Here is a 57,187-nt window from a genome sequence, read left to right as displayed (position 1 = left end):
CGGCACCTTGCGCGAACGGTTGATCATCGCCAGCGTATTGACCATGCGCTCCAGGCCCTTCACCGCAAGGAATTCAGTCTGCACCGGGATCGCCAGTTGCTGGCTCGCCGCCAGGGCGTTGACCATCAACACGCCAAGCAACGGCGGGCTGTCGATGATCGCGTAATCGAAGTCCTGCCACAGCTGCGCCAGACTCTTGGCAATCACCAGCCCCAGGCCGCTCTGCCCTGGCGACTGGCGCTCAAGGGTGGCCAGTGCGGTGCTCGACGGCAGCAGGGAAATGCGTTTATCGCTGGTCGGCAGCAGCAGTTGGCCCGGCAAGCCTTCGGGCACCACGCCCTTGTTGAGGAACAGGTCGAAGCTGCTGTGTTCCAGCGTATCGGGGTCTTGCCCGAAATAGCTGGTCATCGAGCCATGGGGATCGAGATCCACCACGACCACACGCTTGCCCGCCTCTGCCAGCAAGCCGGCTAAAGCGATAGAGGTGGTGGTCTTGCCGACCCCGCCTTTCTGATTGGCTACTGCCCAGACTCTCATGTACTCGTTTTCCCCCCGACCAAAGCGACGACCGGGTTTAAGGGGCAGATGACGAAGATTTGACGCCTTGCGGCGGCTTGGACGGGACCGGTGCAGTTTGTGTGCCAGCACGGCGCAGCGCAGCATCCGGTTTTGCGTTGGCCGTGGCGCCCGAGCCCGTGAGGCTGCGGCGCACGTCCAGGTTGCGCGAGATCACCAGCACCACGCGACGGTTGCGCGCGCGGCCATCGGCGGTGGCGTTGGAGGTCAGCGGCTGGAATTCGCCGTAACCCACCGAAGCCAGCCGCGCCGGGTTGATCCCGTCCATGGCCAGCATGCGCACGATGCTCGATGAACGCGCCGACGACAGCTCCCAGTTGGTCGGGAACTGCCCGGTGTTGATCGGCTGGTTATCAGTGAAGCCTTCGACGTGTACCGGGTTGTCGAACGGCTTGATGATCTTCGCGACCTTGTCGATCAGGTCGAACGCCTGATTGCTTGGCATCGCGTCACCGCTGCCGAACAGCAGGCTGGAATTGAGCTCGATCTCGATCCACAGCTCATTGCCGCGCACGGTCATCTGCTTGGAAGCGATGAGGTCGCCGAACGCAGCGTTGACGTCATCGGCAATCGATTTCAGCGGGTCGTCGGCGGCCTGCCCCAGCGCGGCGTCGGTCTGCTCGCTGTCCTGAACCAGCGGGTCGGCAGGTCGAACGGTCTGCGGTTTCTGCTCGCCAATGGGGATCGGCTTGACGCTGCGCTCAGGCTCGTTGAAGACCCCGACCAGCGCCTCGGAGAGCACCTTGTATTTGCCTTCGTTCAGCGACGAGATGGAATACATGACCACGAAAAAAGCGAACAGCAAGGTGATGAAGTCCGCGTAGGACACCAGCCAGCGTTCGTGATTTTCGTGCTCTTCCTGGCGACGTCGGCGGGCCATCAGTCCATCACTCCATGAAGCCTTGCAGCTTCAGCTCGATCGACCGCGGGTTCTCGCCTTCGGCAATCGACAGCAAGCCTTCGAGGAGCATTTCCCGGTAGCGCGACTGGCGGATCGCCACGGCCTTGAGCTTGTTCGCCACCGGCAGAAGAATCATGTTGGCAGAGGCCACGCCATAAATGGTCGCTACGAACGCCACGGCAATGCCGCTGCCCAGCTGATTGGGGTCGGCGAGGTTACCCATCACGTGGATCAGGCCCATGACCGCGCCGATGATGCCGACCGTCGGCGCATAGCCGCCCATGCTTTCGTAGACTTTTGCCGCCTGAATGTCGCGGCTCTCCTGGGTGATGAAATCCACCTCCAGAATGCCGCGAATGGCCGCAGGCTCGGCGCCGTCGACCAGCAGTTGCAGGCCTTTGCGCGAATAGGCATCGGGCTCGGAGTCAGCCACGGCTTCGAGGCCAAGCAGGCCCTCTTTGCGCGCGGTGAGGCTCCAGGACACGACGCGATCAATACCGCCCGCCAGATCAATGCGTGGCGGAAACAGAATCCAGATGAAGATCTGCATCGCCCGCTTGAACGCGCTCATCGGCGTCTGCAGCAGGCAGGCCGCCAATGTACCGCCCAGCACGATCAGCGCCGCCGGGCCGTTGAGCAATGCGCCCAGATGGCCGCCTTCAAGGAAGTTGCCACCGATGATCGCGACGAACGCCAGAATGATCCCTATAAGCGTCAAGACATCCATCAGCTGCAGGCCTCAACCAGGTGGCGCCCGATGTCGTCGAGGCTGTAGACGGCGTCGGCCAGTTCGGCTTTAACGATCGCCATGGGCATGCCGTAGATCACGCAGCTGGCTTCGTCCTGCGCCCAGATCTGGCTGCCGCTCTGTTTGAGCAGACGCGCGCCTTCACGGCCGTCAGCGCCCATCCCGGTGAGGACGACGGCGAGGACTTTGTCGCTGTAGGACTTTGCCGCCGAGCCGAACGTGATGTCGACGCATGGCTTGTAGTTCAAACGCTCGTCGCCCGGCAGGATTTTCACCGCGCCGCGACCGTCGACCATCATCTGCTTGCCGCCAGGCGCCAGCAGCGCCAGACCGGGACGCAGCATGTCGCCGTCTTCGGCTTCCTTGACGGTAATTCGGCAAAGCTTGTCGAGGCGCTCGGCGAAGGCTTTGGTGAACGCGGCCGGCATGTGCTGGATCAGCACGATGGGCGCCGGGAAGTTGGCCGGGAGTTGGGTCAGCACCCGCTGCAAGGCCACCGGGCCACCGGTAGACGTGCCGATCGCGACCAGTTTGTAGGCCTTGCGCTTGGGCACACCCGATGACGTTGGCGCGTGCTGATGGGACGCCGACGCGGTGGCGCGGGCAGGCGCAGGGGCTGGCGCCGAACGTGACACGCTCGGAGCGGCAGACGTGCTGCGCGGTGCAGTCGGTGCGGCAGACGGTGCCGGTGCCGACGTTGCAGCAGACGTGCTGGCGTAACCGCCGAAACGACGGTTGCTGCGGGAGATGCTGTGTACTTTCTCGCACAGCATCTGTTTGACCTTCTCGGGGTTACGCGAGATGTCTTCGAAATTTTTCGGCAGGAAATCCACCGCACCGGCGTCCAGCGCATCGAGGGTGACTCGGGCGCCTTCGTGGGTCAGGGAGGAGAACATCAATACCGGAGTCGGGCAGCGCTGCATGATGTGACGGACTGCGGTAATGCCATCCATCATCGGCATTTCGTAGTCCATGGTGATCACGTCAGGCTTGAGGGCCAGGGCTTGTTCAATGGCTTCCTTGCCATTGGTGGCGGTACCGACCACCTGGATCGTCGGATCTGAAGAGAGAATTTCCGAGACACGACGTCGGAAAAAACCCGAATCGTCCACGACGAGAACCTTGACTGCCATAAACACTCCAAAGAGCGCGCGCCACCCTGCGGGTCGGCGCGCCCTGAATCACGTAGCTTGGGTCACATTGGCGATAAGGGGCAGGCCAGTGGGACCGGTTTTCGCGCTTAAAACAGGACCCGCGGGACCTGTAGGACTTATACCTATAGGACCGGCTTTAGCCGGGAACCCGTCGGATGTCACACCGAGAAAATCCACGGTGTCTAGACCGGCCCTTTCCCGGCTAAAGCCGGTCCTACTCAGGAAAGCGTCGGATGCCACACCGCGAAATCTATGGTGTCCATACCGGCCTCTTCCCGGCTGAAGCCGGTCCCACTGAAACAACATCGCAAGGCGCCCTCCGCATGCTGTTAGTGGGACCGGCTTTAGCCGGGAAGGCGTCGGGTGTCACACCGAAAAATTCACAGTGTTTTCGCCGGCCTCTTCCCGGCTAAAGCCGGTCCCACAGAAAAACATCGACAGCCGCCTACCGAAGCTGATCCTGCTTAGCCGATCCGTCGTGCCGCGTAGCGCTTGAGCATGCTCGGAACATCGAGGATCAGTGCGATGCGACCGTCACCGGTGATGGTGGCGCCCGACATGCCCGGCGTGCCTTGCAGCATTTTGCCCAGCGGTTTGATGACCACTTCTTCCTGGCCGACCAACTGATCGACCACAAAGCCGATGCGTTGCGTGCCAACCGACAGGATCACCACGTGACCTTCGTGCTGCTCCTCGTGAGCCGCCGAGCTGACCAGCCAGCGCTTGAGGTAGAACAGTGGCAGCGCCTTGTCGCGGACGATGACCACTTCCTGACCGTCGACGACGTTGGTGGTCGACAGGTCCAGGTGGAAGATCTCGTTGACGTTGACCAGCGGGAACGCGAAGGCCTGGTTGCCGAGCATGACCATCAGCGTCGGCATGATCGCCAGGGTCAGCGGCACCTTGATGATGATCTTCGAACCCAGGCCTTTGGTGGAATCGATGCTGATCGAACCGTTGAGCTGGGCGATCTTGGTTTTCACCACGTCCATGCCCACGCCACGCCCGGACACATCGGAAATCTCGGTCTTGGTCGAGAAGCCCGGCGCGAAGATCAGGTTGTAGCAGTCGGTGTCGCTGAGGCGATCCGCTGCATCCTTGTCCATCACACCACGCTTGACCGCGATCGCACGCAGAACCGCAGGGTCCATGCCTTTGCCGTCATCGGAAATCGACAGCAGGATGTGATCGCCTTCCTGTTCGGCCGCCAGAATCACACGACCGTTGCGGGGCTTGCCCGACGCTTCCCGCTCTTCCGGCGACTCGATACCGTGATCGACCGCGTTGCGCACCAAGTGGACCAGCGGGTCGGCCAGGGCCTCGACGAGGTTCTTGTCCAGGTCGGTTTCTTCACCCACCAGTTCAAGGCTGATTTCTTTCTTCAGCTGACGTGCCAGATCGCGAACCAGTCGCGGGAAGCGACCGAACACTTTCTTGATCGGCTGCATGCGGGTCTTCATGACCGCGGTCTGCAGGTCAGCGGTGACCACGTCCAGGTTGGACACGGCCTTGGACATGGCTTCGTCGGCGCTGTTGGCGCCCAGACGCACGAGGCGGTTACGCACCAGCACCAGTTCGCCGACCATGTTCATGATCTCGTCCAGCCGCGCGGTGTCAACGCGCACGGTGGTTTCCGCTTCAGACTGCGGTTTTTCGCCAGGCGCGGGAGCAGCAGCACGCGCCGGTGCAGCGGCAGCGGCAGGAGCGGCTTTGGCCGGAACCGCCGCAGCAGGCGTCGTTTTGGCCGGTTCGGCTTTGGCGGCGGGTTCTGGCACCTTGGCCGGTGCAGCAGCAGAAGCAGCAGCAGCGACGGCAGGTTCAAACTTGCCTTTGCCGTGCAACTGATCCAGCAGGTCTTCGAATTCGTTATCGGTGATTTCATCCGCGGCAGCGGCTTTCGACGGGGCAGCGGGCGTAACCGGCGCGGCAGGAGCAGCAGCGGCAGGCGCAGCGGGCGCAGCAACGCCAACGGCATCTGCCGAGAACGAGCCTTTACCGTGCAACTGATCCAGCAGCGACTCGAATTCGTCGTCAGTGATTTCATCACTGGTCGGCGCGGCGGACGGCGTCACAGCCGCCGGCGGTTGCACGGCATCGACGGCGAACTGGCCTTTGCCATGCAGCTGATCGAGGAGTGATTCGAATTCGGCATCGGTGATTTCATCACTGGCCGCAGTGCCGCCCGCTGCAGCGGAAGCCGCCGCCGGTGCTGCTGCGACCGGTGCCGTTGCGACAGGTGCAGACGCAGCCGGCGCAGGAGCGCCTGCCGCTTGCGCCTTGACAGCGTTCAGCGAATCCAGAAGCTGTTCGAATTCGTGATCAGTAATGTCTTCGGACGGCGCTTCAGCAACCGGCTCTTCGACCACCGGTGCCGGAGCGACTTCATCTGCCGAGGCAGGCTCAGCGAGGCGAGCCAGCGCGGCCAGCAGTTCAGGTGTTGCAGGGGTAACGCTGGAGCGCTCACGCACTTGACCGAACATGCTGTTGACGGTGTCGAGTGCTTCGAGCACCACGTCCATGAGCTCCGAGTCAACGCGGCGTTCACCCTTGCGCAGGATGTCGAACACGTTCTCGGCGATGTGACAGCATTCAACCAGCTCGTTGAGCTGGAGGAAGCCGGCGCCCCCTTTTACAGTGTGAAAACCGCGAAAAATTGCATTGAGCAGGTCCGCATCGTCCGGCCGGCTTTCCAGCTCGACCAACTGCTCTGACAACAGCTCGAGAATCTCGCCGGCCTCTACCAGAAAATCCTGAAGGATTTCTTCATCGGCGCCGAAGCTCATTGGGGGGTGCTCCTAAAATTAACCGTCAAACCGATCCAGAGGCTGCACTGACGGCCTGCGCGCATTGCCTTCGCCGAAGCATTGGCGCGCGGGTCCAGCAGCCACTTTCACAGAAAACCTGAAGTCTGAAATCAGAATGACCGAATCAGAATCCGAGGCTGGATAGCAGATCGTCAACATCATCCTGTCCGGATACAACGTCTTCACGTTTATCGGCATGAATCTGCGGACCTTCACCCTTGGAGTGAAGTTTTTCTTCTTCTTTTTGCTGACGGAACACTTCCTGGTCGTGCTCGATGCCCGCGAAGCGGTCCACCTGGCTCGCCATGAGCACCAGCTTGAGCAGATTGCGCTCGACTTCGGTGACCAGCGTGGTCACGCGCTTGATCACCTGACCGGTGAGGTCCTGGTAATCCTGCGCCAGCAGAATGTCGTTCAGGTGCGCGGAGACTTCGGTCGTCTCCTTCTCGCTGCGGGTCAGGAACACATCGACGCGGCGGGCCAGATCACGAAACTCTTCGGCGCTGATTTCGCGGCGCATGAAGCGTCCCCAATCGGCGCTCAACGCCTTGGCGTCATCACTGAGCCCGTGCATCAACGGCGTGCTTTGCTCCACCAGGTCCATGGTCCGGTTGGCCGCGTTTTCGGTCAGCCTGACCACGTACGACAGCCGCTCGGTGGCGTCGGTGATCTGGGAGACCTCCTCGGCCTGCGGCATGTTCGGGTCGATCTGGAAGTTGACGATCGCGCTGTGCAACTCGCGCGTCAGTTTGCCGACTTCCTGATACAGGCCTCGGTCGCGGGTCTGGTTAAGCTCATGGATCAGTTGCACAGCGTCGCCGAACTTGCCTTTTTCAAGGCTCGCGACCAGCTCTTGTGCGTGTTTCTTCAGGGTTGACTCAAAGTCACCCATTGTCGAATCTTTGGAATCCATAGCGCCCTCGCAGCGGACATCAGCTATTGACGCGCTCAAATATCTTTTCGATTTTTTCTTTGAGCACTTGCGCGGTGAACGGCTTCACCACGTAGCCGTTCACACCGGCCTGAGCGGCTTCGATGATCTGCTCACGCTTGGCTTCGGCAGTAACCATCAGCACCGGCAGGCTGCGCAGACGCTCGTCGGCACGCACCTGACGCAACAGGTCGATGCCGGACATGCCGGGCATGTTCCAGTCAGTGACGAGGAAGTCAAAGGCGCCGCTTTGCAGCATCGGCAATGCGGTGAGACCGTCATCTGCTTCGGCCGTGTTGGTGAACCCAAGGTCACGCAACAGGTTTTTAATGATCCGCCGCATCGTTGAGAAGTCATCAACGATGAGGATTTTCATGTTCTTGTCCAATTCGACCTCCAAGCAGTCTTTAACGCGTGCAGCACCTGAACGCGCGTCCAATCAATACCGGCTGTGCCGAACATGAAGAGGGGGTTTGATCGACCGGGACGAGCGCAGCGAAACCGGATCATCTACGACCCGGTTCGACCGACTCCTGCCATGTCTCTTCTGCTTCCCGCTCACGTCTTGCACAGCCGGTCTTACAAGCAAAACACGCAGGCCTCACGGCCTGCGCCTGATTCACGAACGTGCGCGCCACTCGCCAAGACGACCGCGCAACCGCGCTGCGCATTGGCTGTGCAACTGACTGACCCGCGATTCGCTGACCCCCAGGACCTCACCGATTTCCTTGAGGTTCAGCTCTTCGTCGTAGTACAGCGACAACACCAGACGTTCACGTTCGGGCAAATTGGCGATGGCCTCGGCCAGCGCAGCCTGGAAGCGCTCGTCTTCCAGATCCCGCGACGGTTCGAGGGACTGGCTCGCGCCGTCCTCGTGCAGCCCTTCATGTTCGCCGTCCTGCAACAGGTCGTCGAAACTGAACAGGCGGCTGCCCAGGGTATCGTTCAAAATCCCGTAATAATCGTCGAGACTCATTTCAAGTTCGGCAGCAACCTCGTGATCTTTAGCGTCACGACCGGTTTTTGCTTCAATTGCACGAATTGCGTCGCTGACCATGCGCGTGTTGCGGTGGACCGAGCGCGGTGCCCAGTCCCCCTTGCGCACTTCGTCAAGCATCGCGCCACGGATACGAATACCCGCGTACGTCTCGAAGCTGGCCCCTTTGGTGGAGTCGTATTTGGTCGACACTTCGAGCAAACCAATCATGCCCGCCTGGATCAAGTCCTCGACCTGAACACTTGCTGGCAGACGCGCCAGCAAGTGGTAGGCGATTCGTTTGACCAGCGGGGCATAACGCTCGATCAGCTCATACTGGGAGTCTTTGGACGATTTGCTGTACATGCGATAGCCACTTGCTGTCATGAGACGGGCCCTGCGCTGGTGTGATGCACGAGGCGCTCTACGAAAAATTCCAGGTGACCGCGCGGGTTCGCCGGCAGCGGCCAAGTGTCGACTTTCTGCGCAATGGCCTTGAACGCCAGGGCACATTTGGAACGCGGAAACGCTTCGTACACGGCGCGCTGCTTCTGCACGGCCTTGCGTACGCACTCGTCGTACGGCACCGCGCCTACATACTGCAGGGCCACGTCGAGAAAACGGTCGGTGACTTTCGTCAGCTTGGCGAAGAGGTTGCGCCCTTCCTGCGGGCTCTGGGCCATGTTGGCCAGGACGCGGAAGCGGTTCATGCCGTAATCGCGGTTGAGCAGTTTGATCAGGGCGTAGGCGTCGGTGATCGACGTGGGCTCGTCGCACACCACCAGCAGCACTTCCTGGGCGGCGCGGACGAAGCTCACCACCGATTCGCCAATACCGGCGGCAGTATCGATGACCAGCACATCGAGGTTGTCGCCGATGTCACTGAAGGCCTGAATCAATCCGGCATGCTGCGCCGGGGTCAGGTGGACCATGCTCTGGGTGCCCGATGCCGCCGGCACAATGCGTACGCCGCCCGGCCCCTGCAGCAGGACATCGCGGAGCTCGCACCGCCCCTCCATGACGTCAGCCAGGGTGCGCTTGGGGGTCAGGCCCAACAATACGTCGACGTTGGCCAGACCCAGATCGGCGTCCAGCAGCATGACGCGACGTCCCAGCTCGGCCAGCGCCAGTGAAAGATTCACTGAAACGTTGGTCTTGCCTACGCCACCTTTGCCACCGGTTACCGCGATAACCTGTACGGGATGCATGCTGCCCATGTTAGTTGTTTACCTTGTCTTGCTTAGACCTAAGCCACATGTCGGGCTGCACGTTCAGTGCCTGAACAATGCCTGGCAGACCATCGATGCAGGAAAATTCCACTGTCATTTTCTCTACCTAGCCCGCGCGCTTGCCGGTGCTGTGATAAAGATCCGCAAACATATCCGCCATCGCTTCCTCGCTAGGCTCCTCCTGCATCTGCACGCTGACAGCCCGGCTCACCAATTGGTGCCGACGCGGCAAATGCAGATCGTCCGGTATCCGTGGGCCATCCGTCAGATAGGCCACAGGCAGTTCGTGTGTCACGGCCAGGCTGAGCACTTCGCCCAGGCTGGCCGTTTCGTCGAGCTTGGTCAGGATGCACCCGGCCAGGCCGCAACGTTTGTAACTGTGATAAGCCGCTGACAGCACCTGCTTCTGGCTGGTTGTTGCCAACACCAGGTAGTTGCGCGCCTTGATGCCACGGCCGGCGAGGGTTTCCAGTTGCAGACGCAGTGCCGGATCGCTGGCTTGCAGGCCGGCGGTGTCGATCAACACCACGCGCTTGCGCAACAGCGGCTCCAGTGCCTGTGCCAGGGACTGGCCCGGGTCGACGTGGGTGACCGGTACATTGAGGATCCGGCCCAGGGTTTTAAGCTGTTCCTGAGCGCCAATGCGGAAACTGTCCATGCTCACCAGCGCGATATTTTGCGCGCCGTATTTCAACACATATCGGGCCGCCAGTTTAGCCAGCGTGGTGGTTTTACCCATGCCGGCAGGGCCGACCATGGCAATCACACCACCCTCTTCCAGCGGCTCGACGTCCGGAGTGGCAATCATGCGGGCCAGATGGGCCAACAACATGCGCCAGGTATGGGCCTGATCACCGGATTCCGGGACCATCGCCAGCAGATCGCGGGACAGCGGGCCGGAGAGGCCGACGCGTTGCAGACGGCGCCACAGATTGGCCTGCTGCGGACGGCTGCCTTGCAGCTGGTTCCAGGCCAGCGAGCCCAGCTGGACTTCCAGCAGTTCGCGCAGGCCGTTCAATTCGGAGCGCATCGCTTCGTAAGCACGGTCGCCTACGGCAGGCTCGGCGTTGCGCTCGGCACGCTCGGCGGCCACAGCGGCGTGGATCGACGGGCGGAACGGTTCTTCCAGGGTCGGTTCGATCTGCTTGCTGTCATCCATCGCCAGACCGACGAACAACTGGCGATTGGCAACAGTGTCCAGCTCGCTGCGGTGGGTCAGTTCAGCCTGAGCGGTGACGATGCGCGATTGAGTCTTGCGCAGCTCTTCTTCGAGTTCGATGTTCGGCACACGTGGGGCCAGCGCAGACAACTTGTAATCCAGGGCCGCGGTCAGTTCCACGCCGCCGGCGATCCGCCGGTTCCCGATGATGGCGGCTTCAGCGCCCAGCTCATCGCGAACCAGTTTCATGGCTTGTCGCATATCGGCGGCGAAAAAACGCTTAACTTGCATGACTCACTACCTCAGCCGTTAGGCCCGACAGTCGCTACGATGGTGACTTGCTTATTGTCAGGAATTTCCTGGTAAGCCAAAACATGCATATTCGGTACAGCCAACCGTCCAAAGCGGGACAACATGGCGCGAACCGGACCTGCGACCAACAAAATAACCGGCTGCCCCTGCATCTCCTGACGCTGCGCCGCTTCGATCAACGAGCGCTGAAGTTTCTCAGCCATGCTCGGTTCGAGTAGAACGCCTTCTTCCTGACCCTGACCTGCCTTCTGCAGACTATTTAGCAAGATCTGTTCCAACCTTGGCTCAAGGGTGATCACAGGCAGCTCCGGCTCAATGCCGACAATGCTTTGGACGATTGCGCGGGACAATCCGACCCGTACGGCAGCCACCAGCGCGGCGGTATCTTGACTACGTGCAGCGTTGTTGGCTATGGCTTCGGCGATGGAGCGGATGTCACGAACCGGGACCTGCTCGGCGAGCAGCGCCTGCAGCACCTTCAGCAGGGCCGACAGCGACAGCACGCCAGGGACCAGTTCTTCCGCCAGTTTCGGCGATCCCTTGGCCAGAAGAGCCATCAATTGCTGGACTTCCTCGTGGCCGATCAATTCGTGAGAGTGCTTGTAGAGGATCTGGTTCAAGTGGGTTGCCACCACGGTACTGGCGTCCACCACGGTGTAACCGAGGGACTGCGCCTGGGCGCGCTGGCTGATTTCGATCCAGACGGCCTCCAGACCAAACGCCGGGTCTTTGGCAGTGATGCCGTTGAGGCTGCCAAATACCTGGCCGGGATTGATGGCCAGTTCGCGGTCCGGGTAGATCTCGGCTTCGGCCAGGGTCACGCCCATCAGCGTCAGGCGATAGGCGCTGGGCGCCAGGTCGAGGTTGTCGCGGATGTGCACGGTCGGCATGAGAAAGCCCAGCTCCTGGGAGAGCTTCTTGCGCACGCCTTTGATCCGCGCCAGCAATTGACCACCCTGGTTGCGGTCCACCAGCGGAATCAGGCGGTAGCCGACTTCCAGGCCGATCATGTCGATCGGGGTGACGTCGTCCCAGCCCAGCTCCTTGGATTCCTGCGCGCGGGTCGGCGATGGCAGCAGCTCTTGCTGACGCTTGACCTCTTGCACCGCAGCGAGCTTGACCTGGTTCTCTTTCTTCCACAGCAGGTAGGCGCCGCCGGCGGCGACCAGACCCAGGCTGATGAAGGAGAAGTGCGGCATGCCCGGGACCAGGCCCATGACGATCATGATCCCGGCCGACACCGCGAGCGCTTTGTGGGAGGCGAACATCTGGCGGCCGACCAGTTTGCCCATTTCTTCCGAACCGGACGCACGGGTCACCATGATCGCGGCCGCGGTGGACAGCAGCAGTGATGGCAATTGCGCCACCAAACCGTCACCGATGGTCAGCAGCGCGTAGACCTTGCCGGCGTCGCCGAAGGTCATGCCGTGTTGCAGGATGCCCACCAGCATGCCGCCGATGAGGTTGATGAAGAGGATCAGCAGGCCGGCGATGGCGTCACCGCGGACGAATTTGCTGGCACCGTCCATGGAGCCGTAGAACTCGGCTTCCTGGGCGACTTCAAGGCGACGACGCTTGGCTTCGGGCTGGTCGATGAGGCCGGCGTTGAGGTCGGCGTCGATGGCCATCTGTTTGCCGGGCATGGCGTCGAGGGTGAAGCGCGCGCTCACTTCGGAGATGCGCCCGGCACCTTTGGTGACGACGACGAAGTTGATGATCATGAGGATGGCGAAGACGACGATACCGACGACGTAGTTGCCGCCGATGACGACTTCACCGAATGCCTGGATGACTTTACCGGCGGCGGCGTGGCCGTCCTGGCCGTGGAGCATGACGACGCGGGTGGAGGCGACGTTGAGGGCCAGTCGCAGCAGGGTGGCGACGAGGAGGATGGTCGGGAATACGGAGAAGTCGAGGGGCCGCAGGGCGTAGATACAGACGAGCAGGACGACGATGGACAGGGCGATGTTGAAGGTGAAGAAGACGTCCAGCAGGAACGGCGGCATGGGTAGCATCATCATGGCGAGCATGACGAGGAGCAGTAGCGGTACGCCAAGTTGTCCACGGCCCAGGCCGATCAATCCGGTTCTGGCGTGGGAGATTATCTGAGAGCGTTCCACCGATGGGCACCTGCGCGTTAAATCAATCTTTTGACGCCGAAGCGTTGTATCGGGGTTATTGCAAGAAGGGGTCCAACATTTGGGATTGGGTGAAAATATCAGAGTGCCAGTATTCAGATCCGCGATTTCCGTCGGGTGCGGATGAGTCAAGATCAAAGGCATCTGCCTAACGGCAGACATTTCGCCTTCGGCGAGTTACTTGGAAAAGCACCCCAAGTAACCAAGGGTGCCTGCTCCTGGTTGGGCCCTTCGTTCCTCAGGGTTCCTTCACTCCGGTCCCGCTCCGTGGGCCCGCCGCCATCCGCCATCCATGGCGGGGGGCGGCTCTCGCGGCATCCATGCCGCTCGGCCCACTTCGCGAGACCTGCGTTCAGCCTGCACCCAAGTCGCGTTTTGTGGTGTCTGGAGTTTTTGCGTAGGAAGATCAAAGGCAAAAGCTTCCCGGCTAAAGCCGGTCCTACAGGGCTCGCCGCCGGCCCCGCTCGTGGAACGCGCTGCCTTTAGTGGGACCGGCTTCAGCCGGGAAGAGGCCGGTGTGACCACAACCAATTTCACTGAATGCACGCGGCTTTACTGGCTGAATGCATTCCCCTGTAGGAGCGCGCTTGCCCGCGAACGCGGTGGTTCGGCTGCATTTCAATTCCCTGACACCCTGGGTTCTGATCGTGCTGATCGTTCCCCCGCTCCGCGCGGGAATGCCGCCCTCGACGCTCCGCGTCTCCTAGAGGGGACTGATTTATTTACAGCGCTTCACCGTAAATTAATCTGTCCCCGCCAGCCGCCAAGCGCTAGATCACTTTCACAGCGCGCCCAATGAACTGAATCGGCCCGGTGGGCTTGCCGGTCGGGGAGCCGGCGGGGTTTTCGAGGGTGAGTTCGAAGAGTTGGTTGGGTTGCAGCGGCGGCAGTTTGTTTACCGGGATGGAGAGGCTCTGGCCGGGTTTGACCAGGCCGAGGGACACAGGGCCCTGCCAGCCGTCGGCCTTGGTCCAGAACTGGAGGGCTTTGTCGGTCGGGACTTGGGTGGCGCCCAGGGGGATCAGCTGGATTTCTTCCGGGTTGCTGGCCTGGATGACCCAGCCGGGGGCCTGGTTCTGTGGGGCGACCAGCACCACCAGATACGTCGTCGGGTTCACCGGGGCGGTTCGGGTCAGGAGCATCGAGCCCAGCAGCAATGTCGCCACCAGCCCTGCCCCGGCCAGTCCGCGCCACAGCGCAAGCACATCCCACCACGAATTCCGTTCAACAGCAGGGGTCGCTCGGGGGGCTCGGCGTGCCTGGCTGTCTATGCTGCGCTCGATCCGTCCCCACAGCCGCAGGCTTGGGGTTTGTGGTTCGGCGAGTTCGGTCAAGGCCAGCAGGCGCCCTTCCCATGCGTCCACTGCGGTACGCAAGTCAGCGTCCGTGGCGAGGCGGTTCTGGACCTCGAGTCGTTGCTCGGCCGGCAGTGTGCCTAACACGTACTCGCTGGCCAGCGCGTCCAGTTCGTCGGCACTGTCTGTTGACGGATACCTTGTCATCCCATGCACTCCCGCAATGCCACCAGACTGCGTTTGATCCAGGCTTTTACCGTGCCCAGCGGCGCGCCCACTTTCTGCGCGATCTCCGAGTGCGAATAGCCGTCTACGTACGCATGAAGAATGCAGTTGCGACGCGCCGGTTCCAGTTGTTCAAGGCACCCGTAGATGCGCCCTGAGCGGGCGCGGTATTCGAAGGTGTCGGCTTCGGTTGCGACGTCCAGTGCAGCCTCGGCCAGCACGGCATTTTCGCTCTGTTCACTGACCTGAACGATGTGCGCGTTATCACGCATGAAGTTCAGCGCCAGGTGCCGGGTCACGCTGAAGATCCAGCCACGGGCGGTGCCTCGCGCCGAATCGTAACTGCCGGCGCGGGTCCAGATTTTAATGAAGGCGTCATGCACGATGTCCTCGGCCAGCGCGTCGCTGCGGACGATCCGCTTGGCGACGCCGAGCAGACGTGCGCTTTCCTGGGTGTAGAGGTCGTGCAAGGCCCGCCGCTCACCCCGAGCGCATGCAGCCAGACAGGCTTCGTAGTCAAAACAGTCTTCAGGTAGGGACAAAATGTTCAACCGCCAACGAAAAGAAATACCCCGACCCAAAGGCCGGGGTGACGTCGGTGCAGCGTAGATGACTTTGTGCGTCAGCGGCGCGGCATGACGTGGGACGTTGGTCTACTTGGCCGCCCAGAAAATATAGTCCGCCTGATATTTCACGACTTCCTGCTTGCCCTTGGTCGCCATCGAACACTCCATCTTCGGCGCGACACCGCCTTTGGTCGCCACGCGCTGGATGTAACTGACGTTGCTCATCGCGCCCTTGCCTTCCGCAGGGTTGGCTTTCACCAACTGATACGGAATATCCCCCGTCCCGGCGGGGGCCACCGCGAGCTGTGTGCCGGTGATCTTCGAACCGTCAGCGGCCTGCCACGTCGCCGGTGGCCCGAAGTACGTGCCGACCTGCTTGCCGCTGCGGTCATTCAACACCGCTTTCGGACCGACGAACGTCCATTCGGTCTGACCGGCAGCGTTGGGCTTGTCGCGGCACTCATAGATGATCTCGCCCACGCCCACGGTTTCCATGGCGATCTTGTGACCGTCCGGAACCTTGACCGCGTCAGGCAACGCCATCTGCGCGTACGCCGCCGGCGCCGTGGCCAGCAGGCAAGTGGCTGCCAATGAAACACCGAACGAACCCAGCCATTTTTTAGCGTTCATGCCATCTCTCCATTAGATAAACAGGTCAGCAGCCATCGCTACTTCTTGTACTACCCGGGGGAGAACGAACTGGATGCAGTGAATTGAAAATAAATCTGCGCGGGGAACGGCGGGGGCACGAGGGTTGGAGCTGAAGGGGGGATCAGTGCGCATGGCTTCCGTTGCGGGGCCAGGCCGTGAACCCCGGTGGACAAAGCTGATGTCCACCGGGTGCAGCAGCGATTACGCCAGTGGTTAAGGCATCAGCACCGAGTCGACCACGTGGATGACACCGTTCGACTGCATCACATCAGCGATGCTGACCGCGCTTTTGTTACCTTTAGCGTCCATCACCCACAGCTTCCCGTCATGGGGCATCACGGTGAGGGATTCACCTTGTACGGTTTTCAGCATCACCTTGCCGCCGTTCATTTTGGCGTCCGCCATCAATTGTTTGGCGGTGTGGGTACCGGCGACGACGTGGTACGTCAAAATTTTGGTCAGGTCCGCTTTGTTCTCTGGCTTGACCAGCGTTTCGACGGTGCCGGCGGGCAGTTTAGCGAAGGCTTCGTTGGTGGGAGCGAAGACGGTGAACGGGCCTTTGCTGTTCAGCGTGTCCACCAGACCTGCAGCTTTGACCGCCGCAACGAGGGTGGTGTGGTCCTTGGAGTTGACGGCGTTCTCGACAATGGTCTTGGTCGGGTACATGGCGGCGCCACCCACCATGACGGTGTCGGCGGCAAAGCTCGGTGAAGCAGCGAGGCAGAGGGCGGCGAAGGAGGCTGCGGCAATGCGTTTGGCAATGGTCAACATGGTACTTCTCCTAGATTCTTCGGTCCTTCGGATGAAGGTGAGAGATATACGGAGCAGCGGCCTCAACGGATGCATCACAGTGAAGATATTTTTCCCTGGGCGACGACCGGTCCGGTCGGCAGCCCGCTGGGCGACCCGTTCAGCGGCTCCAGGGTCACGGCCAGCACTGCGCCGCTGGCGAGCAGATCAGCCAGTTGCGGCGTTACGTTTAGCGTTGCGGAAGCATTGGCGGGCAGCAGGCCCAGCGACCGCGGCTTGCCATCGGCAGCGATCACCCATGCTTCGGCACTCTTGCCCGGCCAGTCATTGTGGTGTGTGTTGACGAACAGCACACTGCGCCGATCAGGGTTGATCGTGGCGGCAAACAGCGTATCGCCGCTGCTTTGATCCAGACGCGCCAGCAGTGCAGGCCCTGATGCTGGCGCCGAAACAGGCTGCTGAAGGGTCAGCACCGACGCCAGCAACCCGGCAGCCAGCGCGGCTGTCGTCCAGCGCCAGAGCCCGAGGTTGTTCCACCAGCCTGACGCCCGTGACGGCGGATGACTGGCCCCCGCAAACAATCGCTGCTCAATCCTGCGCCAGGTAGCCGCCGGAGGGCTGGACGCGGGCAATTGACCCAGCCACTCGGCGAAGTGCGCCTGCCACTGCTCCATCGCGCGTTGATGGCGAGGCTCCCGCGCAATCATCGCCTCCACCCGATCACGCTCTTGGCGGTCGAGTACGCCAAGGGCGTACTCCGCGATCAGCAGGTCCGGGGTCTCGTCGGGAGGCAGTGGATGCTCGTTCATAGGCCAAGGCACAAGCGCAGTCGAAGCAACCCGCGACGAATCCAGCTTTTCATCGTCCCCAGCGCAATGCCGTGGCGCTCGGCGAGCTCGGCGTACGAGTAACCCTCGAAGAACGCGACGCGGATATATCGTTGCTGCGCTTCTTCGAGGGTTTCCAGGCAGCGGTCCAACTGGCTGCCCTCCTGCTCGCGTTCGAGAGAGTCCGGGATGGAGTCCTGCGTGGATAATTCGGTGATCGTTTCAAGAGGGTCGTGAGGGCGACGGGCCCTGCGCCGGTCAATGGCCTTGTTGCGCGCCATGGTCGCCAGCCAGGTCATGGCGCTGGCCAGTTGCGGATCGAAGCGAGAGGCCTTCAGCCACGTCATGATGTACACCTCTTGCAGGACCTCTTCAGCCTCGGCCCGATTGCCGGAATAGTGCAGGCAGATACCGAACAGCCTGGCCGACGTGGCGTGATACATCGCCTCGAACGCCAGCCGATCCCCTTTCCCGCAGGCCTGCAACAAGGCATTCAACGCCTCGGCGCCGGACTGAACGTCAGATAACTGGGCTGCATTTGATCGAATGGTCAAGTGGCGAGGCCTTGAGAGTGACTGCGGCCACTCTAGACGGTTTTTGTTTGCGCTGTCATCACGCTGGTGTCGGCTCTCAGTACGAAGATCAAGGGCGCCTGCCTGGGGGCAGACTGTTTCGCCTTCGGCGAGTTACTTGGAAAAGCACCCCAAGTAACCAAGGGTGCCTGCTCCTGGTTTGGCCCGACTTCGTCGGGTTCCCTCACTCCGACGACGCTCCGTGGGCCCGCGCCGAACGGACATCCATGTCCTGACGGCGCTCTCGCGGCATCCATGCCGCTCGACCCACTCCGCGTCGTCTGCGTTCGGCCTGCACCAAAGTCGCGTTTTGTGGTGTTTGGACTATCGCGTAGAAGATCAAGAGCGAAAGCAAAGCAAAGCAAAGCAAAGCAAAGCAAAAGCTTCCCGGCTAAAGCCGGTCCCACTAAAAAACACATCGCGTCCCCCTGTAGGACTGGCTTTAGCCGGGAAGCTCTTGATCTGCGAAGCGCTTTTGATCTTGATCTTCATACACAAAAGCCTCAGTCACCGACAATCGCGACTTGGGTGCAGGCTGAACGCAGGTCTCGCGCAGTGGGCCGAGCCGCATGGATGCGGCGAGAGCGCCGTCAGGACATGGATGTCCGTTCGGCGCGGGCCCACGGAGCGAGACCGAAGTGAAGGAACCCTGACGAAGGAAGGGCCCAACCAGGAGCAAGCACCCTTGGTTACTTGGGGTGCTTTTCCAAGTAACTCGCCGAAGGCGAAACAGTCTGCCCCCAGGCAGACGCCGTTGATCTTAACGATCTTGATCTTGATCTTAACGATCTAGAAGACTTACGAATCCCGCCTCAAATCCGGCGGAATCGGCAGATTATCCCTCAGCGGATCGGGCCGCTTGCCACGCCCCGCCCGATACTGACGAATCTGATACACATACGCCAACACCTGCGCCACCGCCAGATACAACCCCGCCGGAATCTCCTGATCCAACTCCGTGCTGTAATAAATCGACCGCGCCAGCGCCGGCGACTGCAACAACAAAATCTCATGCTGCACCGCAATCTCACGAATCTTCAGCGCCATGAAATCACTGCCCTTGGCCAACAGAATCGGCGCGCCGCCCCGCTCCGCGTCATACTTCAACGCCACCGCATAGTGCGTCGGGTTCGTGATGATCACATCCGCCTCGGGAATCGCCGCCATCATCCGCCGCTGCGACATCTCCCGCTGCAACTGACGAATCCGCTGCTTGACCTCCGGCCGCCCCTCACTGTCCTTATGCTCATCGCGCACCTCCTGCTTGGTCATCAGCAGCTTCTTGTGCGACTCCCACAACTGCACCGGCACATCGATTGCCGCGATGATCAACAACCCCATCGCCATCCACAGCGTGCTCCAACCCACCAGCTGCAAACTGTGCACCACCGCCATCTCCAGCGGCTCCTTGGAGATGGCAACCAGATCGTCCTTGTCCTTCATCAGCACCACCAGCGCAACTGCCAGCACAATCAAGAACTTCGCAAACGACTTCAGCAGCTCGATCAGCGCCTTGGGCGAGAACATCCGCTTGATGCCGGCGGCCGGGTTCATGCGGCTGAACTTGGGCGCCAGCGAACCGGCGGCAAACAGCCAGCCGCCCAGGGAAATGGGGCCGACGAACGCCGCCACGGTCAACGCCAGCAAAATCGGCTGCACCGACACCAGGGCCGCCTTGCCCGAGGCCATCAGCATGATCGCCATGCTGCGCTCGTCGAGAATCGCCTCGCGGGTGATGGTGAAATTGTCGCGCATCAACTGCATCATCATTTCCGCAATGGAACCGCCAAACGCCAGCAGCCCTGCGGCGCCCACGATCATCACCACAACCGTGTTGAGCTCCTTGGAGCGGGCGATCTCGCCCTTCTCCCGGGCGTCGCGTTTGCGTTTGTCCGTGGGGTCTTCTGTCTTGTCCTGACCACTCTCGCTTTCGGCCATGTCAGCGCGCCTTGACCAGGTCTCTGAGCAACTGCAAGGCGTTGACCGCCAGCGGTTGGTATTGATTGAGGATGTCGCCGAGGGTGATCCACAGAATCACCATGCCCAGCACCAGCGTCAGGGGGAAACCGATCGAAAAGATATTCAGCTGAGGTGCCGCGCGGGTCATCACGCCCATGGCGATGTTGACCACCAGCAGTGCAGCGATCGCCGGCAGCACCAGCACCAGCGCCGCGCCGAGCACCCAGCCCAGACGCATCACCAGCAGCCAGATGTCCGCCGTAGCGAAGCCCTGCCCCACCGGCAAGGTGGTGAAGCTCTCGATGAGGATTTCGAACACGACCAGATGGGCGTTCATGGCCAGGAACAGCAGGGTCACGAGCATGGTGAAGAACTGCCCGACCGTCGCGATCGACACGCCGTTGACCGGGTCGACCATCGACGCGAAGCCCATGCCCATCTGGATGCCGATGACCTGCCCGGCAATCACGAAGGTCTGGAAAAACAACTGCAGCGACAGTCCGAGCCCGGCGCCAATGATGATCTGTTGCGCGATCAGCAGCAGACCGCTGAGGTCGAGGGCACTTACGGCGGGCATCGGTGGCAGGCTTGGCGCGACGACGACGGTGATCGCCAGCGCCAGATAAAGCCGCACGCGCTTGGGCACCAGCGCGGTTCCGATCATCGGCATGGTCATCAGCAGCGCGCCGATGCGAAACAGCGGCAGCATGAACGCCGCCACCCAGGTGCTGATCTGGGTGTCGGTCAACGCCAGCACAGGTTCCATCGAGGGGTCAGCCGATCACTTGGGGAATGCTGGTGTACAGGTTGGTGATGTACTCCATGAAGGTGCGCACCATCCACGGGCCGACGACGATCAGTGTCACCAGCATGACCAACAGACGAGGCAGAAAGCTCAGGGTCTGTTCGTTGATCTGCGTCGCGGCCTGAAACATCGAGACGATCAGACCAACCACCAGGCTTGGCACCACCAGAATGGCGACCATGGTCGTGGTCAGCCACAGCGCTTCGCGAAACAGGTCGACGGCTACTTCCGGGGTCATGCTGCGCACTCCACATCAGACAGGTTCATACGCCACCAAAACTGCCGGCCAGGGTGCCGATGATCAGCGCCCAGCCATCCACCAGCACGAACAGCATGATTTTGAACGGCAGGGAAATGATCAGCGGCGACAGCATCATCATGCCCATGGCCATCAGGATACTCGCCACTACCAGATCGATGATCAGGAACGGAATGAAGATCATGAAGCCGATCTGGAACGCCGTTTTCAATTCGGAGGTGACGAACGCCGGCACCAGAATCGTCAGCGGCGCCGCATCAGGGGTCGCAATGTCGGTGCGCTTGGACAGGCGCATGAACAGCTCAAGGTCGCTTGAACGGGTTTGCGCCAGCATGAAGTCCTTGATCGGCACTTCGGCCTTGGCCACGGCATCCTGAGCGGTGAGTTTTTCCGCCAGGTACGGCTGCAAGGCATCGTTGTTCACCCGGTCGAACACCGGCGCCATGATGAACATGGTCAGAAACAGCGCCATGCCGGTGAGGATCTGGTTGGACGGCGTCTGTTGCAGGCCCAGGGCCTGACGCAGGATCGAGAAGACGATGATGATCCGCGTAAAGCTGGTCATCAGCATGACGAACGCCGGGATGAAGCTCAGCGCGGTCATGATCAGCAGGATCTGCAGGCTGACCGAATATTCCTGCTGGCCGTTGGCGCCGGTGCCCAGCGTGATGGCCGGGATCGACAACGGATCGGCGCCGAACGCCAACGGCGCTGCAAGCAACAACAGCAGCGTCAAAACAATGCGCATCAGTTCGTGTCCTTCTGATCCGAAGTACCTGGCGTACCTGATTTCTTACCTGCGGCACCGAACAGAGTCTTGCCCGGGCGTTGCCCGGCCGCGCCCTTGTTGCCCAGCGCTTCAAGCAAGCGCTTTGCAAATTCCGGCTGGACGCTTTGTGGGTCGGGAACGTCGACCGGCTCGTTCATCACGTGCAATGCGGTGATGCTGCCGGGCGATACGCCAAGCAGAACCTGTTCGTTGCCGACCTGCACCAGCACCAGCCGATCGCGAGTCCCCAGGGCGCGGGAGCCGACCAGCTTGATCACCTGATTGCCGGCCGGGCCCGCACGCTGCACCCGGCGCATCAGCCAGGCCAGCACGAAGATCAGCCCGATCACCAGCAGCAGACCCAGCACCAGTTGCAGCAACTGGCCGGCCATCCCGCCGCTCAGGGTACCGGCCACCGGCGCAGTGACCGCCGGCGTTGTGGTCGCAGCCGTCGCGGCAGCCGATGTCGTCGCCGTCGTTGCAGCAGGCGCGCCAGGCGTCGCCGGATCCGCCGCCATCACGGCCCAGGACAACGCCAGCAGCGGCAGGCTCGACAGGGTTCTGATCACGCCGCGCACTTAACGCAGCTTCTTGATACGTTCGCTCGGGCTGATCACGTCGGTCAGACGGATGCCGAACTTCTCATTCACCACCACCACCTCGCCGTGGGCGATCAGGGTGCCATTGACCAGCACGTCCAGCGGCTCGCCGGCCAGACGGTCCAGCTCGATCACCGAGCCCTGGTTGAGCTGCAGCAGGTTGCGGATGTTGATGTCGGTGCTGCCCACTTCCATGGAGATCGACACCGGGATATCAAGAATCACGTCCAGGTTAGGGCCGTCGAGCGTGACCGCGCCGTTGTTTTTCGGCACGCCGCCAAATTCTTCCATCGACATGCGGTTGGCGGAATTGCCGGCGTCGGCGGCCAGCAGCGCGTCGATGTCCGCTTGCCCGTCCCCGGATTCACCCAGTGCAGCAGCCCACTCGTCGGCCAGAGCCTGGTCGTCTGCAGAAGTCATATCGTTGTCATTAGCCATGGTTGCCTCGGGGAACATTGATTCGTTAACGCAGCACATTCGTTTTGTCGGCGACGGAGGGTCACCGGCGTTCTATGGGTTCGACCACTTGCAGGGCCAGGTTGCCCTTGTGCGAACCCAGTTTGACCTTGAAGGACGGCACGCCGTTGGCGCGCATGACCAGGTGTTCCGGCAGCTCGACCGGGATCACGTCGCCCGGCTGCATGTGCAGGATGTCGCGCAGCTTGAGCTGACGCGTGGCGACCGCGACGCGCAGCGGCACCGACACGTCTAGCACATCCTGCTTGAGCGCATTGACCCAGCGTTCGTCCTGGTCGTCGACGTCCGACTGGAAACCGGCGTCGAGCATTTCGCGCACCGGCTCGATCATCGAGTACGGCATGGTCACGTGAAGATCGCCGCCACCGCCGTCCAGTTCGATATGGAACGTGGACACCACAATGGCCTCGCTCGGACCAACGATGTTGGCCATGGCCGGGTTCACTTCCGAGTTGATGTACTCGAAGTTGACTTCCATGATCGCCTGCCAGGCTTCTTTCAAATCAATGAAGGCCTGATCCAGCACGATGCGCACCACGCGCAGCTCGGTCGGGGTGAATTCACGCCCTTCGATCTTGGCGTGACGGCCATCGCCGCCAAAGAAGTTGTCCACCAGCTTGAACACCAGCTTGGCGTCGAGGATGAACAGCGCGGTGCCGCGCAGGGGTTTGATCTTGACCAGATTGAGACTGGTCGGCACGTACAGCGAGTGCACGTATTCGCCGAACTTCATCACCTGCACACCCCCCACGGCCACGTCGGCGGAGCGGCGCAGCAGGTTGAACATGCTGATGCGGGTGTAGCGGGCGAAACGCTCGTTGATCATTTCCAGGGTCGGCATGCGTCCGCGGACGATCCGATCCTGGCTGGTGAGGTCGTAACTTTTTACGCTGCCAGGATCGGCAACACTATCGGTCTGCACCAGACCGTCGTCGACGCCATGCAGCAGCGCGTCGATCTCATCCTGGGACAGCAGGTCTTGCACGGCCATGTCGTGGTCCTACTGCAGTACGTAGTTAGTGAAAAGTACCTGTTCGATCACGCTCTTGCTCAGCTCTTTCTGGCCCACTTCCTGGACCACGGCTGCAGCTTTCTGGCGCAGCATTTCCATACCCACCGGCGTTGCGATGGTATCGAATGGCTGACCGGAGAACATCATCACCAGGTTATTACGGATGACCGGCATGTGCGCTTTCAACGCTTCGAGGTCGGCCTTGTCACGGGCCAGCAAGGTGATGCTGACCTGCATGTAGCGCTGACGGCCGTTGACGTTGTAGTTGACGACGAAGGGCGGCGTCAGGGGTTCGAAGATCGCCTCTTTTTTGGCATTCGCCGCTTCCGCAATGGCGGCTGCATCCGGCTTGCTCTCGGCCTTGTGCATGATGAACCAGGTCGCGCCCACCGACACACCAATGGCCAGCAGCAGCCCCACCACTATGAGGATGATGACTTTTAACTTGCCCTTTTTTGCAGGGTCCGCCACTGCTGCGTCGTCACTCTTCGCCATGCCAATAATCCGTCACTATCCAAGGGGTTCGGTGTTGCGTGACAGAGGAAGAGCAAGGGTTGTGCCACATGGTCAGCTTCAAGCTGCAAGAAGTAAGCGGCAAGCTAATGCAAAAAGCGGCAAGGCCTGAGAAACCGGGGTCTCCCACACACTTGCCGCTCTTGATCCTGCTTTTACTTGCCGCTTGCAGCTAGCCACTTGCCGCTACTGAAAACGCCCCAGCGTTGGCAGGGCGTTTTCAGGCGTAATAATCGACTGCGCTGGAACCCACGACGGTGAGGGGTGCGTTGGCGGCGGCCGAGGCGGCATCCACCGGAGCACCATCGGCGATGAGGTCGCTGCCACCGGCACCGTTGACGCGGCTGTTGTCGCCATTGCGTTGACCGTCACCGCCCGACTGCTGCTGCGCCTGTTGCTGCCAGCCCTGGGACTGGTCGGAGACGTTTACGTTGACCTGACCCATGCCCTGTTGAACGAAGGAATCACGCAGCCGCGACATCTGACTTTCCAGCGCTTCACGCACACCGACATGGGCGCTCATGAACGTGACCTGGGTCTGCTGGTCCGCCGCCATATTGACGCGGATGTCCAGACGACCCAGTTCAGCGGGCTCCAGCTGGATGTCCGCCTGCTTGAGGTTCTGGCTCGACAGGTACATCACGCGGTTGACCACGCCTTCGGTCCATCCGCCCTGATTCATCGCCAGCGGCTGATTGAGCAGTGGCGTGGCCGGGGCCGACGCCGAGGTGTTTTTCACCTGAGCGGCCTGTGACAAGGCCGCCAGCCGGTCGGCGAAGTTATCCATTCGCGTATCGCTGGTGGCGCCCTTCACGTCTTTCAGGCCGTCAGCGAGCAAGCCGCTGAACGCTTTGTCGCCGCCGCCTTCGGTGGTGCTCTTGTCCACGGGTTGGTCGCCCAGCGCCGCCAGGTTATTGGCCAGCAGTTGCGAAGGATCGGCGTTCGGGTCTTGCTTGCCCCCACCTTTGCCGTCGCCATGCACACCGTTGTTCCCGGCCGCCTGCTGCGCCTTGTTGTCCAGGGCGACTTGCACGGCGGTCAAGCCTTCCAGCGGATCGGCGGAGGGATCGAAACCATCGCCGGCTGCGTCGGTTGTCTCGGTTGCGTCGGAAGGCGCCTGCACCGCAGGCGGCAGCATCACGGGCAGCGCGCCGGCGAGAAGCGCCGGATCCACCACCGGGTCAACGGGAGGCGCGACGGCCAAGGGCTCTTGAACCGGCGGCGTGACGGCAAGGGCCGGGTCCTGCGTGGGATCGACCGCAGCTGCATCCGCCACCGTCGGGTCCTGACCCGTGTCGGCGGCGTCATCCTTGTCGTCAGCCTGACTCTTGCCAGCGCCCGCATCGTCGTCCGTTTTGCCGTTCACCGGTTTGGCAGGCAAGCCATTGCCGTTATCGGCAACGGTCTTGTCATCGGCGGCAGACGTATGGCTGGCGGCGGGCTTGTCGTCCGCTGCCGAACTCTTGGCGCTTGCCGGCTTCGGCGCCGGGTTATCAGCACTGTTGGACTTGAGCGGCGTCTGCCTGGCGAAGACGTCAGAGAAGCTGGAAGTGTTGTGCTTGACGGGGTCCGGCGCCTTTGCCGCCGAGGTATTCCCGGCTTTCTGGACTTTGGCCGCTGTCAAAGCCGTCAGTAATGGGTTGTTGGCGAGGGCCATGTGAATCTCCGCAAGAGCACAATTACAGAGAGACAAAGCAAATGACGGGCCAAGTGCGTCGACTGGCTGGATTAAAGGCGAATATCAAGTTGAAGGCCGGGTTGGGACACCCGGCTCAGTGGCTGGCAGTGCAGAGCTGCAGCTCGTCTTCGAAAACCTTCCTGACGGCGCAGAATTCCTCCTTGATCTCGGACACCAGTAGCCTTATCCGAGCGTCGTCCGCGGTCACTAACCCGCGCCCTTGTTCTTCCAGTTGCAGGCAGAGCTCGGACAAGTGCGTGGCGCCCATGTTGCCGGTGCTGCCTTTAAAGCTGTGGGCCATCAGGCCCAGGCGTTGCAGCGAGGCGATAGAGGACGTAGTAAAGGCAGGGTCACGCAGCAACAGGGTCATGTCGTTGACCCGGCTGACGGAATCGGAAATGAACACCTGCAACAGCGCCGGGTATTCAGCTTCCATCACGTCACGCAGCGTGCTGAGCACGTTGAAGTCCACAGGATTATTCGACACTTGTTCACTCCTTGATCAAGACGCGCGGATTATGCCAGACCCTCCCAGGCAAATTCCACGCTGGCCGTCCGGCCATCATCGGACCACTGACAGCGGTCGCTGAGTTGCCGGACCAGCGCAAGGCCGCGCCCGGACAATTGGGTGACCGCAGGCGGCAGCGCCAGCACGCGATCGGAGTCGAAACCTGCACCGCTGTCCTGCACCCGCACCGTCAGGCGACCGCCCTCGCCGTTCGGGACGACCTGGAAATCGATGCGAATAAAACCGTCTTCCAGACGATCGAGGCGTTCGGCGCGTTGCTGATAGTAAAGCCCAAAACCTGCGGCGTCGCGTTTCAGCGCCGAGTCGAGCCCGAGCACACCATGCTCCAGCGCATTGCTGTACAACTCCGACAGCACGATATACAGCTCGCTGCTCTGCATGCGCAAGCCATGCACCTCTTGCACCAGTTGCAACAGATACGGCAGCGGGTTGAATCGCTTGAGGGTTGCCGCGCGGTATTCGAACGAAGCGGACCAATCCAGCGGACTCGAATCGCCGCTGTCGGTGTAAATGACAGAAGGCGGGCCGAGCAAGTCAGGCTCGGTGAATGCCACTTCGACCATGCTCACGTCATCCCGCGCCTGGCCGCGAAAGCGCGCCAGGGCCCACTGCACTTCTTCGATCAACAGCGCCGGGTTGCGGTTGCTCACCAGCACATTCTGCAAACGCCGGGCGCCGAACAGTTCGCCGTCCTGGCCGGTACTGTCGACCACGCCATCGGACAGCAGAAACACCCGATCCCCCGGCCCGAAGGGATACACCTGGGTGTTGTCGTCAAAGCTGCCGGCGCTCAACACACCGAGGGGCACGTTTGAAGAAATCAGCGGCGTATGCGGCCGGCCGTCGCCATGCAGCAGGTAACCATCCGGCAGGCCGCCGTTCCAGACCTCGACCAGTTGCTGCTTGAAGTTCAGGCACAGCAGCGCGGCGCAGCAGAACATGTCGACCGGCAGGATGCGTTTGAGCTTGGCGTTCATCTCCCGCAGGGTTTCGGGCAAACCGTATCCCTTGGCGGTCATGCCGTAGAACACTTCGGCCAGCGGCATCGCGCCCACCGCCGCCGGCAGACCATGACCGGTGAAATCCCCGAGCAGCAGGTGCATGTTGCCGGAGGGCGACCACGCCGCCAACAGCAGGTCACCGTTGAACAGCGCGTAGGGCGACTGCAGGTACCGGATGTTGCGCGAGCTCAGGCATCCGGAGTGGGCGATCTGATCAAACACCGCCTTGGCCACGCGCTGTTCGTTAAGCAGGTATTTATGGTGACGGGTGATCAGGTCTCGCTGATGCAGGACGGTTTCCTGCAACACGCGAAGTCGGTTCATGGCGTTGATCTTTGCGGCCAGCACCACTTGGTTGTAGGGCTTGGCGACGAAGTCGTCGCCGCCGGCGTCGAGGCAACGGGCGAGGTCTTCGCCTTCGGTCAGCGACGTCAGGAAGATGATCGGCACCAGCGCGTCGCCCGCGAGCGTCTTGATCTGGCGCGCGGCTTCGAAACCGTCCATGACCGGCATCATGGCGTCCATCAAGACCAGTTGCGGCCGCCGACGCTCGAATAGACCGACGGCTTCGGCGCCGTCGCTGGCGGTCAGAACGTCGTGGCCCTGGCGGCTGACGATGGCGGACAGGAGCATCCGGTCGCTGACGTTGTCATCGGCGATGAGGACCGTCAGGCGATCGGAGGCAGACGGCATCATCAGGCGGTTTTGACGATGTTGAAGAGTTTGGAGAAGTTGGAGATATCCAGAATTTTCTTCACGTCGTTGTTGCAGTTAACCAGCTGGATGTCGGCTCTTTCGCCGCCGGCGTGGTCACGCAGCAGCAGGAGCATGCCCAGCGCGGAGCTGTCGAGGTAGTGGGTGTCTTTCAGGTCGACCTTGTAGCGGCTGGCCTGTTTTTCTTTGGGTTCGTAGGCGCTCCGGAATTCCTGGTGCGTCGAAAAATCGAAGCGTCCCTTGATGGTGATGGTCAGTTCTTGGCCATCGGCGGAGCGTTCGGAGGTTACTGACATTGGCAAATTCCTTGTATGAAACAGCGCCAGACGCTTGAGTTTTAGCAGCCCTTGTGAGGCGTGGCAAATCGTTAGCTTTTACTTGGGTTTCAGGCGCTCTAGATCAAGAGCGTCTGCCTAACGGCAGACGTTTCGCCTTCGGCGAGTTACTTGGAAAAGCACCCCAAGTAACCAAGGGTGCTTGCTCCTGGTTGGGCCCCTCCTTCGTCGGGGTTCCTTCACTCCGGTCTCGCTCCGTGGGCCCGCCGCCATCCGCCATCCATGGCGGGGGGCGGCTCTCGCCGCATCCATGCGGCTCGGCCCACTCCACGAGACCTCCGTTCAGCCTGCACCCAAGTCGCGATTGGCGGTGTTTGGGATTTTTGTGTACGAAAATCAAGAGCAGATCAAAAGCAGATCAAAAGCTTCCCGGCTAAAGCCGGTCCCACTATGTCATCGCCCTCGCCCTCGCCCTCGCCGTTGCCGTTGCCGTTGCCGTCGCTTTTGCCCTTCCTGCGCAAAAAGTCCAGACAACACAAAACGCGACTTGGGTGCAGGCCGAGCGCAGGTTTTGCGCAGTGGGCCGAGCCGCATGGATGCGGCGAGAGCGCCGTCAGGACATGGATGTCCGTTCGGCGCGGGCCCACGGAGCAAGACCGGAGTGAGGGAACCCGACGCAGGAGGGCCAAACCAGGAGCAGGCACTTTTGGTTACTTTTAGTGCTTTTTAAAAGTAACTCGCCGAAGGCGAAACAATCTGCCCCCAGGCAGATGCCCTTAAAACTGTTCGGTCCTAGGGAGTCGCTGGACCAACTCATCCAGCAATTTCTGCTCGCGTTTATCTTCCAGCGCACGCGCCTCATCGATATACCGCTGCACCAGCTTGCGCAGCCCCTCCACCCGCGCATACGCCTTCTGCCACTCGCCGCGCGCCTTGTTCAAATTATTCTGATGCCACGCCAGACTCTGACGCTGCTGCGCCACCGCCGTCTCCAACTGATTGAGAAAGCGCTGATAATTCATCAGCCACTGACCCGACACCCCATGGGCACCCTTGTCGATCCACTGCTGCTGATAATCGGAGCGGAATTTATCCAGCTCACCCAGCTTGGTTTCCGCCAGCCGCACCTGCCCCTGAAAATGCCCCAGGCGCTGCACGGCGGCCTTCTCGACCTTCTCGGCCATCTCGACCACCGGCGCCAGACGGCCTGCACGACTGAGTGCCATGGCCGATTAACCGCCGGCCTGAGGATTGAAAATCTTCGCCAACTGCTCCTCGCTGCTCTGCATGCTCTCGTTCTCCTGCAACCCCTGGCGCAAATACTTCACCAACTGCGGCTGCAGCGAAATCGCCAGGTCAGTCTCGCGATCGCCGCCGGCCACGTACGCACCGACACTGATCAGATCGCGGCTCTGCTGATAACGCGACCACAACTGCTTGAAATACTGCGCCTGCACCATGTGCTGCGGATCGACCACCGACGGCATCACCCGGCTGATCGACGCTTCGATATCGATGGCCGGGTAATGGCCTTCTTCGGCCAGTCGCCGCGACAGCACGATGTGGCCGTCGAGCACGCCCCGGGCCGAGTCGGCGATCGGGTCCTGCTGGTCGTCGCCTTCGGACAATACCGTGTAGAACGCCGTGATCGAGCCACCGCCCGCCTCGGCGTTACCGGCGCGCTCCACCAGCTTGGGCAGCTTCGCAAACACCGAAGGCGGATAGCCCTTGGTCGCAGGCGGCTCGCCGATGGCTAAGGCGATTTCCCGCTGGGCCTGGGCGAAACGGGTCAGCGAATCCATCAGCAACAGAACGTTCTTGCCCTTGTCGCGAAAATACTCGGCGATGCGCGTGCAATACATCGCGGCGCGCAGACGCATCAACGGCGCATCATCCGCCGGAGACGCCACGACGACAGAGCGCTTGAGGCCCTCCTCGCCCAGGCTGTGCTCGATGAATTCCTTCACCTCGCGACCCCGTTCGCCGATCAGCCCGACGACGATGATGTCGGCCTCGGTGAAGCGGGTCATCATCCCCAGCAGCACGCTCTTGCCCACGCCGGTACCGGCGAACAGGCCCAGACGCTGACCGCGCCCCACCGTCAACAAACCGTTGATGCAACGAATGCCCACGTCAAGCGGCTGGCTGATGGGGTTGCGCTTGAGCGGGTTGATGGTCGGGCCGTCCATCGGCACCCAGTCCTCGGCTTTCATGCCGCCCTTGCCGTCGAGGGGGCGACCGGCGCCATCCAGCACGCGGCCGAGCATGGTCATGCCCATGGGCAGACGGCCGGTGTCCGGCAGCGGCACGACGCGAGCGCCGGGTGCAATCCCCGAAACGCTGCCGACTGGCATCAGGAACACCTTGCCACCGGAAAAGCCCATGACCTCGGCTTCGACTTCGACCGGTTGATGGCTGCCGTCGTTGATCACCATGCAGCGGCTGCCCATGGCGGCGCGAAGGCCCTCGGCTTCGAGGGTCAGGCCGACCATGCGCAGCAGTCGCCCTTCGACGATCGGCTGCACAGGCAGGGCGATCGCGTCGGGGTACGTGCTCAGGCGCTTGGCGAAACTGGTACGTTCAAGGCGCATCGACAGCACCCAGCGGGTAAGTGGTTTTCTCGGCGCTCTGGAGCGCCTCTTCCAGCTCAATGGTCACATCGGGCGGCGCCGGGTGCAGGGCCTGCTCGTGCAGCTGATCGAACATTTTGCCAAGGGCCTGACTGATCCGCGCCTCGACGGAGGCGTCGATGCGGCTGTGCTCGCTCTCGACCCGGCAGCCGCCCGGCTGCAGGGCGTCGTCTTCAAGGATGCGCCAGGTCTCTTCGTGACGCTCACGCATGGCTTTGACCAGCGCGAAGTCCTGGGGATTGACCAGAATACGCACGTTAGCCGCGCCCATTGGCAGCAGCCGCAACGCTTCGCGCAGCACCGTGCCAATCTGGCTGGAGTCGGTTTTCAGCTCGCGCTGGATGACCTGGCGGACCACATGCTCGACCAGTGACACCATCGATTTCTCGATCTGCGCGTCCTGGTCGGCGATGGGTTCGAACAGATGCCCCATCAGCACTTCCATGCTGTCGAGCTTGGCCGCCAGAGCCACTTCCGCTTCCTGACGAACCTTGAGCTGGGTGCTGTGGAAGCCCTCTTTCTCACCGATGGCGAACCCCTCGTTGTAGGCGTCCTGACGGATGCTTTCCAACTCTTCCAGGGTCATCGGCTGGACTTCTTCCAGCGGCACTTCTTCGCTTTCGGCGAGCTCGGCTTCCTCAACCACCGGTTCCGGCTCGGGTGCTTCCACGTGCGGGTCGAAGCTGGGCAAGGCCCAGACGTCGATCCCGCGCAAATCCTGTGCGCGGATGAGCTCACTGGGTGGTGCTTTATCGGAGCTGGACATCAACGACACCTACGCTTAAATCATTTCCTCGCCACCTTTGCCGCCAAGAACGATCTCCCCGGCCTCCGCCATACGACGGGCAATGGTGAGAATTTCTTTCTGGGCGCCTTCCACGTCGCTGACGCGAACCGGGCCTTTGGCTTCCAGGTCGTCGCGCAGCAGTTCGGCGGCACGTTTGGACATGTTCTTGAAAATCTTTTCCTTGATGGCGTCGTCCGAGCCCTTCAGTGCCAGTACCAGCACATCGGAGGACACTTCGCGCAGCAAGGCCTGAATACCCCGGTCGTCGACGTCGGACAGGTTGTTGAAGACAAACATGAGGTCTTCGATCTGTGTCGACAGGTCTTCGTCCACTTCGCGGATCGAATCCATGAGCTGGCCTTCGATCGAGCTGTCGAGGAAGTTCATGATATCCGCCGCACGCTTGATACCACCCAGGGTGGTACGCGACGTGTTGGCGTTGCCCGAGAACTGCTTCTCGAGGATCTGGTTCAATTCTTTCAGCGCCGCCGGTTGCACGGTGTTCAACGACGACACGCGCAGGATGATGTCCAGGCGCACTTTATGGTCGAAATGGCTGAGCACTTCACCGGCCTGATCGGCGTCCAGGTAGGCGACGACGATCGCTTGAATCTGCGGGTGCTCGAAACGGATGACGTCGGCCACCGCGCGCGGTTCCATCCACTTGAGGCTGTCGAGACCGCTGGTGTTGCCGCCCAGCAGGATCCGGTCGATCAGGCCGTTGGCCTTGTCCTCGCCCAGTGCCTGGGTGAGCATCTTGCGGATGTAGCCGTCCGAGCCGATGCCGACACCGGTTTGATCGCCGACCACGTCGACGAATTCGCTCATCACCTGCTCGACCTGCTCGCGGTGCACATTGCGCATTTGCGCCATGGCCACGCCAACCCGCTGGACCTCTTTCGGGCCCATGTGGCGCAAGACCTGCGCGGCGTCCGTCTCACCCAGGGTAAGGAGCAGAATCGCGGCCTTATCCACGCGGGTCAATTTAAGCGCAGCGGCTCTATCACTCATCAGCGTTGATCCACTCTTTGACGACCTGGGCTACACGCGCCGGGTCCTCGGCCACAAGGCTCTTGATTGCGTTGAGCTGTGCGTCATAACCCTCGGTAGGGCTCGGCAACAGAATACTTTGCGGACCGCCCAGACTGACGCGGTCGTTTGACAATTCACCGTCCATCCCGACCATGCCGCCCAGCTCGGAGTCGCCCTCCAGGCGCTTGCCTTGCGGGTTGGTGATGCCCTTGAGCACCGGACGCAGCACACCGAACACCAGCACCAGGATGAAGAGCACGCCCATGGCCTGTTTGACGATGTCCCAGAACCACGACTGCGAGTAGAACGGAATGTCGGGGATGACTTCGCCGCGATCGGTGGAGAACGGCACGTTGATCACGCTGACGCTGTCGCCACGGCTGGCATCGAAGCCGACGGCGTCCTGCACCAGACGGGTGAAGCGCGCCAGTTGATCGGCGGTCCACGGGACCATTGTCGTCTCGCCGTTGGCCGGGTTGACCTTGACCTGATCATCGACCACCACCGCAACCGAGAGGCGATTGACCTTGCCCTGCTGCTGCTTGGTGTGGCTGATGGAACGGTCGAGCTCGAAGTTCTTGGTCGACTGGTTACGCTTGTCGGCCGGGTACGGCGCCAGCATCGGCTGACCGGTGGCCGGGTCCATGATCTGTTGACCGTTGGCGTCCAGCAGCGGTTGGCCCGGTGCAATGGCGCCTGCGGCACCGGCAGCACCGGCTGCGGCGTTCTGTGGCGCAGTCGCCGGACCTGGCGGCTGGTTGCTCAGTGCACCGGGTACGCCCCCTGAACCGCTGCTGCTGGAGCGTTGTTCGTTGACCGTCTGCTCGCTACGCAAGGCAGGCTGGTCCGGGTTGAAGCTTTCGGCGGTGGACTCGACGGCGCTGAAATCAACGTCTGCCGACACTTCTGCCTTGTAACGGTCATTGCCAAGCACCGGCTGCAGAATGTTCTGCACACGCTGGGTCAGCATGCTTTCCATGCGGCGGGTGTAGTCGAATTGCTTTCCGGCCATGGACAGCTCGGAGTTCTCGGCCTGATCGGACAGCAGGTTACCCTTCTGATCGACGACAGATATCTGCGACTTGCTCAGTTCAGGAACGCTGGTTGCGACCAGGTTCATGATCGCCAGCACCTGACCCGGCTCCAGCGAACGACCGGCATACAGCTCAACCAGAATCGAAGCGCTTGGCTTGCGATCATCACGCACGAACACCGAACTCTTCGGAATCGCCAGGTGAACGCGGGCGCCCTTGACGTTGTTGAGGCTGGAGATGGTCCGCGCCAGTTCGCCTTCCAGGCCACGACGGTAGCGAGTGGCCTCCATGAACTGGCTGGTGCCCAGACCTTGATCCTTGTCGAGGATTTCAAAACCGACGTTGCCGTCGGTCTGCGCGATGCCGGCACCGGCCAACTTGATGCGGGCGCGGGACAGGTCATCGGACTTCACCAGCAGCGCGCCGGAATTAGGCTCGACGGTGTAGGGAATGTCGGCCTGGGCCAACGTGTCCATCACCTGCTTGGTGTCGACGCCCGACAGGCTGCCATAGAGCGGCTTGTAATCCGGCTGTTGCGACCAAAGCACGACGGCAAAACCAATCGCCACGCTGGCAGCCAGGCCCACCATCAGGCCGACCTGACGCAGCATGGTCATCTCGGAGAGATTTTGCAGGAAGGCCAGCCCGAACATTGGCGGCTTGCTTCCTGGCGCACCCGTTTTGGCGGGTACGTTATCGACGACGGCTTCGGCCATGACTTAAATCGTCCTCAAACCGGCATTTGCATGATGTCTTGGTACGCCTGAACCAGCTTGTTGCGTACCTGGGTCAGCGCTTGAAACGACACGCTGGCTTTCTGCGAGGAGATCATCACGTCGGTGAGGTCCACGCCGCTCTTGCCCATCTCGAACGCGGTCGACAGCTGATTCGACGCCTGCTGGGTGTCGTTGACCTTGTTCACTGCCATGCCGAGCATGTCAGCGAAACTGCTCGCACCGGCCTGTTCTGGCGCTGCGATTGCCTTGGGCTGAGCCATGGCGTCCATTTGCATGGAGCGCATGTCCAACATCAAGCGATTAAATTCAACACCTTGGGTCATGACGTTTCTCTCAAAAGGGCCGCAAATTTTTGACACGGATTCAGCGGTTACCTAAGCATTAGCAACAAGGGTGCCAGACCAATAGCGGCAATATGCCACGTTTGATGAAAGTGTTCGGACGGGGATTTAGACAGCCATATAAACGCAGGAGCCGGCTGGCTGGCGAAGGCGACGGGTCAGGTAAAAATGATGCGTCTGACACTCGCCATTCGCCAGCAAGCCGGCTCCCACAGGTCTTTTCAGGCAGGTTCAGGAGGCAAACAGAAACCCTTCGACATCCATGCCCGCATCACGCATCTGCGCCAGCTTGTAGCGCAACGTACGCGGGCTGATACCGAGGCGTTCGGCGGCCTCTTTGCGACGGCCGCGTTCGGCGCGAAGGGTGTCGATGATCATCTGAAACTCACGGCGACGCAGGTCTTCACCCAGGGCACCAGCCCCTTCCCCGCCGCTCGTATCAGGCGACGTTTCCATGGCGCCAGTCGCGACTGCCGACACCTGAGGCGTCGGCGCGGCGGCGAACGTCACCGGACCGGTCAGGCAGAAATCCTCCGCCTGAATCACCCCGCCCTGCTGCAGAATCAGCGCCCGCTGCACCGCGTTGTCCAGTTCGCGGACATTGCCCGGCCAGGGGTAGCTGACCAGGCACTTCTGCGCCTCGGCCGACAGCCGCACCGGGGCATGCTTCATTTTATTGACGTGTTTGGCCAGCAGACGCTCGGCCAGCGGCAGAATGTCGGCGGGACGCTGGCGCAAGGATTGCCACGCGAGCGGGAACACCGAAAGGCGATAAAACAGGTCTTCGCGGAAACGCCCTGCGGCCACTTCGCCCGCCAGATCGCGGTTGGTGGTCGCCAGTACACGGATGTCCAGTTCAATGGGCTTGCGCGCACCGACCCGCTCCACTTCCCGCTCCTGCAACACACGCAACAGCTTGGCCTGCAGACCCATGGGCATCTCGGAAATCTCGTCCAGCAGAATGGTGCCGCCTTCGGCCTGCTCGAACTTGCCAGCCTGGGAGGCAATGGCACCGGTGAACGAACCCTTCTCGTGACCGAACAGGGTGGCTTCGAGCATGTTGTCCGGAATAGCCGCGCAGTTGATCGCGATAAACGGCTTGCCGGCACGGGGCGATTGCTCATGGATGAAACGCGCCAGGACTTCTTTACCCGTGCCGGACTCGCCTGAAATCAACACCGTCGAATCACTCTTGGCCACGCGGCTGGCGAGACTGAGCAACTGCACGCTGGCAGGTTCGACCGCAATCGGACCCTCGCCATCGGCCGGCCCGAGACGACCCAATGCATGGCGAGCCACCAGGGCCAACAATGCCTTGGGTTCAAAAGGCTTGACCATGTAATCGGCAGCGCCCTGACGCATCGCCTCAACGGCGCGGTCGACCGTGCCATGGGCGGTCATCAGGAGCACCGGCAGCTGCGGGTAGCGGCTGCGCAACTGGCCGAGCAACTGGTGACCGTCCATGCCGGGCATATTGACGTCGCTGACCACCAGGCTGAACGACGAATCCGCAGCGGCAATCAGCGCCTCTTCCGCCGAACCGACCGCCTGATAGGCATGGCCGGCCAGCGCCAGGGTTTCGCCCAGCGCTTCACGCAAAGATGGGTCATCCTCAACCAGCAGCACGTTAATGGTCATGAGCGATCACCCGAAGAAATCGCCAACGGGCTCGCCTCACTTCCATTGCAAGCCTGATTGCCAGCCCCTGGAATCAGCGGCAACGAGACGATGGCGCAGGTGCCACGGCCCGGACGCGAGCGGAAGTCGACACGCCCCTGATGCGCCCGCGCCACAGCGGTGACAACGGCCAGGCCGAGGCCGGTGCCGGTGGTTTTGGTGGTGAAGAAGGGCTCGCCGATGCGGGCCAGCGCGGCCGGCTCGATGCCGCTGCCACTGTCGCTGATACACAGGCGCAATGTGTTGCCACGGTTATACGCATGGATCTTGATGCGGCGCCGCTCGTTACTCTGCCCGGCACTGGCCTGGACGGCGTTTTCAATAAGGTTGAGCAACGCGCCGACCAGCGTGTCGCGGTTGCACAGCAATTCGCCCGCAGGGCTGTCGCACTGCCAGCGCACGGCCACGTCACGCACGTGAGTCTGGGCGGCGGATTCGAGGGCGGCGACCAGCGCGGCCGGCGTCACCCGATCAGTCAGCGGCAGTTCGCCACGGGCAAACACCAGCATGTCGCGGACCTGATGCTCAAGCTCGTGCAGGCGCTCCTTGAGTCGTCCGGCGAAGCGCTGCTGGGTCTCGACGTTCAGCGCCTGTTCGGCCAGATGGCTGGCGTAAATCATGGCGGCGGACAGCGGCGTACGGATCTGATGGGCCAGTGACGCGACCATGCGACCCAGGGACGACAAGCGCTCGTGACGTGCCAACTGACTTTGCAGATGACGGGTCTCGGTCAGGTCGTTGAGCAGCACCAGTTGTCCTGGCTCGGCGTCCAGGGAACGGGTGGCAATGGAAAGCCGGCGCCCGTCCTTCAGGGAGATTTCGTGGCCATCGTCTTCGCGTGGCGCAAAGCAACGGGCGATGACGTGGCGCCAGAGCATGCCGATCAACGGCTCGCCCAGCAGATCCAGCGCAGCGGGATTGGCCTCGCGGACCATGCCGGTGCCGTCGATAACGATGACGCCGCCGGGCAGCAGATCAAGCAGGTTCTGAAGGCGGTTCGCCAGGCGTTCTTTCTCCGCCAGTTCCTGCATGCGCTGAGCGCTGACCACGGCCAGCTCGCCCTTGAGCTCGGTGACCCGTGCTTCCAGCAGGCCGTAGGAATCGGTCAGCTGAGTCGACATCTGGCTGAACAGCGCGAAGGCCTGTTCAAGGCCTTGCCTGCTCGCCACTTCCGGGGACTGCTGCACTAACGAACCAATGGCTGAACCGGGTTCGGAAGACATCTGAGCGGCCTGGGGCATAGTTGATCTCTCGGGTAGCGAACCGTCAGTAAACGGTATGTTCCAAGAGACATAGCAATCCTCGTGCCGAAAAAAAACCGCTGAAAAATCAGCGGTTTATTTTTGACGCGTCAATCGACAGTCAGTCTTCGACCTGCTCGTCGCCTTCACGGCGGCTCATACCGTACTTGCGCATTTTCTCCACCAGCGTGGTGCGGCGGATGCGCAGACGTTCGGCGGCGCGCGCGACGATCCCGTTTGCATCGTCCAGCGCCTGTTGAATCAAGCCCTGCTCCAGACCACCGAGGTAGTCCTTCAAGTCCAGACCTTCAGGCGGCAACAAAGCGCTGTTGGCGAAGTTCGGCGTATGGCCGTTGATGGCCACGCGCTCTTCCAGATCGCTGCGCAGGCTGTCGACCAGTTGCTCGTCTTCGTCGTCGACGTAGCGGAACTTCTTGGGCAGCTCGGAGACACCAATGACACCGTACGGGTGCATGATCGCCATGCGCTCGACGAGGTTGGCAAGCTCACGAACGTTGCCCGGCCAGCCGTGACGGCACAGGGACATAATGGCGGCGGAGTTGAAGCGGATCGACCCGCGCTTCTCGTGTTCCATGCGCGAGATCAGCTCGTTCATCAGCAGCGGAATGTCTTCCACACGCTCACGCAACGGCGCCATTTCGATCGGGAACACGTTGAGACGGTAGTAGAGATCCTCGCGGAAACTGCCGATCACGATCATGTCTTCAAGATTTTTGTGCGTCGCGGCAATGATGCGCACGTCGACGCTCTGGGTCTTGTTGCTGCCCACGCGTTCGAAGGTGCGTTCCTGCAGGACGCGCAGCAGTTTGACCTGCATCGGCAGCGGCATGTCGCCGATTTCATCGAGAAAGAGCGTGCCGCCGTTGGCCAGTTCAAAGCGCCCTGCGCGGCTGGTGATGGCGCCGGTAAAGGCGCCCTTCTCGTGGCCGAACAGTTCGCTTTCGAGCAACTCGGCCGGGATCGCGCCGCAGTTGACCGGCACGAACGGCGCATCGCGGCGCTTGGAATGGTAATGCAGGTTACGGGCGACGACTTCCTTGCCGGTGCCGGATTCACCGAGAATCAGCACGCTGGCGTCGGTGTCGGCGACCTGCTGCATCATCTGACGGACGTGCTGAATCGCACGGCTGGTGCCGACGAGGCTGCGGAAAAGATTGGGTTCGCGCTGACGCCCACGTTCACGGGCCTGGTCGTACATCTCGCGATAGACCTGGGCACGGTGCAGGGAGTCCAGCAGTTTGCTGTAGCTGGGCGGCATCTCGACGGTGGAGAGGACCCGGCGACGCAGATCGTCCGCCAGTTCGCCCGAGGAGTTCTCGCCCATCAGCAGGACCGGGAGAAACTCGTCCCACGCGGCCACGGTTTTGAGCAGGCCTTGAAGGCTGCCCGGGGCGTTCACGCTGCCGACCAGCACGCAAAGCACTTCTCGGGTGGAGGTCAACGAGCCCACGACTTGCTGCCAGTCTGTGCTGGAGCAGGACAGGTTCTCATCACCCAGAAAATTCAGGATCACCGCCATGTCGCGGCGGCGCTGGCTATCGTCATCGATCAGCAGGATTTTGATTTCACGCCACATGCAATAGCAACTTCCCTAGTCAACTCGATGCCCGGTCACGGGCAAGCTTGGCTTTCGTTTCGTCCGTTGAGACGTGTCAATCACCGAAATTAGTGAACTTCACTAGTTAAGTCAAAAAACCGTACACAGTCAAATTTATGGCGTACATATTTTGGCTATGGACCAAGTGTCAACCGAACAGATGGTAAACCTTTGCCGCGCTTTTCGCTCGCTGGATCTGAGACATTTCGTCGACGATCGCTTGACGTTCGCCCACAGCGACGTCAATAAGCTTGCGGTAGACGCCTAGCAGCTCTTCCAGATTTGTTCGCAACTCAGGTTCATCGTTGCTCGCCTGGCTGATGACTTCATCGACGCAGGCCCGGCAGGCCATATCGAGCTGGCCGATTGCCTCCCAGTCTCGCTGCTCGAGGGCATCGACCAAGGCTTCACGGGTTTCTTCGATTCGCTTGAGTGCAACGCTCATGGGTTTCTCCTTCAGAGCACGGGTTGCTGGTCGCCGATCCCGTCCCAGCCTTCCTTGACCGTGGTCAGCAGGCCGCTGACTTCATCAAGGATTTTTGGATCGGATTTGATGTTCGCTTCCGCCAGACGCTTCATCAGGTAGACGTACAGGTTGTCGACGTGGGCCAGGGCTGCAGCCTGTTTTTCCATGTCCAGACCTTCACGCAGGCCGCCGATGATTTCAATCGCCTTGCCGATCAACAGCCCTTTGGCGGGGATGTCCTTACGCTCGATGGCGCCCTTGGCCTGGGCAATACGGTCCAGGCCTGCTTCCATCAGCATCTGCACCAGACGGTGTGGCGTGGCCACGGCGGTCTGGGCTTGTGAGTTGACCTTCTGATACTGCCGAAGGGCTGCCATACGGTTCATTGTCTTACCTCGCGCAACGAAGTTTCTATAGTGAGGGTATCGACACGGCCTGAGAAAACTTTAAGGCCAGATGCCAAAAACCCGGCACTGGGGGCCGGGTCATTTTCAGCGCGCCAACGTTTACGCGTTTTTCTGCGCGTTGAGCGAGTCGAAGAACGAGGTAATGCTTGTCGCGGAGGCTTTCAACTGCCCCACCAGCAAGTCCATCGCGTTGTATTTGGCAGTCAGGGTGGCGGTCAGGGTCGTCACACGCAGGTCAAGCGCCGTCTGCTGGTTCTGCAGATCAGTCTGCTGCTTGTTAAGGCTGCTGGTGCGCGTGGACAAGATGCCGCCGGTCTGGGTGTACGGCGTGATGGCAGCCTTCATCCGAGACAGCAAGCCGTTGGTGCTGTCTGTGCCGCTGAAGAGCTGCTGCACGTCGCCCGCAAGGCCTTGATCCATCGCGGCGGTGAACTTCTTGGCATCGAGGCTGAGCGTACCGTCGGACTGTCCGGTGGTAATACCCAACTGGGAGAGCACGGAAATACCGCCGGGTGCTCCTGAAGTTACCAATTGATCGCGAATCGCTGAAAGAATCGAGCGCGGCAATGCATCGCCGGTCAATGCCGCCGGGGTGACCGTGGCACCGGTGGTTTTATCCGGGGTGTCGCTGACCGTCGCTTTGGTGACGCTGGACACGGCTTTGACGACGTTGTTGTAGGCATCCACGAAGGTTTGCAGCGAGGCCTTGAGGCCATCGTTGTTCGCCGACACCGTCACAGTCGAAGGACCCGTCCCCCCCACCAGTGTCATGGACACGCCGCCGAGGCTCTTGTCCACGGTGTTGCTGGCGCTGGTGATGGTCAGGCCGTTGACCGTCAGGCTGGCGTCGACCGCTTGCGCGTCGATGTAGCCCGCACTGGTTTTGCTGGCCGGATCGAGCTTGGCGCCAGCAGCGATATTGAATTCGCTGGACGTCGTGCTGGAGGCCGTGATGTCCGTGCCCTTGCCCGTCACCGTGGAGCTGAATACCAGGCGTGAGCCGTTGTCATCGGTGATGATGTTGGCGCTGATGTTCGACGTCGCGGATTGCGCATTGATCTGCTTGGCGACCGACGCCAGCGTAGCGCCGGACGGAATGGTGATCTTGGTGTCAATGCCATTTTGAGTGAGGGTCAAATCGCCACTCGGAATAGCACTGGTGGTCCCGCCGGCAAAAGAAGCACTGGCGACACTCGAAGCCGTTGCAAGGTTTTTGACGTTGATGCTGTAGGTACCGGGTACGGCCGAGTTGTCGGACGTGACGGATAGCTTGGTCGCATCGGAAGCTTTTGCCGCATAACCGGCGAACGCAGGGGTGTCGGTCTTGCCGAGGTTGGTCAGTGCGGTCTGAAATGCGGTCATCGCACTTGTCAGCGTGCCAATGCCGGAGATTTTCGTGGTGACCAGTTTGGTCTGGGTGGTGATCTGGGTTTGCTTCGCGAGCTTGTCGGAGTTGACCAGCGCGGTAACAATCTCACCGATTGCCAGGCCCGAGCCGAGGCCGGTGGAAGGGGTAATAGGACTAGCCATGTGAGTCTCCTTTCAGTTGTAGTCGGCAATTTGACGAGCCCGCAATGCCACAGGCACAGCGTTCACATTTCATGCCATTTAAACCTTCACGTCGAACAACAGGCTGTTGGCGTTCTTCAGACTGTCGGCGAGCTTCAGCGCTTCGGCAGACGGCAATTGCCGCACCACTTCACCTGTTTCCGTGGCGATCACTTTCACCACCACTTTCCCCGACTTGTCGTCGATGGAGAATTCCAGGTTGCGATGAACCGACTGGAAGAACTTTTCCATTTGCTTGACGGCCGCTTGCAGCTCTTCGGTTTTCTTTTCGGGATCTGAGTCTTTACTTGTCGATGTGCCTGACGACGATGAAGCAGCCGGAGCAGAAACGACTTGAGGCGCCACGGCCGGCTTGTCAGCAACCACAGGCACCGCGGGCATCGACTGGACCATTGAATAAGACAAATTCAGCCTGCTACTTATTTCCATGTCCACTCACCTCGTTGAAAGTAAAAAGCGGGAGAGCACGCAAGCATACTCCCCCGCCAAAACTCTAGCCGTTATTACTGAAGCAGTTTCAGAACAGCGGATGGCAGCTGGTTAGCCTGGGCCAGAACAGAGGTGGAAGCTTGTTGCAGAGTCTGTTGTTTGGTCAGGTTAGCGGTTTCAGCGGCGAAGTCGGTGTCTTGAACGCGGCCCAGTGCAGCAGTGGCGTTTTCGTTAACGTTTTGCAGGTTGGAGATGGTGCTGGTCAGACGGTTTTGCGCGGCACCGAGGCTCGAACGGGTGCTGTTGATCTGTGCCAGTGCAGCGTCGATTGCCGAGATGGCGTTGTCGACGTTGGTGTGGGCAGTGGCGTTGTCGCCGCCGCTGATCGAACTTGTACCGCTCGATACGCCCAGAGCCGAAGCAGTGAAGCTGCCGGTCAGGACCAGGTCGATGTGGTTCGAAGTACCGGTGTTGGAACCGACTTGCAGAGTTACGGTGCTAGCCGAACCATCCAGCAGGTTCTTGCCGTTCAGGTTGGTCGAACCGGCGATACGGGTCAGTTCGTCCGACATTTGGGCGTATTCGGAGTTCAGAGCGCCACGGTCAGCAGTACCGTTCGTGTCGTTTCGGGACTGAACAGCCAGTTCACGCATACGCTGCAGAATGTTGGTCGATTCTTGCAGAGCGCCTTCAGCGGTCTGAGCGATCGAGATACCGTCGTTGGCGTTCTTGATTGCAACAGTCTGGCCGCGGATTTGCGAAGTTTCGCGAGTTGCGATCTGCAGGCCGGCTGCGTCGTCTTTGGCGCTGTTGATTTTCAGACCGGAAGACAAACGAGTCATCGAAGTCGACAGTGCATCGGAAGCTTTGGCCAGGTTCTTTTGAACTGCCAGGGAAGCTACGTTGGTGTTTACGCCTAAAGCCATGATGAATTCCTCGTTAGTTGTGTGCTGCGGCTGTCCGGCCCTGGCAAGCGCCGGGTGTGGCCTAGAGAACCTACGTAATGTTTATCGTCGCGGTTGCCAGGAGCTTGAGGGCTTTTTCAAATTTATTTGCCACCAGAGCGCCACCCCCGCAGTTTGTTGTCCGGGGATACACAGCGTTTCGGCGCACACCCCATAAGCTTTAACCTGACCCGGCGATTTGTTAACCAGTTCTCAAAAGAAGGGCGCGCCCTGCGGCGCGCCCCGGTCGCGGTTGCCCCTATCTATAGGGGCGTGTGGGTTATTGCAGCAGTTTGAGAACGGCTGCCGGTAGTTGGTTGGCTTGGGCCAGGACGGCGGTGGAGGCTTGCTGGAGGGTTTGTTGCTTCGTCATCTCTGCGGTTTCCGCAGCGAAATCCACATCTTCGATCTGGCCTCGGGACGCAGTGGCGTTCTTCGTCATGTTCTGGAGGTTTTCGATCGCGCTCATCATGCGGTTCTGATTCGCACCTAGATCCGCACGTGCGGAGTTGATCTTGCCGATCGCTGCGTCAATGGCCTTGATGGTGTATTCAATGTTCTCGGTACGAGCGGGTTTGTTGAGAGCCTCATCTGCCGACTTCGCATCGCCGAGGATTTTCTCAGCGTCAGTCACCGCCTTTTTAGCGGCATTAAGGGTGTCGACATCGGCTTGCGTAGGCGTCTGGATCCCTGCAAACGTTGCCTCGGCTGCAAGGAGTCCGGTCTTCGCCGTCTCAATATCGGCCGCCATCTGGGGCGTAACGGTATTGACTATGTTTCTCGACCCGCTGCCGTCAATCGAGAGCGGTGTGTAATCACCTTTGACGATAGCCGCCGCGCCCGAATGTGTGGCAGTTGCCGCAACAGCCGCCCGATCCTCAGTCGCAACAAAGATTGATTCGGATGAAAAATCATCACTGAGAGTAAGGCTGATCTTCTCAGTAGCGCCCACATTCGCACCAATCTGGAAACTCAGTTCCCCCGCACTTCCATCCAGCAAATTCAACTCAGCGCCGAACGTTGTACCTTTGGCGGTCCTGGACACTTCGGCCGTCAGTTTCAGGAACTCGGCATTTAAAGCATCTCTTTCTTTCGGCCCTTTATCACCGTTGGCAGCTTGCACCGCGAGGTCTCGCATCCGCTGCAAGTTGTTCAAAGACTGATCCAATGCTCCTTCAGCCGTTTGGATAATGGATATAGCCGCCCCCGCATTGCGTGTCGCAACAGTCATGCCGCGTATTTGAGTGGTCAGCCGAGTCGCAAGCTGCAATCCAGCAGCATCGTCCTTGGCAGTATTGATCCGCAATCCTGAAGACAGGCGGGTCATTGCAGTGCTCAGAGAATCGGAAGACCTGTTCAAATTCCGCTGAACAGACAGCGAAGCAATATTAGTGTTTACAGTTAAAGCCATTTTTAATTCCCTCGTTGATAGAAACGGAGAGCTCTCTGGTATCGGGGAAGTCCATTTCTCCCGGAGAACTTACAGCCCAGCTATCGACGAACTGCAGAGTGGCTTTAACAACAAACACGTCGCGCAGGCTGCGCCATCACGACAATTGCAGGGTAATAAAACAGCTAAGTTATTAAATGGACTGGAGATTAAAAAAACATAAAAAAACGGCCCCTGCGGGCCGCTTAATTCAGATCAAACTGAAACTAATGTAGGAGTTTTCTCTAACTTCCCGACAATGGGAAAGTGTCAGACCTCAAGAAACTCGACTTCAAGCCAATCCGCCAACCCCACCCAGTCCTGCCGCTCCTGACACGCCAGAATCGCACTCAACACCCTCCCCCATTCAGCCTGTCTCTCGGGAGAAACCCCGTCCATCAAAGGCAGCGACCGATCAATCAGCTCGACCATTTTCAACGCCCCTTCGATATCCCGGCCCAGGCGAAACAGCTTGGCGCATTCGCGGGCTTCTTCTATGACGTGTTGAGGCAGGGTCATGGCAAGGTCCAGTCAGGGTCGAAGTCGGCGCCGGCGATCAGCGCACCGTCGCGGCTGGTGTTGAAGAAGGTGACCTGCGGGTGGCGGGCGATGAAGCGTTCCAGTTCGATGAGGTAGCTGCGGAAATTGAGCTGGGTCTTGACCTTGTTGCCCCGACCGTCGCGCACCCAGTGTTTGGCGATGCTCAGGGCGGGCCCCAGGTCGCCGTCCTGCCAGCCGGTGTGGGTCTTGCCGCCGGGAAAGGCGAAGTCGGCGCCGAACAGGGTGATTCGCGCGGCACCCATTTTCACCGCGAGATCGACGGCCGGATGGATGACACTCCCGCCCACGTGCAACGTGGCTTTCGGGATTTCTTCGCGCAGCCGTGCATACAGCGGGCTGGTGGAATAGCCGACGTAGCGCGGGCCTTGCCAGGCCTCCAGCATTGCGGCGTCCTGGCCCGGCACATAGACCAGCGCGATGTGTGCGGAACCTTCGGTGGGCAGATGCCGCGGGGTGATGCGGTGGTCGATGCTCACCACCACGTCCGGCCTGATGCCCTGGTTGCGCAGCGGCACGTAAGCGGTGTCAACGCAGATGATCAGCGGCCGGTTGGCGCTGTTTGACGTGCTCAACAGGCGCGGCAAATGCTGTTGCAGACTCGGCCCCGTGGCGATGACGAACACGTCGCACCCCTGCTGAGTGCCGAACAGCGACGCGACGTCGGTGTCCCGTTGCAGCAGCGCCCTGCCCTGTTCCAGCAGGCGCGCGTTGTCGGGGGTGTCGGCGGCGAACGCCTGGTTGTTGAAGCCGACGTGCACCTCACTGACCAGCCGGTCGCGGATCCGTGCGCTGCTGTCGTCGGCCAGCACCAGTTCAGCCGGCAACGCAAAGAAGGGCAGTTGAATCTCGCTGCGGGCGTCGGCGTACGCGAGGTTTACGCGGGGGTCGGACAGCCAGTCATCCTGTTCCAGCAGTTGCAGCACCAAGGCGAACAACGCGCCGTTGAGAATGTGGACGTGCAGCGTTTGCAGAGAATGTTCGCCCAGCAAAACCCGCTGCAAATCGCCGAGGGCGGTGCCATAGAGATGCACGACGGGGCTATCGTTCGGGAGGCTTTGTGCCTGGGTTTGTGCTTCGGCGAGGCGATCATGGCGGCTGGTGAGCTGAATGCCGCCAATGCTGAGGGTCGACTGGCGGCCTTCGATCAACCGCGCAGGGATGGATTCGACGCTTTCGGCGCTCAAGCGCTGTGCAACGTCGGGCCAGCGCTGTTCGATCACGGCGAGGTTGTGCTGGAAAATCTCGCCCATGACGGCAGTCCTGTCGGTTTGGCACGGCGGTCCCGTGAGAGGTGCAGAAAGCAAAACGGCGACCTGAGTCATCAGCGTCGCCGTTGTGCAGGCTGGGGGCAGCCCGGTGGTGCGATGTCAGGGACGATAAAGGATCGCCGAGCCCCACGACAAGCCCACGCCGAAACCACTGACCGCGATGCGTTTCCACGTGGCGTTCATGACGTGTTTTTCCAGCAGCAGCGGAATGCTGGAAGACACCGTGTTGCCGGTCTCGAGCATGTCCTTGACGAATTTCTCCGGCGACTTGCCGTCCTCGAACCGACGGGCGACCGCATCGACGATGGCCGCGCTGCCCTGGTGGATGCAGAACGCATCGACGTCGGAGGATTGCAGGCCGGAGTCTTCGAGCAGTTCGTTGAGGTGCGCAGGCACTTTGACCAGCGCGAAGTTGAACACTTGACGCCCGTTCATGTAGAACGCGCCATCAGTAGTCTTGAGGAACTCTGCACCCGAGCCGTCGGTGCCGAACTTGGATTTGCCCAGCTGCCATGGGGCGTCGTCGCTCATCCAGGTCGCCGTGGCGGCGTCGCCGAAGAGCATGGTGGTGTTGCGGTCTTCCGGGTCGACGATCTTCGAATACGGGTCGGCAGTGACCAGCAAACCATTCTTCAACCCGGTCGCTTCCATAAAGCCTTTCAGCGCATAGATGCCGTAGACATAGCCCGAGCAGCCGAGGGAAATGTCGAACGCAGCGATGTGGGTCGGCAGGCCGAGTTTGTGCTGAACGATGGCCGCCGTGTGCGGCAGGCCTTCTTCGTCGCCGTTCTGGGTGACGACGATCAGAGCGTCGATGGCGTCCCGTGACAGCGCGGGGTTGTTAGCGAACAGCTGGTTGACCGCTTCGACGCACAGGTCCGAGGTTTCCTGGGCGTCTTCTTTACGCGGCAGAAAAGCAGAACCGATCTTGCCAAGGATGAAGTCTTCATCCTTTCCGAATTTGGCACCCTGGGCGTAATTGTCGACGCCGGCTGTGGGCACATAACTCGCTATGCTCTTGATGCCAATCATCATGGCTTCCCAATAAAAAACTGCTGAACATCACCCGGCGCGGTTAGGCGGGGCGTTGAAAATCCGGGGCTTGCGGCCTGAAAAAAAGGCGACGTACACGGCGAAGCGACACCAGAATCGCTCTGGAATCAGCCCGACGACGTCACGGCCCGCCAACACGATACAGTGAAGATGCCCGTTATGACCCACAGGTCACCAAAAGTTTTACAAGCTTTTAGCTGACCGACAGGTGCTGCGCAACCTCGGGTCGCTGCTCAGACAGGTAATTGACATGAAGATGTCACGGGATTGTGGCGGGTGGTTCAACATCTGCGAGGCTTCAGTGGGACCGGCTTCAGCCGGGAAGAGGCCCTGGTGCGCGACGACAATTTTGCGGTGTAGCGTATGCCGTCTTCCCGGCTAAAGCCGGTCCCACATTCGCGTTCACATCCATATCACTGACTGCACGCGTTGTTTTAGTGGGACCGGCTCCAGGTGCGCGACGACAATTTTGCGGTGCAGCGTATGCCGTCTTCCCGGCTAAAGCCGGTCCTACATTTGCTTTCACACCCAATATCACTGACTGCACGCGCTGTTTTAGTGGGACCGGCTTCAGCCGGGAAGAGGCCCTGGTGCGCGACGACAATCTCGCGATGCAGCGTATGCCGTCTTCCCGGCTAAAGCCGGTCCCACATTCGCGCTTACAGCCAATATCACTGACTGCACGCGTTGTTTTAGTGGGACCGGCTCCAGGTGCGCGACGACAATTTTGCGGTGTAGCGTATGCCGTCTTCCCGGCTAAAGCCGGTCCCACATTTGCGTTCACATCCAATATCACTGACTGCACGCGTTGTTTTAGTGGGACCGGCTTCAGCCGGGAATAGGCCCTGGTGCGCGACGACAATTTTGCGGTGTGACGAGTGCCGTCTTCCCGGCTAAAGCCGGTCCCACATTTGCGTTCACACCCAATATCACTGACTGCACGCGTTGTTTTAGTGGGACCGGCTTCAGCCGGTCCCGTATTTGCCTAACCCACCCCATCCCAACTCAACGCAGCCCCGCGTTTCAGGGCGTGGCGTGCCTTGCGCCCGAGCACGGCATCGATGTGTTTGGGCGCCAGGCCGAGGCCGGGGCGGATGGCGCGAATGTTGTCTGCGCTGAAGATCTCGCCCTCGGCGATGTCTCGCACCACGTACAACGAGCGGCGGTATTGCAGGGATTTCTGTTCGGCTTCGGTGGCGCCGTACTGCACGTGGCCCATGCCTTGCCAGGCGCGTTCGGTTTCGATGACCAGGCTGGCCATTTCTGCCGGTTCCAGGGAAAAACTGGCGTCGACCCCGCCATCGGCGCGGTCGAGGGTGAAGTGTTTTTCGATGACCGTCGCGCCCATGGCCACCGCCGCCACCGACACGCCAACGCCCATGGTGTGATCCGACAAACCCACCTGGCAGCCAAACAACCCGGCCATGTGCGGAATCGTGCGCACGTGGCTGTTGGCCGGTGTCGCCGGGTAGGTGCTGGTGCATTTCAGCAGCACCAGATCCTTGCAGCCCGCCGCCCGCGCCGCCCGCACGCTTTCATCGAGCTCAGCGATGCTGGCCATTCCGGTGGAAATGATCATCGGTTTGCCGGTGGCCGCCACTTTGCGGATCAGCGGGATGTCGGTGTTCTCAAAACTGGCGATCTTATAGGCCGGCACGTCGAGGCTTTCGAGAAAGTCCACGGCGGTCTCGTCGAAAGGCGTCGAAAACGCCAGCAGCCCCAGTTCTTTAGCTCGGGCGAAGATAGGCGCATGCCATTCCCAGGGCGTGTGCGCCTGTTCATACAGCGCATACAGCGAGGTCCCGGCCCATAAGCTGTTGGGGTCTTTGATGAAGAACTCGCCCTCGGCGATGTCCAGGGTCATGGTGTCGGCGGTGTAGGTCTGCAGCTTGAGGGCGTGGGCGCCCGCCTTCGCCGCAGCCTCGACGATGCGCAGCGCCTGATCCAGCGACTGGTTATGGTTGCCGCTCATCTCGGCAATGATGAACGGCGGCGCGTCGGGACCGATGGTTCGCGAACCGATCTTGAAAGAGTTCATCGTTGCTCACTCGCTGCATTGACGTCGGTCGGCACCAGGCCAAACGATAAAAATAGGAACGGGCAGCGGCTCATGCGCCCTGCTCCGTTGTTACGGTGTCGGGACTGCCTGGGTTAGCCGGGGCCGCCAAGGCGTCAGCGATCCGCCGGGCACCACGACCATCCACCAACAACCTCGATTGTTCGGCGAACGACCGGCGTAGCACCGCATCGCCGCAAAGCTGCTCGATAGCATCACGCAAACGCCCGGCCTCAAGCTGCACATGGGGCCCGAGATACAGATGCACCCCCGCTTCGGCCAGCAATTGCGCATTGAGCTGCTGATTGTTCGCCACCGAAATACAGATCGTCGGCAAACCCAGCGCCGCGCGCTCCCAGGTGGTGCCGCCGCCGGCGCCGATGAACAGATCGGCGGCCTGCATCAGCGCGAAAAAATCAGCGCTCAGCGTGTGCAACCGCCATTCAGGGCGGGACGCCGCCAGCTCGCTCATCGCCTGCCAATGGGGGTTGTGCAGACCGGCGACGAAATCCACCTGCACGTCATCGAACGCCTGAAGCGCCAGCATCGTGGCGTACACCTGCCCGGCCGCATCGAAGCCGCCAAAATTGACCAGCACCCGCTCCACCCGAGACTTGATGGCAATGGCCTCGCACTGAAACTCGTCGCGCAGCAAGGCAAATCGCGGCCCCAGAAAGGCCTGGCACTCAGGCCCGACCCAGGCGGCATAGGGCTGATCCAGCGCCTGAGCGCTGTAATTCTGGTCGAGCAACACTTCAACCGAATGGGGCCGGTTGGCCAGATCGTCGATCGCCATCACCCTATCGGCGAGACCGCGCGCCGCCTTTTCCCAGCGCGCATCCAGCCCGTAATGGTCAACGATCACCCAGTCAAACTGCGGCTCATCCTCAATCTCTTCGGCCAAGGCCGACAGGTCCGCCTGCCAAGGTAACGCCGCCTCTATGTCCTGGTCTTCTTCAGCGCCATAACGTGCGGGCAGCGCATAGGTGACATAGCCCTGATCGGCCAGCCGCAGCAGCAAGTGCCCCGGCAATTCGCGGCAGGCAAAGCGCACATCGGCGCCATCGTTGCGCAGCGTATTGGCCAGGGTCAGGCAGCGGGCGATGTGACCGCTGCCGATGATCACCGAGGCGTCGGCGCGGATCAGCACGCGCATCACGCCAGTTCTCCGCCGGCCTTGAGCGCGGCATAAAGGTATTCCGCGCGCAGCCAGTCTTCCTGGCTGTCGATGTCCTGCACCAGATGCCGGGGCAGAATCACCGGCAGGCTGAGTTCGGAAAACACCGTATCGCCGCGCAACCACGCATCGCTGCGGCCCCAATAGAACTGGCCGGCGTCCTGATAGGCGACGGGCAGGTCCTGGGAGCGCACGCTGCGAAATTCCGGGTGCATCGCGCCCAGGCTGCCGTCGCTGTCGATCAACAGCGCACGCTGCACCGGGAAGCCGAAGCTGCACACTGAAAACGCATAGGATTTTTCTGCTGCTGCTTGGAGCACTTCCAGGCCCTGACGCAGATAGCGCGCCTGCAACAGCGGCGCGGTGGCGTAGATGCAGCAGGCGTAATCAAAGCGCTGATCAAGGGCGTCCAGAGTACAAAGCGCATGCTGAATCACCGCCGCCGTGCCGGTGAAAGCATCGGCCAGATCCGCCGGGCGCATGAACGGCACGTCAGCGCCATAGTGGCGGGCAACGTCAGCGATTTCTGCGTCGTCGGTGCTGACGACAACCTGATCGAACGCCCCGCTCGCCCGCGCAGCACGAATGGAATGGGCAATCATCGGCTCGCCGTTGAACAGCTTGATGTTCTTGCGCGGGATGCGCTGGCTGCCGCCCCGTGCGGGGATGATGGCGACGGCGCTCATGCTCGTGGGCCTTTCATGGGTTCGCTCGCATCAAATGGCCGCCGGGCTCGTTTCGCCGAGCAAACGGTGAAGCTGTTCAACGACGTAATCCTGCTGCGCGTCGGTCATCGCGGGGTACAGCGGCAGGCTGATGGCCTGAGCGTAATAGGCCTCGGCTGCGGGAAAATCACCCGGTTTGAAGCCCAGGTCGCGGTAATAGGGCTGCAGATGCACCGGGATGTAATGCACGTTCACGCCGATGCCTGCCCCGCGCAAACCTTCGAAGACTTGACGGTGACTCAGCGCAATCAGGTCGGTCTGCAGGCGCACGACGTACAAGTGCCACGCGGAATCGGCCTCGGCTTGAGCGGTCGGCAAGGTCAGCGGCAGGTCGGCCAACAGCGTGTGATAACGCGCCACCAACTGCCGACGCCGGGCCAGAAAACCGTCGAGCTTGTTCAGCTGCGAAAGCCCGAGTGCCGCCTGCATGTCGGTCATCCGGTAATTGAAGCCCAGTTCGACTTGCTGGTAATACCAGGGGCCGTGGCTTGGCTCGTCCATCTGCGCCGGATCACGGGTCATGCCGTGGCTGCGCAGGCGGCGCAGACGTTCGGCCAGTTTGGGGCTGTTGGTCAGCACCATGCCGCCTTCGCCGGTGGTCACGATTTTGACCGGATGAAAACTGAACACCGTCATGTCGGCGAATTCGCCGCAACCTACCGGTCGCCCGGCATAGTCCGCGCCGACCGCGTGAGAAGCGTCTTCGATCACCACAAAACCGTAACGCCGGGCCAGTTCACTGATGGCGCGCATGTCGCAGCTCTGTCCGGAAAACGCCACCGCCACCAGCACTTTGGGCAGCGTGCCGGTGGATTCGGCCACTTCAAGCTTGCGCGCGAGGGCGTCGGTGTCGAGGTTCCAGGTCAGGGAATCGATGTCGACAAAGTCCACATCGGCGCCGCAATAGCGCCCGCAGTTGGCCGAGGCCAGAAACGTATTCGGGCTGGTCCACAGCCAGTCGCCCTGCCCCAGTCCGGCCGCCAGACAGGCAATGTGCAGCGCCGCCGTGGCGTTGCACACGGCCACAGCGAAACCGGCTTCACAGCGCTCGGCCATCACAACTTCGAAGCGTTCGAGGGTCGGGCCCTGGGTCAGCCAGTCCGACTTGAGCACCTCGACCACCGCGTCGATATCGTCCTGATCAACGCTCTGTCTGCCATACGGAATCATGGCTTTACGTCAGCGTGCAGCTCGCCGATCTGGCGGATCGACAGGAAATCCGGGTTAGTGTCGGAGCGGTATTCGAACTCGTCGTGGACCGCCTTGCCCTGTGCGCCGGTGGCGTCGACGGCAAAGTCGGTGTCGACGTTGTTGAAGCGGATCGACGGCACGATGGTGTAGTGGTCGTCGAATTCCAAAGTCATCCGGGCGTCGTCCTGGGGCACCATCAGTTCGTGCAGTTTCTCGCCGGGACGAATGCCGACGATCTTGTGCGGCAGGTCCGGGGCCATGGCCTGGGCCAGATCGACGATGCGCACCGATGGAATCTTCGGCACGAACACTTCACCGCCGTGCATGCGCTCGAAGCTCTGCATGACGAAATCCACGCCGTGGTCGAGGGTGATCCAGAACCGCGTCATGCGCGGGTCGGTGATCGGCAATTCAACCGCACCGCCAGCCAGCAGCTTGTTGAAGAACGGCACGATGGAACCGCGGGAGCCGGCCACGTTGCCGTAGCGCACCACGGAAAACCGCGTCTGTTCTTCGCCACCGATGTTGTTGGCGGCGACGAACAGTTTGTCCGACAGCAGTTTGGTGGCGCCGTACAGGTTGATCGGGCTGGCGGCCTTGTCAGTCGACAGCGCCACGACCTTCTTCACGCCGTTGGCGATGGCCGCCGAAATGATGTTTTCCGCGCCATTGACGTTGGTGCGAATGAACTCGGTCGGGTTGTACTCCGCCGCCGGCACATGCTTGAGCGCCGCCGCATGGACCACGTAATCAATGCCGCGCATGCCCTGCTGCAAACGATCGGCATCGCGCACATCGCCGAGGAAATAGCGCATGCACGGGGCGTTGAATTCCTGCTGCATTTCGTACTGCTTGAGTTCATCGCGGGAAAACACCACCACGCGCCGGGGCTGATAACGCGCCAGCAGCGAGCGGATGAACATGCGACCGAACGAGCCGGTCGCGCCTGAGATGAACACTGATTTGCCGTTGAACATGACGTAGTCCTTTAACCCGGAGGCCTTAAGCGAGCAGCTCGGCCCAACTGGAACCGTCGGCCGAAGCGAGGGTGAAGCCCTTGCCGGTCAGTTGCAGATTTTTGTTGTACGCCAGGTCGTGGGCAAACGCCCCGGACCATTTGTCTTGCAGCGCGGCCAGCGTCTGTGGCGCGTCAGGCAATGCGCCCGAGTGCACGAACTGCACGTGGGGCGTCCACACCGTCAGGTACCCGGCCTGGGCCACTTTCAGGCACAGGTCCACGTCGGCGAAGGCGTCGGCGAAATGCTCTTGATCCATGCCGCCGACGGCGTCGAAGATCTCCTTGCGCACCATCAGGCAGGCGTCGGACACCGCGGAGTAATTCTGGTCCAGCAGCAAACGGCTCATGTAGCCGGCTGCGTCTTTCGCTTCGCCGACGAACGCTGAACCCACGCCGCCGTTCATGCCGAGAATCAGACCCGCCTGACTGACCGTGCCGTTGCGCTCGATCAGCTTGGCGCCAACCACGCCGACTTCGGGACGCATTGCCTGATTGAGCAAGGCGTCGATCCAGTTCGGGCTGATGACTTCACCATGGGCCGAGAGCAGTGCCAGGTATTCGCCGGTGGCCTGTTCGCGCAGCGCATTGATCAGCGCGGACTGACTCAGCGGTTGATCCATGGAAATCACGCGCACGCGGCCTTTTTGCTGGCGGCTCAGCCATTCGCTGAGTTCTGCCGACACGCTGTGATCGTCCGCGATCAGCACTTCGTAGTTTGCGTAGCGCGTGCGCAGCAGGACACTCGCCAGGCAACGTTGCAGCACCGGCAGGTCGTCAACACCCTGGACGAGGATCGACACCAGCGGGCGCTGGATGTGGCGGTAATCGATGCGCCAGGTGCCGGGTGCCGCCGGACTGATCTGGGCCTTGAAACCGCGATTGTTCAGGTGCCGGGTCAGGGCCAGACGTTGCTGGGGGTTTTCTTCCAGGGGTTGTGCGTCGGTGACCAGCAGCGGCTCGTCCAGATGCGCCAGCCAGCCCATGCCGCCCTGCTCGATGATACGCAGGAGCAGTTCAAATTCGGCGGCCTGGGCAAAGTCGGCGGAGTAACCGCCGGCCTCGACCAGTACGTCGCGGCGGACCAGCCAGTGACGGGACATCAGCGTCGGGTTGCTCAGCAGCAGGTCGAGGTTGAAGCCCGGGCGCATGACGTGGGTCAGCGCACCACTGGCCTCACGTTGAACTTCATCGGCGAACACCGCGCGGCACTCAGGCGCGGCCTGCAGTTCCAGCGAGGCGCGCAACAGCCCACCGGCGGTGAAAGCATCACCCACTTCAGCCAGCATCAGCCAGTTGCAGGTGGATTGACGGGCGATCTGATTGACCTTGTCGACCCAGTTGCTCTTGCTGACCTTGACGAAGTGCAGGGTGTTTTGCGCGCTCGTCGCCGCCGGTGGCTCGCCACTGGTGAACACCACCACCTTGAAAGTCTTGCAGTGGCCTTCGACCAGGCTGTCCAGGGTGACCTGCAATTTGTTCATGTCATCGTTCAGGTCGAGCAACAGAATGCCGAACTGCGGCCCGCCGCCGAGGCTGCTGATGCGGCTGAGGATGGCCTGTGCATCGCCCGGGCTCGGCTGGCGTGCGTCCAGCCACTGCAACAACTGGCCCGATGGCATGCCGGCCAGGGTCACGCGATGGTCTTCACGATGGACCGAATTCAGGCGCTGCAACCAACGCGACATTTGCGCGGCTTCTTCGGGGTCATCCTGGCGGGCCATCACACCGACCAGCGGTTCGACGATGTACGGGTTGAAGATGTTCAGCGCCATCGCTTCCCACATCCGGTTGGCGATGGTTTCGGGGTTGTCGTTGCCGTGTGAGCGCAGCAGCACTTCGTGCTGAACCCAAGTACCTTCGAGATGCTCCATCTGCAGCTTGCCGGCCGGCAGCGCGTGGATCAGAAACTCGATCTCGGCCAGCACGTCGAAAAAGGCCTGGTTGTAAAACGGCATTTCAACGAACTGACGGGGACCGAACTGGCGGTCCGCAGGTTTGAACACGTCGTTCCAGCGCGACACCACGATGCTGGTCAGGCCCAGGGAACGCTGATCATCGAGACAGCTTTGAAGGGTGGCGTAGGTCGTTTTGACGTGTTCGATGCCGTCGGCTGCGTTCAGCTCGCCGAGGGTCGAAGTCAGACCTGCCAGAAAACCGGCGAATTCGTGGCGCTCGAGGACGGCTGACGGATCGCTGTCACTCAGCTTTTTCAACATGTGGGTCGGGCGGTCGGAAAGCCGGTGGTTGAGCTCGCGGACCACGTAGGGGATCGGCAGGGTCCGCGCCTTGGCGGCCGAGAGCAGGAAATACGCGTGACCGAACTCTTGCAGTTCGCCGCTGATGCCCTGGGGCAAGGCGGCAAACCATTGTTGCAGCAGCGCAGTGCGAGTGACGGCGTAGAACGGCGGAATGTAGTGGTCCATGAAGCTCAGGACGCGTTCGGCAGCGGTCTCGGACGCGAAGTCTTCCGGGCCCTTTTTGTCGCGGCGGAAGTATTCGACCTTGTCGCCATGGGCCTGGTACATCAGGCAATAGCCGTGGCACAGGCCGTAATCCGGGTTGGCGGCGAGGAATTCCACCGACCGGGCCAGCGCGTCATGCATCAGAAAATCTTCGTCGCCCACGAACGCCATGAACGGCGTGGCCACTTGGGTCACCCCGTAGGCGATCCTGCTCTGAATGCCGGTATCGGCGAACTGCGGCACGTGGCGGTAATCCACCTGCGGGAAAAGCGCGGCAATGTCTGCGGCTGACTGCAGCGAAGCATCCAGCACCAGCACGTGGGCCGACAACGAACTGTAGTACTGCAACGTCCGGCGCAAGAGTGCGGGCCGGTCATGGGTGAGGACTACGAGAGTCAGTTGGGCATCGAGCGGCATGGTATTTCCCGAAGATGGATGACGGTGCATTACGTTTTCCCTGTGATGCGGCCAGGCGTCAAAAAGATGATCAATGGCGATATCGGGGAGACGAAGCAGGAAGCACGCCAACTCTGGATGGCGGGACTGCGCGCAGTGGGAGGGACTGGATTTGGTGGGGAGCGCGTTATTCGTCACACCGCAAAATCGAGGGTGCAGATGCGGGCCTCTTCCCGGCTGAAGCCGGTCCCACTAAAGCAGCGCGTGCAGTCAGTGAGAACGGATATGAACGCGGATGTGGGACCGGCTTGAGCCGGGAAGCCGTCAGCAGGGATTCAAGGCGAATATAAGGTCAAGGAGCCTGCAGACAACCGTGAGCAGTGGGACGCTGCACACCCAGTGTAGGGGGGGGGGGGGGGGGGGGGGGGGGGGGGGGGGGGGGGGGGGGGGGGGGGGGGGGGGGGGGGGGGGGGGGGGGGGGGGGGGGGGGGGGGGGCGGGGGGGGCGGGCGCCGGGGGGGCGGGGGGGCGGGGCC

At 61.2% G+C, this 57,187-nt stretch carries 53 protein-coding genes and 1 pseudogene (1 of these 54 cut by a window edge); all 54 read right to left on the bottom strand.

Going from position 1 to position 57,187, the window contains the following annotated elements; all coding sequences use genetic code 11:
• Positions 1-537: the 5' portion of a ParA family protein gene (locus ACYAR8_RS13590; RefSeq protein WP_074892881.1), read on the bottom strand. Its footprint begins 252 nt before the window's first position; the window shows 537 of its 789 coding nt (coding positions 1-537); the start codon lies at positions 535-537; the stop codon falls past the left edge of the window.
• A gap of 37 nt (positions 538-574) precedes the next feature.
• On the bottom strand, positions 575-1,456 hold the full coding sequence (gene motD / locus ACYAR8_RS13585; RefSeq protein ID WP_074892883.1) for a flagellar motor protein MotD: 882 nt from the start codon (positions 1,454-1,456) through the stop codon (positions 575-577).
• A 7-nt stretch (positions 1,457-1,463) separates the two neighbouring features.
• Entirely contained in the window at positions 1,464-2,204 is a 741-nt protein-coding gene (locus ACYAR8_RS13580; protein ID WP_074892885.1) for a flagellar motor protein, read from the bottom strand.
• Complete coding sequence (locus ACYAR8_RS13575) at positions 2,204-3,358, bottom strand: protein-glutamate methylesterase/protein-glutamine glutaminase (protein ID WP_074892887.1); 1,155 nt, start codon at positions 3,356-3,358, stop codon at positions 2,204-2,206. The genes ACYAR8_RS13580 and ACYAR8_RS13575 overlap by 1 nt, the downstream gene beginning before the upstream one ends.
• Positions 3,359-3,843: 485 nt before the next feature.
• Positions 3,844-6,162, bottom strand: coding sequence for a chemotaxis protein CheA (locus ACYAR8_RS13570; RefSeq protein WP_463580150.1), 2,319 nt, complete (start codon positions 6,160-6,162; stop codon positions 3,844-3,846).
• 145 nt (positions 6,163-6,307) lie between these two features.
• On the bottom strand, positions 6,308-7,096 hold the full coding sequence (locus ACYAR8_RS13565; RefSeq protein WP_074892892.1) for a protein phosphatase CheZ: 789 nt from the start codon (positions 7,094-7,096) through the stop codon (positions 6,308-6,310).
• A gap of 19 nt (positions 7,097-7,115) precedes the next feature.
• Positions 7,116-7,490, bottom strand: coding sequence for a chemotaxis response regulator CheY (locus ACYAR8_RS13560; protein ID WP_172612850.1), 375 nt, complete (start codon positions 7,488-7,490; stop codon positions 7,116-7,118).
• Between the two features lie 243 nt (positions 7,491-7,733).
• Positions 7,734-8,477 carry an RNA polymerase sigma factor FliA gene (fliA, locus tag ACYAR8_RS13555; protein ID WP_074892894.1) on the bottom strand — a complete coding sequence of 248 codons (744 nt, stop codon included), beginning with the start codon at positions 8,475-8,477 and terminating at the stop codon, positions 7,734-7,736.
• Positions 8,474-9,307 (bottom strand): flagellar synthesis regulator FleN, encoded by an 834-nt coding sequence (gene fleN, locus ACYAR8_RS13550; protein WP_074892896.1) that lies wholly within the window; start codon positions 9,305-9,307, stop codon positions 8,474-8,476. Before fleN ends, fliA begins: the two co-directional genes overlap by 4 nt.
• 118 nt (positions 9,308-9,425) lie before the next feature.
• The gene (gene flhF / locus ACYAR8_RS13545; RefSeq protein ID WP_074892898.1) at positions 9,426-10,769 is read right to left on the bottom strand and encodes a flagellar biosynthesis protein FlhF; all 1,344 of its coding nucleotides are present in this window, start codon (positions 10,767-10,769) and stop codon (positions 9,426-9,428) included.
• A gap of 11 nt (positions 10,770-10,780) precedes the next feature.
• Positions 10,781-12,910, bottom strand: coding sequence for a flagellar biosynthesis protein FlhA (gene flhA, locus ACYAR8_RS13540; RefSeq protein ID WP_463580149.1), 2,130 nt, complete (start codon positions 12,908-12,910; stop codon positions 10,781-10,783).
• Between the two features lie 788 nt (positions 12,911-13,698).
• Positions 13,699-14,430, bottom strand: a complete 732-nt coding sequence (locus ACYAR8_RS13535) for an anti-sigma factor (protein ID WP_463580148.1) — start codon at positions 14,428-14,430, stop codon at positions 13,699-13,701.
• The gene (locus ACYAR8_RS13530; RefSeq protein ID WP_463580147.1) at positions 14,427-14,990 is read right to left on the bottom strand and encodes a sigma-70 family RNA polymerase sigma factor; all 564 of its coding nucleotides are present in this window, start codon (positions 14,988-14,990) and stop codon (positions 14,427-14,429) included. Before ACYAR8_RS13530 ends, ACYAR8_RS13535 begins: the two co-directional genes overlap by 4 nt.
• A gap of 111 nt (positions 14,991-15,101) precedes the next feature.
• A complete protein-coding gene (locus ACYAR8_RS13525; RefSeq protein WP_463580146.1) occupies positions 15,102-15,644 on the bottom strand; it encodes a DUF3455 domain-containing protein in 543 nt (180 codons plus the stop codon).
• 234 nt (positions 15,645-15,878) lie between these two features.
• Positions 15,879-16,436 carry a fasciclin domain-containing protein gene (locus ACYAR8_RS13520; RefSeq protein ID WP_074892907.1) on the bottom strand — a complete coding sequence of 186 codons (558 nt, stop codon included), beginning with the start codon at positions 16,434-16,436 and terminating at the stop codon, positions 15,879-15,881.
• 74 nt (positions 16,437-16,510) lie between these two features.
• Positions 16,511-17,224 (bottom strand): anti-sigma factor, encoded by a 714-nt coding sequence (locus ACYAR8_RS13515; RefSeq protein ID WP_074892909.1) that lies wholly within the window; start codon positions 17,222-17,224, stop codon positions 16,511-16,513.
• Complete coding sequence (locus tag ACYAR8_RS13510) at positions 17,221-17,796, bottom strand: sigma-70 family RNA polymerase sigma factor (protein ID WP_463580145.1); 576 nt, start codon at positions 17,794-17,796, stop codon at positions 17,221-17,223. The genes ACYAR8_RS13515 and ACYAR8_RS13510 overlap by 4 nt, the downstream gene beginning before the upstream one ends.
• A gap of 357 nt (positions 17,797-18,153) precedes the next feature.
• Positions 18,154-18,306, bottom strand: a complete 153-nt coding sequence (locus tag ACYAR8_RS13505) for a hypothetical protein (RefSeq protein ID WP_463580144.1) — start codon at positions 18,304-18,306, stop codon at positions 18,154-18,156.
• Positions 18,307-18,612: 306 nt separating this feature from the next.
• The gene (gene flhB / locus ACYAR8_RS13500; RefSeq protein WP_463580143.1) at positions 18,613-19,752 is read right to left on the bottom strand and encodes a flagellar biosynthesis protein FlhB; all 1,140 of its coding nucleotides are present in this window, start codon (positions 19,750-19,752) and stop codon (positions 18,613-18,615) included.
• Between the two features lies 1 nt (position 19,753).
• Complete coding sequence (gene fliR, locus ACYAR8_RS13495) at positions 19,754-20,539, bottom strand: flagellar biosynthetic protein FliR (RefSeq protein ID WP_463580142.1); 786 nt, start codon at positions 20,537-20,539, stop codon at positions 19,754-19,756.
• 7 nt (positions 20,540-20,546) lie between these two features.
• Positions 20,547-20,816: a flagellar biosynthesis protein FliQ gene (gene fliQ, locus ACYAR8_RS13490; RefSeq protein ID WP_074892972.1), complete on the bottom strand. Its 270-nt coding sequence runs from the start codon at positions 20,814-20,816 to the stop codon at positions 20,547-20,549.
• A 25-nt stretch (positions 20,817-20,841) separates the two neighbouring features.
• Positions 20,842-21,585, bottom strand: a complete 744-nt coding sequence (fliP, locus tag ACYAR8_RS13485; protein ID WP_074892974.1) for a flagellar type III secretion system pore protein FliP — start codon at positions 21,583-21,585, stop codon at positions 20,842-20,844.
• A 101-nt stretch (positions 21,586-21,686) separates the two neighbouring features.
• Positions 21,687-22,124, bottom strand: a pseudogene (fliO, locus tag ACYAR8_RS13480) (flagellar biosynthetic protein FliO); the annotation flags it as partial.
• 60 nt (positions 22,125-22,184) lie between these two features.
• Positions 22,185-22,643 carry a flagellar motor switch protein FliN gene (fliN, locus tag ACYAR8_RS13475; RefSeq protein ID WP_074893017.1) on the bottom strand — a complete coding sequence of 153 codons (459 nt, stop codon included), beginning with the start codon at positions 22,641-22,643 and terminating at the stop codon, positions 22,185-22,187.
• Positions 22,644-22,704: 61 nt separating this feature from the next.
• On the bottom strand, positions 22,705-23,673 hold the full coding sequence (fliM, locus tag ACYAR8_RS13470) for a flagellar motor switch protein FliM (protein ID WP_074892976.1): 969 nt from the start codon (positions 23,671-23,673) through the stop codon (positions 22,705-22,707).
• A 9-nt stretch (positions 23,674-23,682) separates the two neighbouring features.
• Positions 23,683-24,189: a flagellar basal body-associated protein FliL gene (fliL, locus tag ACYAR8_RS13465; protein ID WP_074892978.1), complete on the bottom strand. Its 507-nt coding sequence runs from the start codon at positions 24,187-24,189 to the stop codon at positions 23,683-23,685.
• A 238-nt stretch (positions 24,190-24,427) separates the two neighbouring features.
• Positions 24,428-25,864, bottom strand: coding sequence for a flagellar hook-length control protein FliK (locus tag ACYAR8_RS13460; RefSeq protein WP_463580141.1), 1,437 nt, complete (start codon positions 25,862-25,864; stop codon positions 24,428-24,430).
• Positions 25,865-25,979: 115 nt separating this feature from the next.
• On the bottom strand, positions 25,980-26,372 hold the full coding sequence (locus ACYAR8_RS13455) for an Hpt domain-containing protein (RefSeq protein WP_463580140.1): 393 nt from the start codon (positions 26,370-26,372) through the stop codon (positions 25,980-25,982).
• 29 nt (positions 26,373-26,401) lie between these two features.
• Positions 26,402-28,108 carry an ATP-binding SpoIIE family protein phosphatase gene (locus tag ACYAR8_RS13450; protein WP_074893021.1) on the bottom strand — a complete coding sequence of 569 codons (1,707 nt, stop codon included), beginning with the start codon at positions 28,106-28,108 and terminating at the stop codon, positions 26,402-26,404.
• Between the two features lie 2 nt (positions 28,109-28,110).
• Positions 28,111-28,425, bottom strand: coding sequence for an STAS domain-containing protein (locus ACYAR8_RS13445; protein ID WP_074892982.1), 315 nt, complete (start codon positions 28,423-28,425; stop codon positions 28,111-28,113).
• A 755-nt stretch (positions 28,426-29,180) separates the two neighbouring features.
• Positions 29,181-29,630 (bottom strand): flagellar export protein FliJ, encoded by a 450-nt coding sequence (gene fliJ, locus ACYAR8_RS13440; protein WP_074892984.1) that lies wholly within the window; start codon positions 29,628-29,630, stop codon positions 29,181-29,183.
• Positions 29,631-29,636: 6 nt separating this feature from the next.
• Positions 29,637-30,995 (bottom strand): flagellar protein export ATPase FliI, encoded by a 1,359-nt coding sequence (gene fliI, locus ACYAR8_RS13435; protein ID WP_463580139.1) that lies wholly within the window; start codon positions 30,993-30,995, stop codon positions 29,637-29,639.
• On the bottom strand, positions 30,985-31,800 hold the full coding sequence (fliH, locus tag ACYAR8_RS13430) for a flagellar assembly protein FliH (protein WP_074892988.1): 816 nt from the start codon (positions 31,798-31,800) through the stop codon (positions 30,985-30,987). Before fliH ends, fliI begins: the two co-directional genes overlap by 11 nt.
• Positions 31,801-31,815: 15 nt before the next feature.
• Entirely contained in the window at positions 31,816-32,832 is a 1,017-nt protein-coding gene (gene fliG, locus ACYAR8_RS13425) for a flagellar motor switch protein FliG (RefSeq protein ID WP_065987292.1), read from the bottom strand.
• Entirely contained in the window at positions 32,825-34,603 is a 1,779-nt protein-coding gene (fliF, locus tag ACYAR8_RS13420) for a flagellar basal-body MS-ring/collar protein FliF (protein WP_463580138.1), read from the bottom strand. Before fliF ends, fliG begins: the two co-directional genes overlap by 8 nt.
• Before the next feature lie 14 nt (positions 34,604-34,617).
• Positions 34,618-34,947, bottom strand: coding sequence for a flagellar hook-basal body complex protein FliE (gene fliE, locus ACYAR8_RS13415; RefSeq protein WP_065987290.1), 330 nt, complete (start codon positions 34,945-34,947; stop codon positions 34,618-34,620).
• Between the two features lie 249 nt (positions 34,948-35,196).
• Positions 35,197-36,603, bottom strand: coding sequence for a sigma-54-dependent transcriptional regulator (locus ACYAR8_RS13410; RefSeq protein ID WP_108122557.1), 1,407 nt, complete (start codon positions 36,601-36,603; stop codon positions 35,197-35,199).
• Entirely contained in the window at positions 36,600-37,865 is a 1,266-nt protein-coding gene (locus ACYAR8_RS13405; protein WP_463580137.1) for a sensor histidine kinase, read from the bottom strand. The genes ACYAR8_RS13410 and ACYAR8_RS13405 overlap by 4 nt, the downstream gene beginning before the upstream one ends.
• A 139-nt stretch (positions 37,866-38,004) precedes the next feature.
• The gene (locus tag ACYAR8_RS13400; protein WP_074892996.1) at positions 38,005-39,480 is read right to left on the bottom strand and encodes a sigma-54 dependent transcriptional regulator; all 1,476 of its coding nucleotides are present in this window, start codon (positions 39,478-39,480) and stop codon (positions 38,005-38,007) included.
• Positions 39,481-39,649: 169 nt separating this feature from the next.
• Positions 39,650-39,946 (bottom strand): flagellar protein FliT, encoded by a 297-nt coding sequence (gene fliT / locus ACYAR8_RS13395; RefSeq protein WP_065987286.1) that lies wholly within the window; start codon positions 39,944-39,946, stop codon positions 39,650-39,652.
• A gap of 11 nt (positions 39,947-39,957) precedes the next feature.
• Positions 39,958-40,353 (bottom strand): flagellar export chaperone FliS, encoded by a 396-nt coding sequence (gene fliS, locus ACYAR8_RS13390; RefSeq protein ID WP_074892998.1) that lies wholly within the window; start codon positions 40,351-40,353, stop codon positions 39,958-39,960.
• 120 nt (positions 40,354-40,473) lie between these two features.
• The gene (gene fliD / locus ACYAR8_RS13385; protein WP_463580136.1) at positions 40,474-41,904 is read right to left on the bottom strand and encodes a flagellar filament capping protein FliD; all 1,431 of its coding nucleotides are present in this window, start codon (positions 41,902-41,904) and stop codon (positions 40,474-40,476) included.
• A 78-nt stretch (positions 41,905-41,982) separates the two neighbouring features.
• Positions 41,983-42,372, bottom strand: a complete 390-nt coding sequence (locus tag ACYAR8_RS13380) for a flagellar protein FlaG (protein ID WP_463580163.1) — start codon at positions 42,370-42,372, stop codon at positions 41,983-41,985.
• A gap of 74 nt (positions 42,373-42,446) precedes the next feature.
• Positions 42,447-43,298, bottom strand: a complete 852-nt coding sequence (locus ACYAR8_RS13375; protein ID WP_074893005.1) for a flagellin domain-containing protein — start codon at positions 43,296-43,298, stop codon at positions 42,447-42,449.
• A gap of 298 nt (positions 43,299-43,596) precedes the next feature.
• Positions 43,597-44,727, bottom strand: coding sequence for a flagellin N-terminal helical domain-containing protein (locus ACYAR8_RS13370; RefSeq protein WP_074893008.1), 1,131 nt, complete (start codon positions 44,725-44,727; stop codon positions 43,597-43,599).
• Positions 44,728-45,015: 288 nt separating this feature from the next.
• On the bottom strand, positions 45,016-45,264 hold the full coding sequence (locus tag ACYAR8_RS13365; RefSeq protein WP_074893010.1) for a hypothetical protein: 249 nt from the start codon (positions 45,262-45,264) through the stop codon (positions 45,016-45,018).
• Entirely contained in the window at positions 45,261-46,556 is a 1,296-nt protein-coding gene (locus tag ACYAR8_RS13360) for a motility associated factor glycosyltransferase family protein (RefSeq protein WP_463580135.1), read from the bottom strand. The genes ACYAR8_RS13365 and ACYAR8_RS13360 overlap by 4 nt, the downstream gene beginning before the upstream one ends.
• A gap of 117 nt (positions 46,557-46,673) precedes the next feature.
• The gene (locus ACYAR8_RS13355; RefSeq protein ID WP_463580134.1) at positions 46,674-47,606 is read right to left on the bottom strand and encodes a ketoacyl-ACP synthase III; all 933 of its coding nucleotides are present in this window, start codon (positions 47,604-47,606) and stop codon (positions 46,674-46,676) included.
• A gap of 1,006 nt (positions 47,607-48,612) precedes the next feature.
• On the bottom strand, positions 48,613-49,665 hold the full coding sequence (pseI, locus tag ACYAR8_RS13350) for a pseudaminic acid synthase (protein ID WP_463580133.1): 1,053 nt from the start codon (positions 49,663-49,665) through the stop codon (positions 48,613-48,615).
• Between the two features lie 70 nt (positions 49,666-49,735).
• Positions 49,736-50,839 carry a UDP-2,4-diacetamido-2,4,6-trideoxy-beta-L-altropyranose hydrolase gene (gene pseG, locus ACYAR8_RS13345; protein WP_463580162.1) on the bottom strand — a complete coding sequence of 368 codons (1,104 nt, stop codon included), beginning with the start codon at positions 50,837-50,839 and terminating at the stop codon, positions 49,736-49,738.
• A complete protein-coding gene (gene pseF / locus ACYAR8_RS13340; protein ID WP_463580132.1) occupies positions 50,839-51,546 on the bottom strand; it encodes a pseudaminic acid cytidylyltransferase in 708 nt (235 codons plus the stop codon). The genes pseG and pseF overlap by 1 nt, the downstream gene beginning before the upstream one ends.
• Positions 51,547-51,576: 30 nt before the next feature.
• Positions 51,577-52,755, bottom strand: a complete 1,179-nt coding sequence (gene pseC / locus ACYAR8_RS13335; protein WP_463580131.1) for a UDP-4-amino-4,6-dideoxy-N-acetyl-beta-L-altrosamine transaminase — start codon at positions 52,753-52,755, stop codon at positions 51,577-51,579.
• The gene (gene pseB, locus ACYAR8_RS13330; protein WP_074893033.1) at positions 52,752-53,753 is read right to left on the bottom strand and encodes a UDP-N-acetylglucosamine 4,6-dehydratase (inverting); all 1,002 of its coding nucleotides are present in this window, start codon (positions 53,751-53,753) and stop codon (positions 52,752-52,754) included. Before pseB ends, pseC begins: the two co-directional genes overlap by 4 nt.
• A 25-nt stretch (positions 53,754-53,778) precedes the next feature.
• The gene (locus ACYAR8_RS13325) at positions 53,779-56,673 is read right to left on the bottom strand and encodes a glycosyltransferase family 2 protein (RefSeq protein ID WP_463580130.1); all 2,895 of its coding nucleotides are present in this window, start codon (positions 56,671-56,673) and stop codon (positions 53,779-53,781) included.
• Positions 56,674-57,187: the final 514 nt, after the last annotated feature.

It is taken from the genome of Pseudomonas sp. HP_01 (assembly GCF_055284355.1).
This window is presented reverse-complemented; position numbering and strand designations above follow the sequence as displayed.

What these genes read in the sequence shown, in the direction of transcription:
- ACYAR8_RS13410 (WP_108122557.1), bottom strand. Translation starts at nt 36,603, where the DNA reads ATGACCATTAACGTGCTGCTGGTTGAGGATGACCCATCTTTGCGTGAA.
- ACYAR8_RS13365 (WP_074893010.1), bottom strand. Translation starts at nt 45,264, where the DNA reads ATGACCCTGCCTCAACACGTCATAGAAGAAGCCCGCGAATGCGCCAAG.
- ACYAR8_RS13520 (WP_074892907.1), bottom strand. Translation starts at nt 16,436, where the DNA reads ATGTTGACCATTGCCAAACGCATTGCCGCAGCCTCCTTCGCCGCCCTC.
- ACYAR8_RS13565 (WP_074892892.1), bottom strand. Translation starts at nt 7,096, where the DNA reads ATGGATTCCAAAGATTCGACAATGGGTGACTTTGAGTCAACCCTGAAG.
- pseI (WP_463580133.1), bottom strand. Translation starts at nt 49,665, where the DNA reads ATGAACTCTTTCAAGATCGGTTCGCGAACCATCGGTCCCGACGCGCCG.
- ACYAR8_RS13570 (WP_463580150.1), bottom strand. Translation starts at nt 6,162, where the DNA reads ATGAGCTTCGGCGCCGATGAAGAAATCCTTCAGGATTTTCTGGTAGAG.
- ACYAR8_RS13450 (WP_074893021.1), bottom strand. Translation starts at nt 28,108, where the DNA reads ATGCCGTCTGCCTCCGATCGCCTGACGGTCCTCATCGCCGATGACAAC.
- pseB (WP_074893033.1), bottom strand. Translation starts at nt 53,753, where the DNA reads ATGTTCAACGGCAAATCAGTGTTCATCTCAGGCGCGACCGGCTCGTTC.
- fleN (WP_074892896.1), bottom strand. Translation starts at nt 9,307, where the DNA reads ATGGGCAGCATGCATCCCGTACAGGTTATCGCGGTAACCGGTGGCAAA.
- ACYAR8_RS13505 (WP_463580144.1), bottom strand. Translation starts at nt 18,306, where the DNA reads ATGAAGATCAAGATCAAAAGCGCTTCGCAGATCAAGAGCTTCCCGGCT.
- fliM (WP_074892976.1), bottom strand. Translation starts at nt 23,673, where the DNA reads ATGGCCGTGCAAGACCTGCTGTCCCAGGATGAGATCGACGCGCTGCTG.
- motD (WP_074892883.1), bottom strand. Translation starts at nt 1,456, where the DNA reads ATGGCCCGCCGACGTCGCCAGGAAGAGCACGAAAATCACGAACGCTGG.
- ACYAR8_RS13535 (WP_463580148.1), bottom strand. Translation starts at nt 14,430, where the DNA reads ATGACAAGGTATCCGTCAACAGACAGTGCCGACGAACTGGACGCGCTG.
- ACYAR8_RS13405 (WP_463580137.1), bottom strand. Translation starts at nt 37,865, where the DNA reads ATGTCTTCCGAACCCGGTTCAGCCATTGGTTCGTTAGTGCAGCAGTCC.
- ACYAR8_RS13355 (WP_463580134.1), bottom strand. Translation starts at nt 47,606, where the DNA reads ATGATTGGCATCAAGAGCATAGCGAGTTATGTGCCCACAGCCGGCGTC.
- pseG (WP_463580162.1), bottom strand. Translation starts at nt 50,839, where the DNA reads ATGCGCGTGCTGATCCGCGCCGACGCCTCGGTGATCATCGGCAGCGGT.
- fliE (WP_065987290.1), bottom strand. Translation starts at nt 34,947, where the DNA reads ATGACCCAAGGTGTTGAATTTAATCGCTTGATGTTGGACATGCGCTCC.
- ACYAR8_RS13580 (WP_074892885.1), bottom strand. Translation starts at nt 2,204, where the DNA reads ATGGATGTCTTGACGCTTATAGGGATCATTCTGGCGTTCGTCGCGATC.
- ACYAR8_RS13360 (WP_463580135.1), bottom strand. Translation starts at nt 46,556, where the DNA reads ATGGGCGAGATTTTCCAGCACAACCTCGCCGTGATCGAACAGCGCTGG.
- pseF (WP_463580132.1), bottom strand. Translation starts at nt 51,546, where the DNA reads ATGAGCGCCGTCGCCATCATCCCCGCACGGGGCGGCAGCCAGCGCATC.
- fliF (WP_463580138.1), bottom strand. Translation starts at nt 34,603, where the DNA reads ATGGCCGAAGCCGTCGTCGATAACGTACCCGCCAAAACGGGTGCGCCA.
- fliL (WP_074892978.1), bottom strand. Translation starts at nt 24,189, where the DNA reads ATGGCGAAGAGTGACGACGCAGCAGTGGCGGACCCTGCAAAAAAGGGC.
- fliH (WP_074892988.1), bottom strand. Translation starts at nt 31,800, where the DNA reads ATGTCCAGCTCCGATAAAGCACCACCCAGTGAGCTCATCCGCGCACAG.
- fliJ (WP_074892984.1), bottom strand. Translation starts at nt 29,630, where the DNA reads ATGGCACTCAGTCGTGCAGGCCGTCTGGCGCCGGTGGTCGAGATGGCC.
- fliQ (WP_074892972.1), bottom strand. Translation starts at nt 20,816, where the DNA reads ATGACCCCGGAAGTAGCCGTCGACCTGTTTCGCGAAGCGCTGTGGCTG.
- fliG (WP_065987292.1), bottom strand. Translation starts at nt 32,832, where the DNA reads ATGAGTGATAGAGCCGCTGCGCTTAAATTGACCCGCGTGGATAAGGCC.
- fliP (WP_074892974.1), bottom strand. Translation starts at nt 21,585, where the DNA reads ATGCGCATTGTTTTGACGCTGCTGTTGTTGCTTGCAGCGCCGTTGGCG.
- fliN (WP_074893017.1), bottom strand. Translation starts at nt 22,643, where the DNA reads ATGGCTAATGACAACGATATGACTTCTGCAGACGACCAGGCTCTGGCC.
- fliA (WP_074892894.1), bottom strand. Translation starts at nt 8,477, where the DNA reads ATGACAGCAAGTGGCTATCGCATGTACAGCAAATCGTCCAAAGACTCC.
- flhB (WP_463580143.1), bottom strand. Translation starts at nt 19,752, where the DNA reads ATGGCCGAAAGCGAGAGTGGTCAGGACAAGACAGAAGACCCCACGGAC.
- ACYAR8_RS13380 (WP_463580163.1), bottom strand. Translation starts at nt 42,372, where the DNA reads ATGGAAATAAGTAGCAGGCTGAATTTGTCTTATTCAATGGTCCAGTCG.
- ACYAR8_RS13525 (WP_463580146.1), bottom strand. Translation starts at nt 15,644, where the DNA reads ATGAACGCTAAAAAATGGCTGGGTTCGTTCGGTGTTTCATTGGCAGCC.
- fliS (WP_074892998.1), bottom strand. Translation starts at nt 40,353, where the DNA reads ATGAACCGTATGGCAGCCCTTCGGCAGTATCAGAAGGTCAACTCACAA.
- ACYAR8_RS13370 (WP_074893008.1), bottom strand. Translation starts at nt 44,727, where the DNA reads ATGGCTTTAACTGTAAACACTAATATTGCTTCGCTGTCTGTTCAGCGG.
- ACYAR8_RS13375 (WP_074893005.1), bottom strand. Translation starts at nt 43,298, where the DNA reads ATGGCTTTAGGCGTAAACACCAACGTAGCTTCCCTGGCAGTTCAAAAG.
- ACYAR8_RS13560 (WP_172612850.1), bottom strand. Translation starts at nt 7,490, where the DNA reads ATGAAAATCCTCATCGTTGATGACTTCTCAACGATGCGGCGGATCATT.
- fliT (WP_065987286.1), bottom strand. Translation starts at nt 39,946, where the DNA reads ATGAGCGTTGCACTCAAGCGAATCGAAGAAACCCGTGAAGCCTTGGTC.
- ACYAR8_RS13400 (WP_074892996.1), bottom strand. Translation starts at nt 39,480, where the DNA reads ATGTGGCGTGAAATCAAAATCCTGCTGATCGATGACGATAGCCAGCGC.
- flhF (WP_074892898.1), bottom strand. Translation starts at nt 10,769, where the DNA reads ATGCAAGTTAAGCGTTTTTTCGCCGCCGATATGCGACAAGCCATGAAA.
- pseC (WP_463580131.1), bottom strand. Translation starts at nt 52,755, where the DNA reads ATGATTCCGTATGGCAGACAGAGCGTTGATCAGGACGATATCGACGCG.
- ACYAR8_RS13575 (WP_074892887.1), bottom strand. Translation starts at nt 3,358, where the DNA reads ATGGCAGTCAAGGTTCTCGTCGTGGACGATTCGGGTTTTTTCCGACGT.
- fliD (WP_463580136.1), bottom strand. Translation starts at nt 41,904, where the DNA reads ATGGCTAGTCCTATTACCCCTTCCACCGGCCTCGGCTCGGGCCTGGCA.
- fliR (WP_463580142.1), bottom strand. Translation starts at nt 20,539, where the DNA reads ATGGAACCTGTGCTGGCGTTGACCGACACCCAGATCAGCACCTGGGTG.
- fliI (WP_463580139.1), bottom strand. Translation starts at nt 30,995, where the DNA reads ATGCGCCTTGAACGTACCAGTTTCGCCAAGCGCCTGAGCACGTACCCC.
- ACYAR8_RS13325 (WP_463580130.1), bottom strand. Translation starts at nt 56,673, where the DNA reads ATGCCGCTCGATGCCCAACTGACTCTCGTAGTCCTCACCCATGACCGG.
- ACYAR8_RS13515 (WP_074892909.1), bottom strand. Translation starts at nt 17,224, where the DNA reads ATGAACGAGCATCCACTGCCTCCCGACGAGACCCCGGACCTGCTGATC.
- ACYAR8_RS13445 (WP_074892982.1), bottom strand. Translation starts at nt 28,425, where the DNA reads ATGTCAGTAACCTCCGAACGCTCCGCCGATGGCCAAGAACTGACCATC.
- ACYAR8_RS13460 (WP_463580141.1), bottom strand. Translation starts at nt 25,864, where the DNA reads ATGGCCCTCGCCAACAACCCATTACTGACGGCTTTGACAGCGGCCAAA.